Consider the following 56,506-nt stretch of genomic DNA (forward strand, 5'->3'; position numbering starts at 1 on the left):
GGCAGAAGGCTGGGCCAATGGACGGGAGCAGTCCCGATAAAACCGGCACCAGCATGGCCGCACCAGCTCCCTTGTGCCTGACTTTCAGTCGGCCCTGGAAGTAGGGCAGATTGGGGTCGATGTTGAGGGCTCGATACCGGCGGATGCCTTCGCCGTGGCCGATGCTGGTCACCAAGAAGTCCCGCACCGCGGCCAGGGGCAGGCCGGCTAGGTCGGTGTTCCAGAGAGGCTCAAGATCCCCCCTCACCAGCACATCGCAGTCGAGGTAGATCACCCGCTGTTCGCGCGATTGCAGCAAGGCCGGGATCAACAGGCGGAGGAAGGCAGCCCGGCTGATGTGGCGTCCCTTAATCAGGCGCAGATCGGCCACCTCGCCCAGTTCCGGGTCCAGCCACTCCAGGCTGGCGGGGGTGCAGGATCGGGCCACCAGCCGCTCCACGCGCCCCCGGTTCTCGCATGAGATTCCATCGGCCAGCAGATAAAAACGCGGCCGTGCGCCTTTGACGTGATCGAGGATCGACTGGATCACCACACCCATGGCCAGGGCGTAGTTGTTGTCGGCGGCCAACACGATCGCAGGCCCCTTCGTGTTCGTGCTCAACCTAGTTCCCTGCTGCCGCTCCTAAAATCCTTCGACACAGGAACAGGAGCCGCATCACCATGGCTCGACTGGTCGTTTACGGCGCCAACCTGGCCTGGGAGGGCAAGCCGGGGCGCGGCGGCCATGTGATGTTCGCCCTGAACTGGATCGAGGGTCTGCGCCTGCTCGGCCATGAAGTGCTCTATGTGGATGAATGCAACGGCCAGCCCGAAAGCCTGGCCCTGCTCGGCTCGATCATGGCCGCCTGGTGGGCCCCCTCTCCCTACGCCGCCCTCTCCCCCGAGGGGGAGGTGCTGGCGGGGGTGGATGCCGATGGGCTGCGCCGCTTCTGCCTCGAGGCGGCGGCCTTGATCGCCCTCGGAGCCCCCTTTCGTGCGGGTCCACCGCCGCCCCTGGCAGCAATCCGCCCGCGGGTGCTTGTGGATATGGATCCCGCCTTCGTGCAGCTCTGGGCCGATCAGGAGGAGTTGCCCGAGGCCGTCTATGGCCTGCACGACTTCTACTACACGATCGGGGTGAACATCGGCACCCCTCGCTGCCGTATCCCAACCCACGGCCTGCCCTGGCGTCATGTGTGGAATCCCGTACTGCTCGACTGGTGGGCCGATCTGCCGGCCACGCCTGAGGGGCCGATCAGCACGGTGGCGGGCTGGTGGATCAACTCCTACCAGGTGTTCGAGGGGCAGACCTGTGGCCCCAAGGCCGAGCAGTTCCGCCGTTTTCTCACCCTGCCGGAGCGCTCGGCGGCGCCCTTCGCCATCGCGCTCGAAACGGCGCCCGACGATCCCGATCGGGCGCTGCTGGCGGCCCATCGCTGGCATCTGCTCGATCCGGCCGTTGCCGTTGCCGACGCCGAGGCATACCGCCGCTTCATCGGCTCCTCCGCCGCGGAGTTCAGTTGTGCCAAGGGTCTTTACGTGGTGAGCAACTGCGGCTGGTTCAGCGACCGCACGGCCTGCTACCTCGCGGCCGGCAGGCCGGCGATCTGCCAGGCAACGGGCATCGCTGACGCCCTTCCTTCCGGTGAAGGGCTCTTCTTCGTGAGCGATCTCGAGGAGGCGCTCGAAGCGGTGGCGGCCATCCGGGCGGATTACCCGCGCCACGCCGCGGCGGCACAGCGGATCGCTCGCGAGCATTTCGCCACCGAGCAGGTGCTTCCCAATTTTCTTGCTGAACTGGGGTTATCTGCTTGAAATTCTTGAGGCTATCCGTAAATGTGGATCTATCTTCTTAACGCTCAAGAGAGAGCCGAAGAGTGAATTTAGCAAACTAGTACTGTTGATCGGGCAAGGATGCGAAGGTCTGATCAATCAGCATCGGCAAGACGCGCCTTCCCGAACATAGCTCTTCAGCAATGAGACGAGCCCGGCGCGAATGGTGCTTGTAATTGGAAAACACAATCCTGATCGCCTCAGCCGCCGATTCCATATCGTGAAAGGTGAGCAGCCCACCCTTCGCGATGTTTGAGGGATCAAAGCCAGTGTCTTCCATGATCACAGGTCTGCCAGAGGCGAGGTAGGCGGCGCTGCGATCGCTCATCCAGCCGGTCCGCAGTTCACGATAGATTGGCTTTGGACAGCAGAGTTCGGCTGCACTCTTTTGGATGTAAGTTTGATAGGCTTGAACGGACCCTGAAATTGTGTATGGATCCACAACCATCCATCCATGCGATTGGAGAACGCTGCGATCGTGCGTTTCTCTGTCATCTCCAACGTCGACGGCTAGTTGCAGGCCTCTCATGCTTCGACGAGGAAGATCGAGGTACCTAAGGTAGGCATCTCTCTTTGAGACGCTGATCAGTTGGCCGTTGTATTCCAGCCAGTCCCAGGCCCAACTTGTGATCGTGGTGATCGGCGCTTCTCGGCGTGGCTCTGTGTGGTCTGCCTTCCATAGAGGCAGATGCACGACCTGGGGGAAGGTGAACCATTGCCGCCCAAGTTTCGGAGCCATGCAGCTCTTATCGTTGTAGTTAAGTCCTACTGTGCAGCACACATCAAAGGCATCAAGCGTCTGCCCAAGTTGCATGTTACCCACCTGAAGATGACCCGGATCGACATCGATCAAGACGACCTTCCTGAACTGGGAGAGGATCTCTCGAGGACCAGCGCCGGCAAAACTCCAGACTGCTTCGCAGCTGCCGATGATCTCTCTGAGATTCGGCCCAGATCCGCCAAGAACGATGCTGTCTGTGGCATTGAAAAAGCAAGGATCCGGGCGATGAAGCACAAGCCGATAGTTGTCGAGGAAACCGTGTTGGCCGATCAACCTCAGGCTTTTGGGGATCCAAGAGTGCTCGGCGTAGGATGGTTGCAGGTCTTGGGTGATGAATTCAAGCCAGAAGAATTCAATATTCAGGTCGCGCAACCCGTAGGCATATTGCAAGAACCAGCTCCAGTGGCCGCCCCCCTCTGGATAGCTCGCCAGGTTGGGGGCAATCAGGGCAAGGCGGCCGTCAAAGATCTTCATGACCTCTGCTGTTTCAGGGGCCGCAGTTGATAGGGATTGCCAATGGCCAGAGTTCCTGCTGGAACCGGGCCGTTCACGCTGCTCCCAGCCGCCACAATCGCATCCATCCCAATATCTGCACCTGCCAGCAACACAGCACCGCAACCAATCCAGGCATTGCGGCCGATGCGGATGGTGGGCTGTCTTGTCGTTTCGCCCGCTGCCTCAGGAGCAACCTCACTCTCTTTGCGATTGCTCCGTGCAGGTGGGATTGCTGATGCTGCATCGGAAATGACCACCTGATGGGCAATTAGTGCATAGTCGTCAATGTCCACCAAGCCGTTGGTGTTGATGATCACGCCCCGGAGAGTGCAGTAGTGGCCAATACGGACCTCGCCTTGAAGGCCAAGATTGAAGAAGGTGCCCCGGTAGATCCCACTGGCCTTGCCGATGCTTACCCCGCAGGGCCGCTGGCTTGCGTAATGCAGAAAGGCATAGCTGCTGTGAAGCCAGCAGCCCTCGTCAAGTCTGACGTTATCGGGCAGACCACCGTCATACCAGTCGTGTTCCAACTGCCGGTGATCCGCTGGATGGTTGCGCATCATTGAGGGCGGGCCGGATTGCCTTCCATCACGCAGCCGGCAGGCACATCACGGCTGATCACAGCACCGGCTCCAATGCGAGCGCCAGCGCCGATTCGCACCCCCTTGAGGATCAGGGCCCCGATGCCGATCCACACGTCATCCCCGATCACGATCGGAGCGCTCTGGTAGGGAGGCCGCTTCGAGAGATCTCCTCCAGGCGCCACAGCCCTGGCATCCTGCTCCCGGAGCAAGGGATCCATGGGGTGAAAGTCGCTGTCTGCCAGTGTGACCTGATAGGAGATCACGACGCGTTTGCCAACCTGAATACGATCGGCACACATGAAAACAGGCCCAACCAGAATGCTGTCTTCACCTACTTCAACCTGGCCCGTTGGCTCCAGGTTGAACGTTGCCCAGGTGTAGACCTGCACGCGGTTACCGAGGAGCACAGCTGGGTCACGCTGGCTGCGGCAGCGCTCGAAGCTGTCGCGCCGTTCGATCCAGCAGCCTTGCCCCAGGTGAATGCTGGCAGGAAGGTCGCCGTAATCCCAATCCCCTCGCAGGTGGCCATAGCCGATGGTTGCTGAGGTGCCGCTCACAGCCCGACACTACTGAGCATGGAGCTGAGCACCATTCCGGCTTCGAAGCATTGCTCAGCTACGGCACGGGCAGCTCGTTGGTGCTCGCAGTAGTTGGCCTCCACAGCTTCCAAGGCCTGGCATGCTCCCTCCAGATTGCTGAAGGGGAGCAGCCCCATGCCCACCGGCAGGCAGTTGCTGAAGCCGGTGTCCTGCAGCACCACAGGGCGCCCTGCTGCCAGGTAGCAGACCGACCGGCAGCTGAACCAGCCGCTGCGCGTATCCACGTAGACGTTTTTGGCCACGCTGAACTCTCCGCGCGACTGCTGAATGTAATGACGATAGCTTTGATAATCCACCGAGATGGCCTCCGAAGAACGGATTTTCCAGCCCTTTTGCTGCATCTGTTCCAGCGGTGGCTTGCTGCCGCCGATGGCCAGCTCAAAAGCCGCCTTCACCAGGGTGGGCAACGACTCGATGGCGCGGAATTCCCGTTCCTTCGTGCCGTAGCTGCGGCCATTGTACTCAATCGGCCGGCCAAAGTTGTTCCAGGTGAGCACAGTGGTCCAGATGTCTCCTGGAGGTTCTTGGCTCCAGCAATTGAGCAGCACGGGAGGGCGCAGTGGCTCCCAGGCGATATCAAGGCTCGGCAGCAGGCAGTCGGGTGCGCCGAGGTTTTCGGCATGGGTGAAGAAGGCATCATGCTGGCGCCAACTGCTCACCCCCGCCTGCTCTTCGCCAGCAGCAAAGCGAGCATCTGCGGCCGGGTAGTTCACGAAGTGATTCCAGCCCGGATCGGTATCCACCAGCACCTTGCGCGGGCAGGCTAAATATGGTTCACGCAGCAAGGCGCTTCCCGACACGTTGAGGAACAGCTCGGCGCTTGCCACCAGGTGCTCTAGACGATCAGCAGCTGGGCCATGAAGCTGACCATCGAGACTGCGCACGCACCAGCGCTGTCCAAGAGATGGCGAAAGGAGCTTGAGAGTACGTTCCAGAAAGCTTAGCCCGTAGCTGGGGTCATCCCCGTACAACTGGCAACTAGGGTTGTAGGTTTGCGTTCCAGTGTCTTCCAAATAAAAGACTTCAAATCCAAGGTTCTCCAGGCCAAGGGCATACTGGGCGTAGTCCCACACAACCCCACCCAGTGGATAAGTAGCGATCATCCCGGTGACGATCGCACGCATCATGGCACCTCCTGCTGGCTTGCTACGGGACCTAAACCCAGCCAGGAGCGCAACTCAATGGCAAACTGTTTGTGGCCTGCGGTGATCTCTGCCAGCCTTTGCGGATCTAATCGTTGCTGCTGCGGCAGCGCTCGCAACCGCTCCTCCAACAGGCTCTCCGGGAGAAGCGCCGGATCCGCTTCAAGGACCCAATCCCCTAGACCAACAGCCTGCATGAATGCGTCAATTTTCCGGTCCCCACTCACCGCCAACACAGGTCGCCCCATGGCGACTGCGATCACGCAGCCATGCAGGGCTGACGACAGCACAAGAGAGCTGGCAGCGTACAAATCAATGATGACGTCGAAGGCATTGGTGTCACCGTGTGGGATTCGGTTATTCGTGCGACACAGGCTCCATCCCTCGGCTGCCGCTACCCTCGAAGCCACTGCTTCCATCCGCTCGTAGGTTGCAGCCCCGGCGGTGGTGTAGTTGTCTACGTGCAGTAGACCATCGCCCAAAGGATGACGTGATAGCCCCAGCAGCCCAGGGCAGGGCATCGGCATTCTCAGACCGCTCAGCTGCAGCCGATCTCCGCTACTCCTGTCTCTCAACAGAATAAAGGGGCTGCGGCTCACGACCCGACGCAACAGATCCTGGGGAGCCAGGCTTGATTCCTGCTTCAGGTCGCAATTGCCTACGCCCCAAACCGCGAAACGCAGGCGCGTGGATAGCGGCTCAAAGCCCTCCCAAAATGGAGTGAAGTAGTCCATGAACAGCCCGCCCCCTCCAATCACCACCGCATCTCGCGGGCTGGCATCAGCAAGCGCTTCAAGCGCCTGGTCAACAAAAGACTCATCGCAGAGATGCTCGTTTATCCTATTTGCCCCAAGCAGACCCTGGATCGCCCGTGCGGAAAGCCAGTCACCAACATTGGAGCGATTGGCAAACACATGATGCACAACCTCGACGGGAGTGGTGGACATTGCAATCGGGCGTCTAGCTGTCACTAGGTCACGAAATGAATCCGTTCCGTTCATGGCTTCAGGACCTGAAATACTTCGGCATACTCGCCCTCTGGCCAACTTAGAAGTTCGCCGCGGTAACGGGCCAGCCCACGACTGGCAGCTGCGAAGTCGAGCACTTCCACTTGGCTGTGGTGGGCGCGAATGGCGCGCAGTTTCATAGCCATGTCGGTGCCAATATCCACTACAGCATCGATCCGTTGGAGCGGAGTCCACACTTCATAGAGCCACAACTCCGGCACAGCCATGCCCGTTAATTCAAGTGTCTGGATCAACTGCTTCGCGAGCCGCCAGGTAGCCCGATGATCTGGATGGGATTCGCCACCATGGGGCGCGTAAAGGCGTTGGACTGGTTTGGAGGTCAGTACCTCCTGCAGGGCCCTCAGCAGAGCAGCAGTGCTGCGCAGGGCGCCATCGCGCTGGCGCCAGAAATGGAGGGCATCCACTCCGAGCAAGGCTGCAGCCCGCCGGGCCTCGGCTTCTCGTAGCGGTCCGGTGCGCTCCGGCGACAGACCGTGCCCACCTCTTTCTCCCGAGGTGAGATGGATAACTGTTACCGCATCGCCTGCTCGGTAGTGGTGGCGCAAGGTACCGCCGCAGCCAATCGCTTCGTCGTCGGGATGGGGGCTGAGCACTAGGACGCGCATCGCTGTTTCAGGTAACACTGCTGCAGGGATAGAGGCCCCAAGTGCGCATCCGCGGCACTGCAGTGGCGAAGCGAAGCTTGAAGGCTTCATCGCCAATGCCAAAGTCGAACCGGCCGGCTCCTTCAGCTCGGGCGGCGAGCAGAAGCTGCCGCAGCAGCACTTCTCCAGGGGAGCGCCTGGCCAGAGCGGGATCGAAGCTGGGTTTATACCAGAGGAACACACCGCCGTGGCAAAAACCAAAGTGGGCGGCGATCAAGCGGCCGCCGGCCAGCACCTGGGTGAAGCGCAGGCTTCCGCCGCAAGCGTCGGCGCGAACCAGCTCGCGGTAAAAGCGTCTCTGGAGCGGATCGAGGAAGAGGCTCGGTGAGGCCGTGCCATTCCAACGGGCAATATGTTGCTCAAAGAATGACTCTAACTGGGCCTCGATCGCCACCGGATCGCGTAGATGGTCAACTCGCAGGTCGCCGTCGCGGGCAAAACCCCGTTCATGACGCCGCAGACTGCGCCGCTCGGCCGCTGCCCCGGGGCCAGCAGGGTCGGCGTCAAAATCCAGTACCGGTGCGGCCAGATCGCCTTCGTCGCAGCAAAGCATTCCGAGGGATGCGGCCCCCTGCTGCAGCCGCTGCCAGTTGGCTGAGGTGTCGGGCAGCAGGTAGAACCTCAGCCCAAGAAGCTCCGGCTCCCTTTCCAGCAGGGCTCTCAGCAGCGCCTGAAGGACTGCCGGCTCGCTCAGATCGCCGATCAGATCGAGGGAATCAGCGCTCCCGCTTCCCACAGGGAAGGCCATGCCGCCGTCCACAAACAGGGCGGCCAGGGCCAGCGGCTCACCCTGACGCTCCGCCAGGAGCAGATGCAGCCGGCCGCGCCCGAAGCATTTCCACCAAATACGCTGGAAAACCTCGCTCTGAAACACGGAGCAAGTTTCGCTGAGAGCAACCAGCCGTTTCCAGCCCCCTGCCGCTATCCAGGGATCGTTGAAGCCGCTTAGCGCGCGGACCTGGATCTGATCACTCATCGCTTTGCAGCCGCGAGGACTTCGGCGTAAAAGGTGGCGATCGCGGGCACACAGCGACGGGTATCGGCTTCCGCCAGTACCCGCTGGCGGCCCCGTTCGCCCATGGCCCGACGCCGGCTTGGATCGCGCAGCAGGCTATCGAGTGCCTCGATAAGCACATCGGTGTCATCAGGAGGCACCAGCAGGCCATCAACTCCATTCTCGATGGCTTCGGCGGCACCCGAGCCCTCACAGGCGATCACCGGCAACCCACAGGCCATCGCCTCCAGGTAGACAAACCCAGGCCCACCCTCGTAACGAGATGGTGCGGCGAACAGATCAGCGCCAGCCAGTGCCATTGGCAGCGCTGTGTGATCCAGAGGACCCATCAGCTCCAGCCAGGCGGGGCTGCCCGTGGAGGCGGCCCGTTGCCGCAGCTGATCCGCCATGGCCGGTTCCACGCGGCCGATCATCCGCAGGCGCAACTCGGGGTGATTGGCACGGAGCATTGCCACCGCTTCCATCAGCCGATCAGCCCCCTTACTGGCGGCCACCCGTCCAACGAACACCACGGTTGGGCATTCTGAGCGGGGGCCGGCACTTGGGCAGAAGGCTTCAACATCGATGCCGGCATGCAGCACTGGAATTGTGGAAGCATCCCGGCCGTACAGCCGTTCTGCCCAGATCGCCGAGCATTGGCTGGAGGAATAAACCACATCAGCCAGGCGCAGACAGATGGCCTCCATGGCCTGCCCAACCTCAGCATCGCAGGAGCCCGGCTCAGGCCAACCGATCGTGGCGGAGAGCATGCCCACAGGGCCATGCAGCTGCAAAACGGTGACGATGGCGTTCCATGGGGCACGGTTCAGCAGATGCAAGTATCCCTCGCCGCCGTACTCGGCAAAATCAATCAGATCAATAGGGCGTGCCTGATGGAGCCGTTGGATCTCTTCAGCCACGGCCATGCTGGTGGCGATCCAAGTGGCCGCGAGTGTCGCCAGCGCCAGCCGGTCATGGCCACCGGGCATCCGCACCACTCGCACCATCTCATCCTGAAATTCATGGTGATTGTGATCAGGGCTCTGAGTCAGTACGGTCACCTCATGCCCCAAACGTGCCAGACCAAGGGCCTTGAGGCGGGTCTGGCTGGCTATCCCTCCATGGCCGGCCGGCAATGGGTATTCCTGGGAGACAAGCAAGATACGCATCATCGGGTGCTGGCTATTTGAAGGTCTCAATTGCTGCTGATAATGGCCTGCTACTCATGGTCTCGGAAGTCTGCAGTTTTGAATAGACTACTACGATGGTTCATGTCGGGATAGCATTGTCGCAATGTGGCTGGCGCTTAAGCTTTCTCCAAGGGAGTATACTCATAAAGCTCTTCCAAACAGAGGAAATCTGAGCGACTACCACGCCAGCTCTCATAGGGACTGGAGCAGGGATGGGGGTCGTGTCACGCAAGAGCAGCACTACGAGCGAACTACTTACTTTTAAAATTAATTCTAGCGCAACTCTGCCCCACAAAGACGCGAATAGAGGCCTCCTTGAGACAGCAGGCATTGATGATGTCCAATCTCAACAATCCTCCCGGAATCCATGACAACGATACGATCCGCCCTTCGCACAGTACTTAGGCGATGGGCAATTATAAAAGTCGTTCGGGTGGCGATCAGCGGCTGAATGGCTCGCATCAGCTCACTTTCCGTGCTCGCGTCCAAAGCTGATGTTGGCTCATCCAAGATAAGAATCGGGGCGTCTCGTAGGATCGTCCTTGCAATCGACAGCCTTTGCTTTTCTCCCCCGGACAGTGAACTTCCGCTTGCATCAAGCACTGTTTTGTAGCCATTAGGCAGTCTTTTGATAAAAGATACTGCCTGAGCCATTTCGGCTGCTCGTTCGATGGAGTTTTTAGTTGCGTGAGGATTGCCGTAGGCAATATTGTCCTCGACGCTCAATGGGAGCATCATCGGGTCCTGGAGTAACAACCCCACCTGGGCCCTCACATCGGCCAGGCTCAAATGCCGAAGGTCAATCCCATCAACCAGGATTCGGCCTGCACTCACATCGTAGAACCGTGCCAACAGTGACATCAACGTGGTCTTGCCTGCCCCGGAAGGGCCTACCAGTGCGATCACCTCGCCTGGCATCACATCTAGGTTGAGATCATGCAGAACCTCTCGTCCGTCGCTGTAGGCGAAGTGCACATGATCGAATGTGACACGACCAGTAGCCCGTTGCATTGGCAACGCTCGTGGATTGGCTGGATCGGGTGGTTGATCTTGGAAATCGAGCAGCTCGACCACCCTGCTGGCTTGAGCGATTGCTGCAGCAAAACCAGCTGCACTTTCCGTGAGCGACTCCAGAGGCCCATAGATCGCCGCCAGGTAGGCCACAAAGACCGTAAGTGTTCCCACAGACATTGTTCCTGCCACCACCTGCAGACCTCCCCCAAGAAGCAGGAGTGCGTTGCCCATGGCACTCACACTGCCGATAGAAAAGACAAAGTAGGACTGGATTTGATTGGCTATGCGGAATAGCGCAAACGAGTGATTGGAGAGCCGATGGTACCTTCGCCGTTCGATCGGTGGACGGTTGAAGGCCTGAACCACCGGCAATGATGCAAGCACCTGTTCCGCCTGCCCGAGGCGTTGGCCTTCCAACACTTCATAGGCATAGGAGGCGGAGGCCATTGCAGGGTGAAAGATCCGGATCAGCACGAGATACAGCGGCATCACCACACTGACAAGCAGAGTAAGTGGTGGGTTAAATCGCCACAGCACGAAGCCCATCATGAGCAAGCTCGCAAGAGAGATCAGATTGGGAAGCACCACCCCAAGCAAGAGCTGGCTGAGGCAGCTGCTGTCCTTCAGGATCCGCTTCACCAGATCGCCAGAGGAATGCTGGCTATGAAAGTGAAGCGAGAGCCTCTGGAGATGGGCAAAGAGCCTGGCCCCAAGCGAATAATCCAGCCGCCTTCCAAGGCCAGCCCTGACGAACAGCTCCCAGGCCTTAACGCTCTCCCAGGCCAGATAGATCAGCACCGAGGCTGCCGAGAGCGAAAGAATCAGCCCGAAAGAGCCGGAAGAATTCTTCGCAGACGGCATCCACTGCAGGCCAGCCGGTAGGGGTTGGCTACCGATGGCGCAGTCCAGGATCAGCTTCAGTGGCCAGGGCCGCAGCAGATTGATGATGATCCCGGTCAGTGAGGCCGCCACCAGCGTGATCAGCTCCCTGCGATAGGGCCACGCCGTTCGTGTCAGCAGCTTCCATTTCATGCTCATCACTGATGCTCTTTAATCCCCGCAGAGCGATTGGCAGCATGGAAGCGGGTATAGAGCCCGCCCGAGTCGATCAATTGTTGATGGGTTCCCTGCTCTGCGATCCTGCCTCGCTCGAGCACCACGATGCGATCAGCCAGCTGGATCGTGGACAGGCGGTGCGCCACCATGATCACGGTTCTGCCGTGCATGATGCGCCGCAACGAAGCCATCAATTCAGCCTCAGTGAGAGTATCGAGCGCAGAGGTGGGTTCATCGAGGATCAGAATAGGAGCCTCTTGATAGAGAGCTCGGGCCAGGGAGATCCGTTGCTTTTCCCCACCTGAAAAGCGAGTGCTGTTTGATCCGATCAGCGAGTCATAACCCTTGGGAAGATGTTGGATAAAGCCATACGCGAAGGCTTCTCGTGCGCATCGATCCACTGTCTCCTGGTCCCAGCAGGCATCGGAGTAGCCGATGTTGGCGGCTACGCTCATGGCGGCGAGCATTGGAATCTGGGGAACGTAAGCGATCTGGCTTCTCAGGTCTGCCAGGGTCATCTCTCGGATGTCGATTCCATCGATCAGGACCCGTCCGACAACGGGGTCGAAGAATCGCAGCAACAACCCCACCAGCGTGCTCTTGCCTGCACCGGTGGGGCCCACGATCGCCACGGTCTCACCAGGGTGGATCCGTAGATCAAGCCGATCCAGGGCGTTGCGCTGTTTCCCATAGCGGTGTGTGACCCCATCGAATACGATTTCCCCTCGCAAACCTGCAGGGGGCAAAAGAGTCGGCTTGCGAGCTTCTGGTGTGGGATCCGGGGCGTCGAAGACGGTGAACAAACGCTCGACACTGGCTTCGAGAGACTTAAGCCCACCAAAATTGGTGAACAGGCTGTTGCAGGCATTCCGGATCGCATTGAGATAGTCGAGGATCACAACCAGGCTGCCCACGGTCATGGATCCCTGCAGCACCTCCAGGGATCCGCTGAACAGAATTACGGCTGCTGAGATCGCGCCAACGGATCCGCCTCCCAGGTCAAACAGGCTGCTGTAGAGCCGATGACGCTGAGCATTCTTGACCGAGCTCTCAGCCAGCTGAACGAATCGACGCCGGTTGTCCGATTCCGTCTGGTAGGCCTGGATCAGAGGAATGGCATTCATGACCTGAAGGGTGAAGGCGAGCAGAGTCGAATCACTGACCCTTGTACTGTGCATGAGTTTCCTGAAGATTTCGCCGTACTTAAGCGCGATTAGTGTCAACATTGGGATGACGACGAAAGCCAACAGTGTCAGCTGGCTGTTCAGCCTCCAGGACACCACTCCAACCATTATCAAGGTGATGAGGTTGCTCAGAGGACGCAACAACAGCTTGTCGGCCAGTTGGTAGGCCGCGTAGGTATCCCCCGACAGCCGGCTCAGGCAATCTCCAACGGAGTAGTGCTTGAAGAAGGCAGGATCCTGCCTCATCAGACGGACGAACATGTCTTCGGATAAGTCGAACACCGAACGCTGGCCCACACTTGCCCATGCCATGGATAACTTTGCCGCCACAAATGCGTTTCCAAGCAGAACCACCAGCCCCAGCACACCAGCCAGGGCAACCCACATAGCAGAGGAGCTCAGTCTGCCCCCACTGATCATCTGCAGAACAGAATCCAGGCCAGCGGGCCTGGCCGATGGCTTCAGCGCATAGTCGATCAGAACCTTCAAAGGCCATGGCTGGGCCACCGCCATCGCCGAGCTCATGACGGTCAACGCAATGATCCAACTCATGCCGCGCCACTGCCGCAGCAGATAGGCGAGCAGGATTCGGTAGTGGCGGATCTTGACGGAGCGCTGCATCTTCATCAGCAGAAAGCCGTGCGCCTTTCTTCTGCCATGATTGAATCAGGCACTCCGCAAGGCCACGATCGGATCCAGCTTCGCTGCTTGCATCGCTGGAGACACGCCGAACACAACCCCAACAACGCTGGATAACGCCAGTGATGTACCAATCGACCAGGCCGGAACAATGAAGGGGAGCGGTGAAACGACTACAACAACCAGAACCACCCCCACCCCCACCAGCAAACCGATCACTCCTCCGGACGCGGAAAGCAGTGTGGCCTCAATCAAAAAGTTCAGAAGAATCGATCCATTGGTGGCTCCGATCGCCTTGCGCAATCCAATCTCGCTGGTGCGTTCACTCACCGTGACCAGCATCACATTCATGATGCCGATACCGCCAATAATCAAGGAAATGCCGGCCAGCACAGCCAGAAAAATGGTCAGCGTTGAGCTCACCTGGGCAATCAGGTCCTTGTAGGGGATATTCGGGGCAACGGCGAAGTCGCGAACCCCGCGCCTGGCGGCCAGTAGATTTGTGGCCTGGAAGATGGCATCATTCACTTGCTGCTTGCTGACAGCAGCGATCTCGATGTAATCCACTGGGATTCCGATCCCAGCCATAGTACCCCTCAAGAAGAGCGAGAACGTGGACAGGGGCACATAGACAAACTCATCCGGGCTAGTCTTGTCCAGGCTCCCCTTAGGTCGCATCACGCCGATCACCCGAAAGGACATGTTCTTGATAGCCATCGTCTGACCAACAGGCTTTCCATCGGGGAAAAAGCGCTTGGCGATGCTGCTGCCCAGGACAACCACCCTGGCTGTCTGCTCCACTTCTTCAGACGAAAAGAAGCGACCCCGACTAACAGCCTCGTTCTTGACGCCCAGATAGTCCGCTGTGGTTCCCGTCACCCACAGGAATTGGCTTTGCTCATGGACGCGACCCAGGAAGGTGGCCCCCACCACGGGTGCCACAGCCCGAATAGCGGGCGTCCCTGCCCCGAGGGCCAGGGCATCGCCCAAATAGAGCTTCGGCTCCCGCTTGATCGTCTGCCCAGGCTCGTTGGCTGTGGCATAGGCAATCAGACGATTAGGGCCATGAAAAGCTTCAAGCCGCTGCACCGTGTACACCTTGGCCGCCTCTCCGAGGGAGGCCATGGCCACGAAACTGGCATTACCGATAATCACGCCCAGCATCGTGAGGCAGCTGCGCAGTGGATGGGCCACGAGCGACTGGGCCGCCGAGTGAAACGTATCCCGCAGGCTGAGCATCGTCATGGGATCACTTCTGCCGCACGTAGCCGGGGATCTGCACATCAGCAGGAGGAGCCGACAGCAGAACCCGCTCACCCTGTTGAAGGCCTTGGATCACCTGCACCTGCTCACCGCTGACCCGGCCCACCGTGACTGGCACGAACTCAATTCCACCGCCCGGTTGAAGGCGAAGCACTCCCTTGGTGTTGTTCTCTCCGGTGGTGAGGGCTGCCAGTGGCACCACCAAGGCACCAAGGATCGGTTCGGCGAGGAAGCGCACCTGCACGTTCATCGCTGGCTTGAGCTTTCTCAGACCAGTCTCGATCTCCACAGCCACCGGGAAGGAATTCACCTCGTTTTCGGTTACCGCCCGGGGGGAGACCATCTTCACCCTGCCCTGGAACACGTCCTTGGGGAAAGCATCCGTGGTTACCTCAACCTTCTGACCCGGAACGATTTCAGTGAGGCTGGCCTCAGGAATTTTTGCCACTACCTCCAGTCCACTCGAGAGTTCAGCGATTGAGGTGGACGTGGCCCCGTCCTGCTCGGAGGCGGAGGTGGTTGGGGTCACGAACTGCCCCTCCTGCGCAAACTGCCGCGTGATGATCCCAGCAAAGGGTGCAAACACCTTCGTGTTGCGTAATGCCGCTTCGCTTTGCTGGATTTGGTAACGGGCTTCATCCAGCTTTGCTGCTGCTCCATCCACGTTGATCTTGGCCTGGCGCTCCGCGTTGCGGAGTTCTTCCATGAGCTCGAGAGAGATTGCGCCGCTCTTCAGCAGGGGCTCGTGCCGGGTTCTGCGCCCAATTGCCACCTGTGTATTGGCCCTGGCCGCCTCCAACTGAGCCCCAGCCGCCTTCTGCTGGCTCAGCGCCTGATTGAGTTTGGCCCGCAGTTCGTCACTTTCCATTTCCGCCACCAACTGGCCAGCCTCAATCCGTTCACCTTCCCTGATGAATAGCCGCTCAATCCTGCTCGCCATGTTCGGGCTGAGGTTCACCTTCCGTACAGCCGTCACCACTCCGCTGGCTTCAGTTGACGCACCTAGGTCGGCAGTGGTGACGGCAACGGTCTGCAGGTTGCTGGCAGCCTGACGGGCTTGCTCCGGTTGCCAGACGGATCGGTCATAGGTGATCCACCCCAGAACACCCGTACTGGCCAGCAGAACGGCGATCAGGACCTTGGTCCAGGGTGCTGGACCAGTCCGTCTAGGGGTCCTCGGTGTTGGACTCGGATCGACCGGCATCTTGGCCACGGCTGGAACCTCTGCTCTACTCGTCATTGGACAAGAGCTCGGCATCAGACCGCTGATGCCACACCCAGGCATGGGACAGGATCGTTTCCAGATCCGGGTATGCCGGCATCCAGCCCAGCTCGCGCCGGGCTTTCTCCGCGCTGGCCACCAGGACCGGCGGATCACCCTCCCGCCGGGGGGCCACATGGGCGAGAAGTCCGCGCTCGGTGACCTTGCGGGCGACATCCAGCACCTGCTGCACTGAGTAGCCCGTGCCGTTGCCCAGGTTGTAGACGGACTGTCCACCGCTAGCCAGGAGCAGCTCCAGGCCCAGCACATGGGCATCCGCCAGATCACAGACATGGATGTAATCCCGGATGCAGGTGCCATCCGGCGTGGGGTAGTCGTCGCCGTAGATCTGCACCCCTAGCCGCAGGCCGGCCATCGCTTCCAGCACCAGCGGGATCAAATGGGTTTCCGGCGTGTGGTCTTCGCCCAGATCTCCGGAGGGATCGGCACCGGCGGCATTGAAGTAGCGGAAGATCACGCTCGGCAGGCCATAAGCAGCACCGAAGTCTGAAAGCAGTTGCTCCACCATCCACTTGCTGCGGCCGTAGGGATTGATCGGGTTCTGGGGCGTGTCTTCCGTGATCGGCACCGTGTCCGGAATCCCGTAGGTGGCGCAGGTGGAGGAGAACACAATCGGAATGGCGGTGCCCGTGCCGCTGCGTACCGGCTCCACCAGAGCTTCGAGCAAGGTGAGGGAATCGGCCAGGTTGTTGCGGTAGTACTTGGCTGGGTCCTGCACTGATTCGCCCACGTAGGCATAGGCCGCAAAATGCAGCACCGCCTGCACCGGTTCACCACCGCAGGCCGGGTGTTCACCACTCAGCACTTGATCCAGCAGGGCCCGGTCACCTACCTGCCCAACCACCAGGGGTACGCCGAGCACCTCCTCCACGATCCGCAGGTGTCCGTACACCAGGTTGTCGAGCACTATCGGCTTGAAGCCAGCCTTCTGGAGGGCACGAACGGTGTGACTGCCGATGTAGCCGGCACCACCGGTGACGAGCAGGGTCATCGGCCCGTTTCCAGACAGGAGCGGAAGTAATCGATGGTGGGACCCAGTCCGTCCTCCAGCGAAACCTTTGGCTCCCAGCCCAGCTCCTGCCTCGCCAGGTCGATCACCGGCTGACGCTGCAGGGGATCATCCTGCGGCAGGGGCAGGTAGGTGAGCGGCAGATCAGGGTTGATGCGCTCAAGCACCAGCTCCGCCAGCTGGCGGATCGTGAATTCACCAGGATTGCCGATGTTGATGGGGCCGGTGTGGTTGCCGTTCATCAGGCGAATCAAGCCCTCGACCAGATCATCCACATAACAGAAGCTGCGGGTCTGGCTGCCGTCGCCATAAAGCGTGAGCGGTTCACCCCGCAGCGCCTGCACGATGAAGTTGCTCACCACCCGGCCGTCGTCCGGGAACATTCGCGGGCCGTAGGTGTTGAAGATACGCACCACACGGATCTCTGTTCCATGCATGCGCATGTAATCGAAACAGAGGGCTTCAGCGATGCGCTTTCCTTCGTCGTAACAGGAACGGATGCCGATCGGATTGACACTGCCGCGATAGCTTTCCGGCTGGGGATGTACCTCCGGATCGCCATACACCTCACTGGTGCTGGCGAGAAGAAGCCTGGCGCCAACCCGCGTCGCCAGGCCCAGCATGTTGTAGGTGCCAAGGAAACTGGTCTTGGCTGTCTTGATCGGATTCGACTGGTAATGCCTGGGTGAGGCCGGACAGGCCAGATGCCAGATGCGATCCACCTCCAGCCGAATCGGCTCGGTCACATCGTGCCGGATCAGCTCAAAGCGCGGATGGCCCATCCAGCGGGCCACATTGGCCTTGCTGCCTGTGTAGTAGTTATCTAGGCAGATCACCTCCTCACCGGCTTCCATCAACCGGTCGACCAGGTTGGAGCCCACGAAACCGGCGCCACCGGTGACGAGATTTCGCATGATTGGAGCGCTCATCGGTCAGCCTTCTCCGATACGCCAGACCCTAAGCCCAGCCGCCCGGGCCGCCGTGGCATCCGTGATGGCACGCACATCAAACAGCCAGGCGGGCCGTCGCATGCGGGAGGCAATCACCGCCCAATTGATATCACGAAAACTCGCCCATTCGGTCAGAACAATCACAGCATCGGCTCCCGCCACGGCCTCCAGATCCGACGGTGACGACTCCCAGCTGCCGTCACCTCCCAGGCCGTCTGCTGAGGCCGATGCCGCACAGCCCAGGTCCCGGGCAATCTGGCTGGGATCCACCTTCGGGTCATGAATCGCGAGGTGAGCCCCCTCCTCCAGCAGGTCGCGGCAGATGCCGATGGCGGGTGATTCCCGGGTGTCGTTGGTGTCGGCCTTGAAGGCAAAACCCAGCACCGCCAGCCGCTTGCCACTCACAGTGCCGAACAACTTGCTGACCACCAGCCTGGCGATGCGCTGTTGCTGCCAGCTGTTCAGATCCACCACCTGCTCCCAATAGTGAGCAGCCTCCTCCAGGCCGTAATGGCGGCACAGATAGACCAGATTGAGAATGTCTTTACGGAAGCAACTGCCACCGAAGCCTGGACCGGCGGAGAGAAACTTCGGCCCAAGGCGCGAATCCGCGCCGATCGCCCGGGCCACCTCCTTCACATCCGCACCCGTGGCCTCGCAGAGAGCGCCGATGGCATTGATCGAGGAGATGCGCTGGGCCAGGAAGGCATTGGCCGTGAGCTTGGAAAGCTCGCTGCTCCAGAGGTTGGTGCGCAGGATCCGCTGCGGACTGACCCAGTGCTGGTAGATCTCCGCCAGGGCTTCGATCGCCTGCGGATCCTCACCACCGATCAGCACCCGATCGGGATCCTCCAGATCGGGGATGGCGGTGCCCTCCGCCAGGAACTCGGGGTTAGAGAGCACCGAGAAGGTTTTGGCCGAACCGTTTCCCCCTACCTGGGAGGCCGACAGAATCTCCTTGACCGCCTCGGCGGTACGCACTGGCAGGGTGCTCTTCTCCACCACGATCGTGTGACCCGTGGCCTGAGCCGCCACCGTGCGGGCTGAGGCCTCGATCCAGCGCAGGTCGGAGGCCTGGCCAGCGCCCAGCCCCCGGGTCTTGGTGGGTGTGTTCACCGACAGAAAGACCATGTCGGCGTCGGCGATCGCCCCATTCACCTCTGTGGTGAAGTGGAGGTTGCGTCCTCGGCAGCGGCCCACCACCTCAGCCAGCCCCGGCTCGTAAACCGGCAGACAGCTGAGATCGTCCGCATTCCAGGCGGCAATCCGCTCAGCGTTGAGGTCCACGAGCGTGACCTGGATCTGGGGGCAGCGATCGGCGATGACAGCCATGGTTGGCCCTCCCACATAGCCGGCACCGATGCAGCAGATGCGATGAACCGACAAGACCTCAGCCATCAACGCTGCGCCATGCAAAATGTGACACGATCTTTCCACGGTTTGCCAATCGGTCGATCAGCAGCTATTCGGAATGCCCTGTGGCACAAGAGCGCGAACCAGCGGTCTAAGACCTGCTCAAGGCTTTCATCAGCTGTTCTGCAGACAGTCGCTGCTCCAAACTCACTGCCTCAGCGGCGTTGCCGCCTCGGCGCAGGTCCTTGAGCAGCACGACCCCCTGCTCGGCTTCTCCCTCACCGATCACCACGGCCCAGGGGGCGCCGGAGCGGTCGGCCCGCTTGAGCTGCTTGCCGAAGGCGGCCCGAGTGAGATCGAGCTCCACGCTTCGGCCGGCCTGGCGCAACTGGCGGGAGAGCACCAGCGCCTGGCGCTCGGCCTGCTCGCCGCGGCTGACCAGATAAACGTCTGGAGTGGGTGGAGCGAGGGCGACAGTGCCGGCGGCCTGAGCCTGAGCCAGCAGCAGCACCAGCCGCTCCAGGCCGATCGCCCAGCCGATCGCGGCCGTGGGCGGGCCGCCCAGCTGCTCGATCAGGCCGTCGTAGCGGCCGCCGCCACAGACGGTGGCCTGGGCGCCGAGCTGGCTGCTGGTGATTTCGAAGGCGGTGTGGGTGTAGTAGTCGAGGCCGCGCACCAGCCGGGGATTGAGCTGATAAGGAATCTCCAGGGCGTCGAGGCTGCGGAGCACAGCATCGAATCGTTCACGGCTGGCCTCGCTCAGGCTGTCGATCAGCAGCGGGGCCTCGGCCAGAACCGCCTGGGTGTCGGTGTTCTTGCTGTCGAGGATGCGCAGGGGATTGGTCGTGATCCGCTCCCTTGAATCGGCATCGAGTTGCTCCTGGTGCTGCTGCAGCCAGCTCACCAGGGTGGTGCGATAGGCGGCGCGATCGGCCGGATCACCGAGGGAATTGAGTTCCAGCGCCAGGCCGCCGACCCCAAGTTCCATCAGCAGATCCCAGGCGATCGCGATCGCCTCGGCGTCACTGCGGGTGTCGGCGAAGCCGAGCAGCTCGATCCCCACCTGGTGGAACTGGCGCTGCCGCCCAGCCTGGGGCCGCTCGTAGCGGAACATCGGCCCCGTGTACCAGAGTCGCTGGGCCCCCTGGCTGAGCAGGCCATGCTGCAGGGCGGCACGCACCACCGAAGCGGTGCCCTCAGGCCGCAGGGTGCAGCTGCGCTCACCCCGATCGAGGAAGGTGTACATCTCCTTGCCCACCACGTCGGTGGCTTCGCCGATGCCCCGGGCGAACAGCTCGGTGACCTCCAGCAGCGGTGTGCGGATCTCCCGCAGGGCGGCCCGCTCGAACTGGGCGCGGACCGTGGCTTCAATCTGCTGCCACAGGGGCATCTGCTCCGGCAGCAGATCCACCATGCCCCGAAGGCTCTGCAGCTTCTCCACGCCCGCGTTGCTCACTCGCTGACAGTTTGCGGGATCGCTGGGGCCCGCCCTCAGCGCAGCCCAAGCCATTTGTGGCTCTGCAGGCTGAGGCGCCAGGCCGGGTTGCGGCGCACGTGCTGGATCGCCAGCTCCTGGCCCGCCGCACTTCCCCAGGCAGGCTGCAGCAGCAGCTGGGGCATGGCTCCATCCGCCGGGCGGGCGGAGCACGCAGCGGCAGCCATCGTTTCAGCGAAGGCCAGATCAGCGCTCTCGTGGATCACCACCTTGAGCTCGTGGCAGGCCGCCAACAGCTCGGCGGTGGGCGGCCGGTGGCGCTTGGGCGAAAGAGTGATCCACTCGAAGCGGCCGGAGAGCGGGTCGACGCCGCTGGTCTCCAGGTGCAGGGGGAGCTGCCTGGAGCTGGAGCCGGCTGCTTGCCGCAGGGCAGCGCAGAGCGGATCGAGGTTGTGATGCAGGGGTTCACCGCCGGTGATCACCACAAAGGCGGCACCGGCAGCAGCAGCAGCCGCGGTGTCCACCGCCAGATCCTGGAAGTGACGGTGGGGATGGGCGGCCGCCGGCCAGGAGTGCTTGGTGTCACACCAGCTGCAGCCCACCGAGCAGCCGGCCAGCCGGATGAAGAAAGCGCTGCGGCCAGCGTGCACTCCCTCACCCTGAAGGGAGTGGAATGTTTCCACCACCGGGAGTCCGGCTGGGGGCACGGCCAGGGCGCAAACGAAACTCACCCTAGGAAGCGGAGACCGGACGCCCAGCGGCACAACGAAAGGCCTCGATCCCCGCACAGGCGCTCCTTTCGCCTCAAACCCCGCCGCTCACATCGGGCTGGAGCAACTCCAGATCGAGCCCCGCACCCAGGAACTGCCGAAAGTCCTGATCCAGCGTGATCATCTGGGTGGAGCTGGTGATGGCGAAGGCCGCCAGGTAGGCGTCCATCCACCGTTTCGGTGCGGCCTCAGCAAGCCCCGCCAGGCGCCACCAGAGCGCCTCCATCCCGAGCGGCTCGTCCACCATGTCCACCTGGGGCAGCACCTGGAAGGCGTGCAGCACAGCCAGAGCATCCTGATTGGTGATCGCGGTGGCTTGGTAAGCCTTGAAGATCGTCGGGGTGGAGGCCAGCCGTAGGAAGCTCTGCTGGGTGGCACGGCAGAACAGGGCCGGAGCCGCGGGTGTGGATCGAACCAGTACCGCCTGGGCGGTGCGATGGGCTGGATGGGCCTCGAAGGCAGCCGCCAGCCACACATTCACATCAAGCAGGCAGGCCGGCACGGCGGCGGTCCTCCTGCATCAGGCACTCCTGCTCCAGTTGCAATGCCGCTGCCAGACCGATCCCCGCTTTGCCGCTGGAGGGCTCACAGCGGAACACCGGCAGCCCCGCAAGATCAATCCTCACGCCATCGATGGCGGCGGGCGCAGAGGCTGCCGTGGAGCCATGGAGCCCCTGACGGATGTACTCAGCCACCAGTTCCCTGAGCGTGCGCCCCTGCTGGAGGGCCCGTTGCTTGGCCTGGTACACGAGGTGGTCCGGCAGATCCAGAGTCGTTTTCATCGCCGCAACCCAGCTTGCTGGTAATTAAGTTTACTGGTTAACCAGCAAGCTGGGTTGCGGAATCGATCCGCAGAAAGTCCGCAACAGGCCAGGCCACTCCACATGGAGGGCGTAATCGGCAATGGGTAGGCAGTCTTTGATGGGCTCAGCCAGCAGCAGCTCCATCCCCTCCAGCTGGGCGCTCAGGCCCCCACCGGCATCTCCTGCGGTAGTGCTTCTGCCTGCTGCTCCTGGCCGTTGGGGCTGGCTTCGCCACGCCGCCCCTGCGCTGCCGCGATCAATCCGCGGAAAAGGGGATGGGGCTTGCCGGGGCGCGACAGGAATTCGGGGTGGTATTGGCAGGCGGCAAAGAAGGGGTGGTCGTTCAGCTCGATCAGTTCCACCAGCCGGCCATCGGGTGAGGTGCCACTGATGGTGTAGCCGCCTGCCTGGAAGAGGTTGCGGTAGGCGTTGTTGAACTCATAGCGGTGGCGATGCCGCTCGTAGACCACCTCCTCGCCGTACAGGCTGGCGGCGATGGTGCCCGCCGTCAGGCGGCACGGGTAGACGCCGAGGCGCATCGTGCCGCCCAGATCGATCACATCCTGCTGCTCCGGCAGCAGATGAATCACAGGGTGGAGGCTGTCGGGGTCGAGCTCGGCGCTGGTGGCGCCCGCCAGACCGGCGAGGTTGCGCGCCCACTCGATCACCGCGCACTGCATACCGAGGCAGAGGCCCAGGAAGGGCACCCTCTCTTCGCGGGCCCAGCGGATCGCAGCCACCTTGCCATCCACACCCCGATGGCCGAAGCCGCCCGGAACCACCACGGCATCCATGCCGCGCAGCAGCGCTTCGGCGCCCTGGGTCTCGATCTGCTCGGCGGAGACCCAGTGCAGGTCGAGGCAGGCCTCCCGATCAATGCAGGCATGGCGCAGGGCCTCCACAACCGAGAGGTAGGCGTCGTTGAGCTGCACATACTTGCCCACCAGCGCCACCTTCACCGGCGTGCCGGGGTTGCGCAGTTTCTGCACCAGGGCCTCCCAGCGCTCCATGTCGCTGTCGCGATCTTCAAGTTCCAGCACCTCGAGCACCTGACGGCAGAGCCCCTCCTGCTCCAGGGCGATCGGCACCGCATAGATGCTGTCGGCGTCGCGGGCGGGAATCACCGCTTCACGGAGGACACCGCAGAAGCCGCCGATCTTGGCCTTGAGCTCCTCGCTGATGGGCCGATCGCAGCGGCAGACCAGCAGATCGGGCTGGATGCCGATCGAGCGCAGCTCCTTGACCGAGTGCTGGGTGGGCTTGGTCTTGATCTCGCCGGAGGTGCCGATGTAGGGCAGCAGGGTGACATGTACGTAGGCGAGGTCGCGGCGGCCCACATCGCCGCGAAACTCACGGATGGCCTCAAGGAACGGCAGGGATTCGATGTCACCAACAGTGCCGCCGATCTCGGTGATCACCACATCCACTCCGCTGTCGGCGGCCACCCGGTGGATGCGTTCGCGGATCTCTCCGGTGATGTGGGGGATCACCTGCACGGTGCCGCCGTGGTAGTCACCGCGGCGTTCCTTGTTGATCACCGCCTGGTAGATCGAGCCAGTGGTCACGCTGTTCAGGCGCGACATGGCGGTGTCGGTGAAGCGCTCGTAGTGGCCCAGGTCAAGGTCGGTCTCGGCACCGTCCTGGGTGACGAACACCTCGCCGTGCTGGTACGGGCTCATCGTGCCCGGATCCACATTCAGGTAAGGGTCGAGCTTGAGGATCGAGACGCTGTAGCCCCGGGACTTAAGCAGCCGCCCCAGGCTCGCCGCCACGATGCCCTTGCCGATGCTCGAAACCACCCCGCCGGTCACAAAGACGAACTTGGTCATGGGCGGTGGACCAGGCACAGCAGACACTTCAATCTATCGAGCCCGTCTCAAGGCTCCTTGCCTGAATCCCCTGGGCCTGGCTCTGGCCGTCGCGCCCGCTGCGCGGGCAATACGGCCTGGCGGCAGGCCCAGGGGATTCAGGCCTCAAGGAGACTGCGCAACATCCAGGCAGTTTTCTCGTGGATCTGCAGCCGCTGGGTGAGCAGGTCGGCGGTGGGCTGGTCGCCGGCTGTTTCCACCAGCGGGAAGAGGCTGCGGGCGGTGCGGGCCACAGCCTCATGGCCGAGCACCAGCTCCCGCACCATCTCGAGCGCGGCGGGATGGCCCTGGGTTTCCTCGATCGAGGAGAGGGCCGCGAAGCGGGAGCCGCCGAACGGCGCTGGGCAGCCGAGGGCGCGGATGCGCTCGGCGATCACGTCGAGCGCGTTCCAGAGCTCGGTGTACTGCCCCATGAACATCAGGTGGAGCGTGTTGAACATCGGCCCGGTCACATTCCAGTGAAAGCCGTGGGTCTTGCCGTAGAGCACGTAGCTGTCGGCCAGGAGGCGGCCGAGCCCGGCGGCGATCTGCTCGCGCTGGTCGCTGCTGATGCCGATGTCGATCGGAGGAGCGCTGCTGGTCATCGTGCTTAAGCGGATTGATTCCGTTTTAGCTCGGAAGGTGGCCGCTGTGTGCGCCGTGTTGCGCTTCGTAGCCGTCCGCTACACGGCCTTGATCGAGAGAACGGTTAGGTCGTCGAACTGCTGGGCTCCCGCCATGTGCCGCTCCACTTCCGCGTTCACGTGCTCCACGGCCATGCTCGGGCTCAGGTCGTCGCCATCGAGGCTGAGCAGCAGATCCCGGAGAGAGCCGATGCCCCATGGGGCATCCTGCGGGGAACGGGCATCCGTGAGGCCGTCGGTGTAGGCGAACAGCAGGTCGCCGGTGCAGAACGCCACATGCCGGCACTGGAAGCTGGCCCCTTCGAAGATGCCGATGGCGGGACCGGTGATCTCGAGGCTTGTCAGGGCGTGGGATCGCAGGATCAGTGGCGGCTCGTGCCCTGCCGTGACGTAGGAGAGAGTGCGGGCCGCAGGGTTGTATGCCGCCAGAAACACCGTGGCGAACATGGTGGACGATCCATGCGTGGTTGCCATGTATTCGTTCACGAGGCTCATCACGGCGGAGAGATCAACCCCGTCCGGGCTCTTCCGCTCGCTGGACAGTTGCAGCAGGCTGTAGCGCAGAAGCGTTCGAAAGACGGACATGAACAGGGCGGAGCCGACCCCTTTGTCGCAGACATCAGCGATCACCACATAGGAGCGTTCGCCAATTCGGAGGGCGTCGTACCAGTCGGCGCCGATCTCATAGGCTGGAGCGAATGAAGCGGCGATCTCGAAGTGCTCCGAGGTTGGCAATTGCTCCACCAGGAAACTCTTTTGAATCGCTCGTGCGGTCTCGAGTTGCTGTTTCGTTACTGCGAGCGCTGATTCCTTGGCCACCAGTTGCTTGAGACGCAAGGCCGTATCATTGATGTCATCGAACAGGGCGCCGATCTCATCATGGCGGCGATGGGCAATCTGCGCATCAAAATCACCCTCGCTGATCAGCTTTAGTTTCTGGCTGGCAATCCTCAGCGGACTGACCAGCCTGCCGCCAAGGATATGGATGGCCAGAGTAATCAGAATCAGGATGATGGCCTCAAGCAGATAAAGTTTTCGGATCGTGCCATGAAACCTGCGGAACACCGTTCCCTCATCCACCACTCTGATGGTGGTCCAGAGGTTGTCCGCCAGGTTGCTGATCAGAAAGAACTTCCTGCCGTTGACCGTCAGGGTCTGAACGTCGTCGTCGTGCTGATGCAGCTCGGCCAGGCGGATGAACGGCCCCCAAGGTCCCGTGCGGAACTGCTCGGGTGTCCCCGGGTACGTCCTCCCCTGAGTGCCGTCACCAACGGTTTCGGTCGGGAAGAGGAGCTGCCCCCGCTGGGTGAGCACCATGAAGGCCGTACCGGAATAGTCGCCCTGATCCACCCGCATGGTGTTGGTGGCCCCCGCCGGGCTGAAGGTGTCGGTGCGGCGGTCCACGGCGTTCAGCCCTGTATCCACTCCCAGACGAGCGATGTCGATGCAGAGCGAGAGAACTCCGATCGGCCGCCTTCCTGATGGCTGCCCGCGATTCACCGTGGGCTCATACACCGGTTCGGTGCCGGTGAGGCACTGGGAACCCGGTTGCAGCGAGCCCGAATCGTTGATCGAAAAGGTCTGCTTGCCGTTCTTGAGGGTGAAGTGGAGATCGGCGCGATCATCGGCCGAGAGAACCTGTGGAGCGGTGAAGTTTCCGGAATGCGCCACCAGGCGGAGATCCCGGTCGAACAACCGCCATTGCCTGGTGGGATGCAAGGCGTTGGCTCTGGCGAGAAGATCCCTGGTCGGCAGCGGGTCGAGATTCCTGATGCCTTCGTTGGAAGCGAGGATCGTCATCAGGGTGCGAATGGTGGAGACCCAGCGCTCCGTCATGAAGCTCAGGAAACGAGTTTCATTGATCAGCTGACGCTCGGTGGTAACCGTGACGATCGAGGCCGCCTCGGCATAGATGATCGCGTTGCTGATGATGAAGGTGGGGATCAGAACGCTCCAGATGATCAGCGTCAGCTGGAATCGTGCCGACCGCCGGTCTGGGATCCAGCGCAGGAGTCGGGCCCGGAAGCGTCTGGTCATGGCGGCAGTGCTCCGGTGCGGTGGGGTCTCAACCCATGCTGTCGTCCACCCAGGTGCTGGCCACGTGCAGATCCTCCAGTTGCTGGGGGGCGACGTCGGCGGGGGCCTGGGTGAGCAGGCAGCGGGCCTGCTGGGTCTTGGGGAAGGCGATCGTGTCGCGGATCGACTCCTCGCCGGCCAGCAGCATCACCATGCGATCGATCCCGAAGGCCAGACCGCCGTGGGGCGGTGCGCCCATGTCGAGAGCCTCCATCAGGAAGCCGAACTGGCGCTCGCCCTCCTCCGGGGGCAGACCGATGGTCTGCAGCACCTGACGCTGCAGGGCCGAATCGTGGATGCGCAGGGAGCCGCCCCCCAGTTCCAGGCCGTTGAGCACCAGGTCGTAGGCCTGGGCGCGGGCCGTGGGCAGGGTGGCCGCCCACTGAGCCGGATCGCTGCCGAGGTCGTCGGTATTGGGGGCGCAGAAGGGATGGTGCAGCGCCTCGAGGCGGTTCTCGCCGGCGTTGAACTCGAACATCGGGAAATCCACCACCCAGAGGAAGTTCCAGGTAGCGTTCCCCCGCTCGGGCGGCACCAGCTTCAGCTCACGGGCCAGGAACTGACGCACCCTGTCGAGGGCCTTGTTCACCGTGGCGGTGTCGCCGGCGCCGAAGAGCAGCAGGGTGCCAGGCACGGCGCCGGTGCGCTGCAGCAAGTCGGCCTTGGTGGTGGCGCTGAGGTTGTCCTTGATGGCGCCGATCGTGTCGATCTCGCCGCCCTCGCGCACGCGGATGAAGGCCAGGCCACCGGCCCCCGCGGCCTGGGCCTCGCTGAACACGTCACCGCCGGGCTTGATGCGCACATTGCTGAGGGCCTCATTGCCGCCAGGCACAGCGATGCACTTCACGGAACCGCCCGCCGCCACCGCGCCCGAGAAAACCTTGAAGCCCATGCCGGCCACCAGGTCGCTCACGTTGGTGAGCTCCATGCCGTAGCGGGTGTCGGGACGGTCTGTGCCGTAGCGCTCCATGGCCTCATGCCAGCTGAGTCGGGGGAAGGGGCGCGGCAGCTCGACCCCCTTCACGGCCTTCCAGATCGTGGCGATCAGGGCTTCGTTGAGCTCGAGGATCTCCTCCTGGCCCATGAAGCTCATCTCGATGTCCAGCTGGGTGAATTCCGGCTGGCGGTCGGCCCTGAGGTCTTCGTCGCGGAAGCAGCGGGCCACCTGGTAGTAACGCTCGATGCCGCCCACCATCAGCAGCTGCTTGAACAGCTGCGGCGACTGGGGCAGGGCGAACCACTCGCCGCCACACACCCGCGAGGGCACCAGATAGTCGCGGGCACCCTCGGGGGTGGAGCGGGTAAGCACCGGGGTTTCCACCTCGATGAAGCCCTGGTCTTCGAGGAAGCGGCGGGCGGCCTGGATCGTGCGGGCCCGCAGACGCAGGTTGCCGTTCATGCGCTCGCGGCGCAGGTCGAGGTAGCGGTGACGCAGCCGCAGCTCCTCGCGCACGGTCTCATCCTCATGCACCGAGACCTGGAAGGGCAGGGTGCCCTTCACGCTGTTCAGCACCGTGATGGCGCTGGCCAGCACCTCCACGGCGCCGGTGACCAGCTTCGTATTGACCGATTCGTCCGGTCGGACCCTCACCCGCCCCGTCACCTGGATCACTGTCTCGTTGCGCAGGTGCTCAGCCACGGGGAAGGCCTCGGCTCCCAGGTCGGGATCCACCGTGATCTGCACGGTGCCGCTGCGGTCGCGCAGGTCGATGAAGATCAACCCTCCGTGGTCACGGCTCCGGTCCACCCAGCCGGAGAGCCGCACAACCTGCCCGCTGGCCTCACTGCGCAGATCGCCGCACCCATGGCTGCGCATCTTGGAAATCCGTAACTAACCAGCGAGTTTCCCATGGCGGATTCTCCGCTGCCGCCGTGCCGCCATCGACAGTCAGTGCCCGAGCTGGTGTGGCCTACCTGATTCGTGCTGGGAGACAGCCGGTAACACGGTGCCATTTTCAACTGGCGAACCGCCATTCATCAAAGAGACGATCGCAACCAAAAACTGAAACCGCAAATCTCGATGTCCGTCTGTGAAGCTGCAGCCCTGATGGACCGCAGTGGCAACGTAAACGGATTTGCAGTACAACCTGGTTATACCCATTCCCCTCTTATTCCATGGCGCAATCCTCTGCGCGACCAGCGACGAATCTGGATGCATTGGCCAGGAATGAACTGGAGTTCCGCGAGGAGGTCATTTATTTTCTGATCGTCGATCGATTCAATGACGCCACCAGTGATGAAGAAGAGCGCCGCGGTCTCTGGGATCGCGGGGACATGCCAGGCCTTTATGACAAGACCTGGATGCAATGGGGGAAGTATTGGGGCGGCAATCTCAAGGGCATAATTGATAAGGTTCCCTATCTTCAGAACCTTGGCATTACAGCGGTGTGGCTGTCACCCCTGTTCGAACAAGTCGACGATATGCAGTTCGACCGTACCCCTATGCATGGGTACTGGACCAAGGACTTCAAGCGCATCAACCCCCGCTTCCTGCCCACGGAAGAATCCAACAGCCTCCTTCACTCTTCCACACTCCGAGAGCTGGTGGCGGCCTTGCACGCAGCTGGCATCAAACTGATTCTGGACGTTGTCTGCAACCACAGCTCCCCGGATATCAACGGCTCCAAGGGGGTCGTCTTTGACGATGGCGTACCCCTGGCAGACTATAACAACGATCCAGAAGGCTTTTATTATCACTATCCAGAAATAACTGACTGGGAGGATGAGTTCCAGCTGATCCATCACGAGATGTGTGGGCTTGCAACCTTTAATGATAAGAATATCGCTTATCGTAACTATATCAAGCAAGCCATCCGGCAATGGATTGATATCGGCGTTGATGCCCTGCGTGTTGACACATTGAAGCACATGCCTGTCTGGTTCTGGCAGGAATTCACGTCTGACATGAAATCCCATAAGCCTGATCTCTTCATTTTTGGTGAATACGGATTTGGCAAACCCTGGGATGCCCGCACGATTGAATATGCCAATAAGACCGGGATGTCGATCCTCGACTTCGGTCTCTGTGATGGGATCCGCTTCGCCTTTTCGGGGTCACAGCCTGGCGGGTTCCAGCTCGTTCAGTCCGTTCTCGAGTACGACCACGTCTATCGGCGAGCCAATGAGCTGGTGACCTTCATCGACAACCACGACATGCCGCGCTTCCTGTCGATCTGTCCAGACAGGCGTCGCTTGGAGCTGGCGACGATTCTCCTGTTCTGCCTGCGGGGTGTGCCCTGCCTCTTCTATGGAACCGAACAGTATCTGGTCAACAACACCGAAGGAGGGCGTGACCCCTACAACCGCCCCATGATGGATCTTTGGGACGAAGACGCTGATCTGTTCCACATTGTGCAGCAGCTCATCGACCTGCGTCGAGCTAATCAGGCATTCACGTTCGGATCCCATCAGCAGCTCTATGTCAGCGACGATATTTATGCGTTTGTGCGCACCTATCGCGATTCACATATGCTCTGCATCCTCAACAAGGGTGCCGATACGCAGATCACTCTTCAAGGTCCCAGCCGGCTAGGGAGCGGGGCTCTGGTCTGTGCGCTGACGAATCGGGAGATCGCCGTCCTGGATGGCCGGATCGGCCCCTTGTCATTGCAGGCCGGCGCGGCGCATCTGTTCAGCTGTCCGGGTCAGCGGATCACGGGAACCGTCGTTGCCACGTTCCAGCTCAACGGACTGGAGACCAATCCCGGGCAACGGATCGCCCTCACCGGCGACTGTGAGGAACTTGGTCTCTGGGATACCGCCAGGTCGTACGGCATGGAGTATGTCAACCGCAACACATGGATCTGCGAAGTTGCCTTCGATAGCTCCGCAGGACGCCTGATCAATTACAAGTTCGTGGTCCTCAGTGGGGCTGCAGATGGGTTTTCCCATGAGAACATCACTCCTCGCCGCACGTTGCTGCCTCCCCATGGTCGCGTGAAGGTGGACGCCGTATGGGAGGCCCGCTGATTGGTAGGGCCCCTCTTCATCCCCGCCGGTAGAAGGGCCGCTTCACCACCACGGCAGGCTCAGTCTTGCCGCGGATCTCCACAGACAGTTCGGTGCCCAGCCGGGTGGCATCGGCCGGCACGTAGGCCAGGGCGATCGCCTCACCCAGGCTGGGCGACCAGGTGCCGCTGGTGACCTCCCCCACCACCTGGCCATCGCGCAGCACCGGGTAGCCATGGCGCGCGATCGCCCGGCCCTGCAGCTTCAACCCCACCAGCCGCCGACTCACCCCCTCGGCGCTCTGGCGCTCCAGCACGTCACGGCCGATGAAATCGGCAGGCATCTCCAGATGCACGAGCCAGCCCAGGGAGGCCTCCAGCGGCGTGGTGGCGGCATCCATGTCGCTGCCGTAGAGGTGCATCGCCGCCTCCAGGCGCAGGGTGTCGCGGGCACCGAGGCCGCAGGGGGTCACCCCCTCCGCCAGCAGCTGGGCCCAGAGGGCGCCACCGGCTGCGCGATCCAGCAGCAGCTCCACGCCGTCTTCTCCGGTGTAGCCCGTGCGGGCCACGAAGACGCTGGCCCCGGCGGCATCCCCGACAGCGGTGCCGCTCAGGTGGATGCTGCGGTGGCCGAAGCGGGGCAGGCCACTCAAATCGGCGCCGGCCAGGGTCTCCAGCCGGGCGATCGCCTCAGGACCCTGCAGGGCCAGCAGCACTCCATCGCCCTTGCGGTCGCTGATCACCAGACCAGCGGGCTCCAGCTGGCTGCGCAGCCAGGCGGTGTCGGCTTCGGCGCAGCCGGCGTTGATGATCACCAGCAGTTCGTCAGCAGGGCCTTCACTGTCTTCAGGCCGGCCGAGGTCGTAGACGATCAGATCGTCGCGGATGCCTCCGGCCTCGTTGAGCATCACGGTGTAGGTGGCCTCGCCCGGGCCGATCCGGAACAGGTCGCTGGGTACCAGCGCCTGCAGGGCATCCTTGGCTCCATCACCCCGAAGCCGCAGCACTCCCATATGGGAGATGTCGAACAGGCCGCAGGAGTCGCGCACCGCCTTGTGTTCCTGCACCAGCCCCTGGAATTGCACAGGCATCTCCCAGCCCTCGAAGGGCACCAGGCGTGCGCCGGCATCGCGGCAGGCCACATGCAGAGGAGTTCGCTTCAGGGAGTCCGCCATGGGATGGGCCGTCGCGATTGCTGGCGGGATCCTATGGACGCAGGTCGAGTGGCCGGAGGCCCCGGTCCCGGGCGCGCCTTGCCGGCAATACCGAAGACTTCCAGCAGGTTCGGCTTTCCACTGGCCCAATAATCAAAAGCTCTTTACCTTGAGTGCCCTGAATGGGTCGTGCCCATGGGCCAGCGCCCGAACTGTCGTAGCTGCAACCACTGCCAGACACCTGAGCCATCCTTCGGCGGCTCTGAGCAGAACTGGTGCCAGATGCGACGGCTGGCGATCCACTCCGAGCTGGCCGCGGATCTGTGGTGCCACCACTGGACCCCCCGTCCGCCGCGCCTCCCCAGCGTCGACCATGCTCCTGTGGCGATTCCGTTGCTGGTCAACCGCCAGCTCGCCCTCACCGACTTGCTGGTGGCCGCTGGCTGACCTACCCCTGGGCGTGGCTTGAACTCGTCGAATATTCGCTGAATATTCGCTGCATTGTGTAACGCAGCTAGCCAGCCAAGGCAGGCAGCGCACGCCATGCTGAACGTTCTGATCCCTGAATGGAGGTGGATGATTGGTTGCACTCGCACCCGCAACGCCGGTTGAACTGATGGCTTCCCAGGTGGACGGTGAAACTCTCACCCTGCCCACCGGCTCTCATGTGTTTCACCCAGGTGATCTCGCCCGCGCCATCTACGGAGTCCGCAAGGGCATCGTCGAACTGATCGACGCCACGAGCAATCGCCTCTGCTACCGCCACGGCGAGCTGTTCAGCTACGAAGACATCGCCTGGCACGGGGGATACTTCCGCAATGAGGCCATCGCCCGCACTCCGGTGGAGCTGGTCAAGCTTGACCGACTGAACTTTCTCAACCTGCTGCACAACCACCCCACGCTGGCGGTGGTGTTGATCGGGCAGCAGCACGAACGGCTGCGGGAGCAACGCTCCAGCGGTTCGTATTCCTACTGAGCCTGGCCCAGCAGCAGCAGCAGGCTGCGGGTCACCTTCGCGGCAAGCACCGCGCTCACGCCGCTGGGATCCAGCCCCGGGGCTAGTTCGACCACATCGGCAGCCACCAGCCGCTGGTGGCGCAGCTCCTCCAGCAGCCCAGCGAAGTGACCCCAGTGGTAACCACCTGGTTCAGGGGTGCCGGTGCCGGGCAGCACGGCGGGATCAAACCAGTCGAGGTCAACGGTGAGGTAGATCGGCCGGCCCCGCAGCGGGGCCAGAGCTGCCGCCAGCTCCGCCTGCAACCGCTCGGGCTGCAGCGACAGACCCGGGCCCTGCCCCACCAGCCGGCCACTGCGGCGCAACTCCTCGAACTCGTCACGGGTGCCGCTGCGGATCGCCACCTGCAGCAGATCACCGGAGGGGAGCACCTCCAGGCAGCGGCGCATGGCACAGGCATGGCTGTGGCGTGCACCCAGCCAGCTCTGGCGCAGATCGGCGTGGGCATCGAGCTGCACCAGGGCCAGGTCGGGATAGCGGGCAGCCACGGCGGCCACGGCGCCACTGCTGATCGAGTGCTCACCGCCGAGCATCAGCGGCCGCAGCTCCAGCTCCAGCACCGTCCGGGTGGCCTCGCCCACGGCCTCAAGCACCGGCTCCGGCGCGCCGAAGGGAATGGCCACCGCCCCCAGGTCGGCGAAGGGGAGGTCATCGAGATCGAGATCCAGCTGTGGGTCGTAGGTTTCCAGCCCGCTGCTCACCTCCCGGATCGCCGCCGGCCCGAAGCGGGTGCCCGGCCTGAAGGAGGTGGTGCCGTCGTAGGGCACCCCGAACAAGCCCACCCGGCAACCCTCGGGGTCGCGCCGCGATCCCATGAAAATGGCGCCGTCGCGGTCGAACAGGTCGCCCTCGAGCAGGTTCAGTGCAGCGGAAACGGGCATCAGCTCAGGCCTGGGGATGGGCCAGGGCCCGCTCAATGCCGGCCGGGATGGCATCGAAGGCGCCACGCTGCCAGCGGGGCGACCAGATCTCGCAGCCGGCCGCCACCGCCGCCGCCCGCTCGGCGATGGGCTCCAGGTAGCGGGGGCCGTCGCTGGCGGCGAAGGTCCAGCTCCACCAGCCGCTGGGGTACATCGGCACCCAGCCGTAGAGCGGATCGGCATGGCCGAACACCTCCCGCAGCAGCCGCACGCTGGCCAGGTGCACCTCACGGAAAGCCTCCGGAGATTCGCTCTGGGTGGCGAACACCCCGCCGGGCCGCAGCAGGCGGCGGCAGTGCTGGAAGAAGGCGCGATTGAACAGCCCTTCGGCGGGGCCAGCGGGATCGGAGCCGTCCACAATCACCACGTCGTAGCTGGCAGCGGCGGCAGCCGACACCCAGGCGATGCCATCCCCCACGGTCAGATGGAAGCGGGGATCGTCCCAGCAGCCGCCCCCCAGGGAGGGCAGGTAACGCTGAGCGCACTCCACCACCAGCCCGTCGATCTCCACCAGATCGAGGTGGCGCACACCGTGGTGGCGCAGGCACTCCCGTGCCGTGCCGCCATCGCCGCCGCCGATCACCAGCACCCGCTCGATGGCGGCGGCGGAGCAGAGGGCCGGATGAACCAGCGGCTCGTGGTAGTGGCGCTCCTGGCCTTCGGCCGTCATCCAGCAGCCATCGAGCAGCAACCCCTTGCCATAGCGCTGGCTGTCGATGATCGTGACCCGCTGGTAGGGGCTGGCCTGCTCCAGCAGCACACTGGCTTCGAGGCCGTAGCGCACCCCCTGGTGAATTTCATCGACCCAGCCAGCACTTGAATCCATGGCTGCTGACGCTCGGAGCGGTCCTAGCTAAGCCTCCAGAGGACCACCCTGTCACCCGGGCATCCCTTGGCCCGCACCATCCATGAGCCTGAGCCGATGACGCTGACCCGACGGGAGTGGCTGCAGCGCGCGGGCCTGGCGGCCAGCGCCCTGGCCCTGCCGGAGCTGGGCCCGGCCCGGGCGGAGGCCGGCGCGCTTACGCCCGAGCTCGAGCAGAGCCTCTCAGCCTGCACGCCCCACGACGACCCGCTCAGCAGCCTGCTGCGGCGCAATCGCCAGTTCAGCAGAGCCTGGCAGGCCGCCGCCACAGCCGGCAGCGCCCAGGAGCGCACCGCGCTGATGAACGCCCTCTGGCAGAGCAGTTGTCAGTTGGACCCCAGCGCCATGGCCAGCGGCCAGAGGCCCTGGGCCGCCCTGCTGAGCTGCGCTGATTCCCGGGTTTCGCCGGAGTGGATCTTCGTCTCGGGGTCCGGGGAGCTGTTCGACGTGCGTTGCGCCGGCAACACCGCCTTCGATGACGGCATCGCCTCGCTGGAGTACGCGGTGGCGGAGCTGGCGGTGCCGCTGATCCTGGTGATGGGCCACAGCGGCTGCGGCGCCGTCACTGCCGCCCTGGCCGAGGCACCGCTCACCCCGCTGCTGGAGCACCTGGTGACGCCGATCCGAGCCGCGCTGCAGCCGGGCGACGACCTCAGCCAGGCGATCCGCCACAACGCCTGCCATTCCGCCCTGGAGCTGAGCCGGCGCAGCGCCCTGCTTCAGGAGGCGGTGAGCGCAAACCGGCTGCGCATCCAGCCCGCCTGCTTCGACATCGCCAGCGGCGCGGTGACACTGCTGTGATGAACCACGGGGTGATCGATGCCTGACCTGCCCCTGAACGAACGACTGGTGATCCCGGCAGCGGAGCTGAGCTGGCGCTTCTCACGCTCCTCGGGACCAGGCGGCCAGGGGGTGAACACCACCGATTCACGGGTGGAGCTGGTGTTCGACCTGTCGGCCACCACGGCGCTGCCGCCCCTGCTCAAGGCCCGGGCCCTGCGGCGGCTGGAGGGACGTCTGCGGGATGGCGCGCTGGTGCTCACGGCTTCGGAGCACCGCTCCCAGTGGCAGAACCGTCAGGCGGCCCTGCGGCGGCTGGCGGAGCTGCTGTGCTCCGCCATCGAACCGCCACCACCGCCGCGCCGGCGCACCAAGCCCACCCGGGGTTCGGTGGAGCGGCGCCTGAGCGCCAAGAAGCTGCGGAGCGCGATCAAGGGCCAGCGCCGCTCCCAACCTCCCCGTCCCGACGACTGAGCCGCTGGCTCCAGCGGCTCACGCTGGTGGGTTGGAAGCTTCGGCCTCCGCACGGATCTCGGCCTTGGCCTGCTGCCAGAGCCCCTCCAGCTCAGGGAGGCTCTGGCCCTGCAGGGTCCCGTCCAGGGCCGCCTCGACGCGGGAGAAGCGATCGAGGAAGCGGTGGTTCGTGCCGGCCAGGCCGGCCTCCGGATCAAGTCCGCACCAGCGAGCCATGTTCACGAGCGTGAACAGCACATCCCCCAGCTCCTCCTGGGCGTGGACCGGGTCGCCGCTGGCCACCGCCTGCTTGAGCTCATCGAGCTCCTCATGCACCTTCCCCCACACCCCCTCGATCGAATCCCACTCGAAGCCGGCTGCTGCGGCCTTGCGGGAGATGGTCATGGCAGCGGCCAGGGCGGGCTGGCCGCGCACCTTGGCAGCGAGGCGATCGCTGAGGGGACTGCGGGAGGGTTCGGCCGTGGCCTCCTGGGCCTTGATCGCTTCCCAGCTGGCCTTCACCGCGGCGCTGTCACCGGTCAGGCCCCGGTTGGTGGCGGTGCTTGTGCCTGGCACCGCAAACACATGGGGGTGGCGCCGCACCAGCTTGTCCTGGAGACCACGGCTGATCTGCATGAGATCGAAGCGGCCTGCCTCGCTGGCGATCTGGGCGTGCAGCAGCACCTGCAGCAGCAGGTCGCCGAGTTCCTCAGCAAGATGCCGGTCGTCGCCATGACGGATGGCGTCAGCCACCTCATGGGCCTCCTCCAGCACGTAGGGCAGCAGCGAGGCATGGGTCTGCTCCAGGTCCCAGGGGCAGCCGGCTTCCGGGTCCCGCAGCCGCGCCACGACGGCGATCAGCTTGGCGAGGGCCTCCAGGGCGAGGGGATCGGGACGGGTCACAGGCCACTGGGCCACAGTTCACTCCCCTCCTAACCCCGTCTCCCCCTGCGCCGCCGCCGCAGCAGCCGGGGCAGACGCGGCAGGGGATCACCATCCTGGAGCAGGTGCAGCCAGCTGCTGGCCTCCACCCCCACCAGCGCCGCCAGCAGCAGGGGCCGCTGCTGGCTCCAGAGGCCATGCGCCATCTCCAGCAGCCGCCCTGGGCTAGCTGCACCCAGGGGGGAGAGCAGTGCACTCAGCGCCAGCAGCAGCGCCGCCAGGTAGGCCAGCCGCAGCGCCGAGCCCAGCAGCGGGCTGTGGGAGAGCAGGGAGCGGTGGCGCAGCCCGCGGCGGTAAGGCCACCAGAGCAGGGCGAGCGGACCCCAGCGCCGGCTGGAGTTGGAGCGGGTGTCGAGATCAGGCGAGAGCCACAGGCCGCCCACCAGGAAGCCAGCGGCGGCACTCGCCAACCCTGCCAGCCCCAGCCAAGGCATCCACAGCAGCGCGAAGGGCAGGCTCAACAGCCAGGTGGCGCGGTCATGGCTGCGGCCACTGGCCATGGCGGAAGCAGGCGGCTGGTGTGGGGGCAGAATGGCGCTGTGCGCGATTAGCTCAGCGGTAGAGCGCCTGCCTTACAAGCAGGATGTCGCTGGTTCGAACCCAGCATCGCGCATTCCTTTGCTGGCCTGAATGCCTGCTGAAAGCAAGCATTCGGTAGGAACAACGAGCAACGAAGCGAATGGCTCCGCAGCGCCATCACGGCAGCTGAGAATCCCGAACTCAAGCCTGCCGAGTGGAGAGGCTCCGTCGTAGAGATCAGAGAGCTCGGGAATGGGCACCGATTGACCTCAAGGTCGAATCTTTTTGGCGGCGGCTGGATCCAGGGACGCTCAACGCCGCTGACCATCCATCCCCCAGGCGCCAATTTCAGCGGAACTGGCTCATGACGACGCAAGACACTGACCTGACACCAGATGCCTGGGATCAGCGTTATCTGCAGGGTCGTGATGGCTGGGACCTGGGCCGGGCCGCTCCGCCGCTGCAGCACTTTCTCCAGGAGCATCCACTGGCACCCCAGCCTCCGAGCCGGGTGCTTGTTCCCGGTTGCGGCCGCGGCCACGACGCGCGGCTGCTGGCCAGCCTCGGCTTCACGGTGACCGGGATCGACATCAGCGCCGAAGCCCTGCGCGAGGCCCGTCGACTGGATCAGCCCGAAGCGTCATGTCAGTGGCTGCAGGTGGATGCCCTCGACCCGATGGCACTGCACAAGGAGGGATTGGCAGCAGGCAGCATGATCGGCGTGGTGGAGCACACCTGCTTCTGCGCGATTGATCCATCCCTGCGGGAGGCCTACGCCAACAGCATGGGGGAAATGGTGGCCGCAGGGGGCTGGCTGCTGGGCCTGTTCTGGTGCCACTCCCGCAGCGGAGGACCTCCGTTCGGCTGTCAACCGGAGCGGGTGAACCAGCTACTAAGCGACGCCGGATTCGACGCCGAAGTGTGGGGGCCCGCTCCACACGGACTGCCCAGCCGGGATAACGAATGGCTTGGACTCTGGCGCCGCAGGCGCTGAGGCCAGCAACGAGAGAGCTGGCGCCCTCAGCCGAAGGCCCCAGCTCTCAGACAAGAGATGGCAGGCGGCAAATCCCTGCTGCTGCAGTGCGATGGCCCGCTGCAGCGCTCAGACGATCACTCGTCTTCGTCGTCGCCCCCGACAGGAACCAGACGGATCTGCTTGCGGCCCAGCTTGATCTGGAACTCATCGCCGGGCTTGAGGTCGATCAAGGCGGTGTAGGCCTTGCCGATCAGCAGGTTGCCGTTGAACTGAACCTTGGTGACGTAGCTGAGCTTGCGGCCACTCTTGCCGGCACCGGCTCCACCGCCGACGCCGAGGCTGACGCCCTTGGCTTCCAGCAGCGCTTCGTAGAAGGCCGTGAAGTTGAGCCGCTCGCTGCCGTCTTTCTTGGAACTCACGTAGCCACAGCTGCGCACCAGGTCGGATTTGGAGGAATCACCCATCTCCTTCACCTTGGCGAGCAGGTCAGGTCCGGTGAGCATGATGTTCGTGTCTTGGATCAACCGAATGATAGCAATCGAACAGATGCTTTGACCAGCAAACAGCTGCCAGTTCAGGCCAACAACCCCCAGCAACTGATGACCGAATGCAAGCCGCAAGCCGCTTGACGGAAAGCCACATCGTTCCAACGGTTTTGCCTGGGCGGGCTCACCGCCGCGATGGATCTTCAAACCGGATCGACTCACCAGCTCCCCAGGCATCCAGCTGGAGGCCATCACCAGGCCCAGAGCTGAGCACAACGAATCGGCCATGATGTCTGCGATCAGGCATCCCAGGGGTCGCCGCATTGGTCGCCAGTCCTGATTTCACGATCCGGCCGATGGTCGAGTCCGACCTGCCCCTGGTGACGGAATGGGCCCGGCAGGAAGGTTTCTGCCCTGGACTGGGGGACGCCGGTGTGTATCGCCATACCGATGGCGCTGGTCTCTGGGTGGGGTGCCTTAGCGAGGAGCCGGTGGGATGTATCGCAGGAATTCGTTACGACGAGCGCTATGGATTCATCGGTCTGTTTCTTGTCCGCCCGGCCTTCCGCGGACGTGGCTACGGGGTGGAGCTCTGGCGTCAGGCCCTCGCCCATCTCGATGGGGTGGCCTGCATCGGCCTGGAGGCGGCGCCCGAGCGGCTGATCGACTACGGCCAGTGGGGCTTCAAGGCGGCCTATGACACCCTGCGCTGGCGCCTTCCCTCCGCCAGCCGCGCCCGCTGCAGCGGTGGACAGCTGCCGCCGGGCTATGGCGTGGTGGCCGCCGCTCAGCTGGGAGCGGACGCCGGCAGCCATGAACTGGTGCTCAGCTACGACGCCCGTCACGAAGCCACGCCGCGCCCCCACTTCCTGGGGGAATGGCTGCGGCAGGGCAGCGGCACCGTGGAACTGGTGCGCGATGAACTGGGGTGTTGCCGCGGCTTCGGGCGAATCAGGCCCTGCCTGCTGCCCGATGGTGCCGGCGCCGTTGGCTGGCGGCTGGGCCCCTTGCTGGCGGATGCCCCGCCGCTGGCAGGGGCCCTGCTCGATCGGCTCTGCTCCGAGCACACGGGACCGGTGCTGATTGATGCTCCCGAGGCGAATCCCAGGGCCCATCGCCTGCTTGAGCAGCGCGGCTTCCAGATCGCCGGGCGCACCGTGCGCATGTATCGCGGCACCCCTCCCGAGCTGCCTCTGCAGGACATCTACGGCCTGGCCTGCCTGGAGCTGGGCTGAGAAACACCCAAAAACCTCTGACTAATCTGAGGCGGCCCGGTTGGCGATGGTGCCCTCTGTTCGGAGCGCTCCCCTGCCTCGCCCTTGCCGACACCATGAGCCCCTTCCGCCCCCTGCGGACCCGATCAAGCCGCCTGCGCCCCGTGCGCCTGCTCAAGCTCGATGGCGTCTACCGCGCCGCCAACCTTGACAGCCTGATCAGCCAGTGGCGAGAGCCCTATCGGCTGATGCTCTCCGTGCCCTGGCCTGGCTTCCTGCTGCTGATCGCCCTGGCCTACCTGGGCACCAACGTCGTCTTCGCCCAGCTCTATCTGCTGGATGCCCCCGGCATCGGCGGTCTGCCCCAGGGCCAGGTGGCGGGCTTCAGCGATGCCTTCTTCTTCAGCGTTCAGACCCTGGGCTCGATCGGCTATGGCGTGCTTCACCCGGTCTCGCCGCTGGTGAACGCTCTGGTCACCCTCCAGGCCTTCGTGAGCCTGGTGTTCACCGCCGTTACCACCGGCCTGGTGTTCGCCCGCTTCTCCCGCAGCCGGGCGGAAATCCGCTTCAGCAACGTTGCGACGGTCCAGCCCTGGGATGGGAGTCCCTGTCTCACCTTCCGCATCGTCAACGTGCACCACAACAACCTGGTGAGTGCCCAGGTGCAGGCCTACCTGGCCATTGATGAACGCAGCGCCGAGGGCGAAACGATGCGCCGCCTGCACCGACTGGAGCTGGTGCGCAACGAAGCCTTCCTCTTCCAGCTGATGTGGACGGTGATGCACCCGATCGGGCAGGACAGCCCCCTGCATGGCCTCAGCGAGGCCAGGTTGCGCGATGCCCACGGGGAGGTGCTGGTGGCATTCGAAGGCGTCGATGAAACGGTGCGCAGCCCGGTGTACAAACGCGCCGCCTACAACAGCAGCCGGATCCGCTTCGACGAAACTTTCGTCGATATCGTCAGAGATGACCAGAGCGAGTTCCGCTGTCTTGATTTCAGCCGCTTCAACGACACCCGCCAGCGCTGAACCCGGCACCATCCGGCTGGTGTTCGACGGTGGCTGCCCCTTTTGCAGCACCTTTGCCGCCATGGGCGAACTGCGTGGCGGGCTGCCCCAGCTGCAGATCATCGATGGCCGCGCCGATCACGCGTTGCGCCGGCGGCTCAAACAACAGGGCTTCGATCTGGCCAGCGGGGCCGTTCTGATCGAGGGAGAGCGCTGCTGGCATGGGGCCGAAGCTGTACAGCGGCTCTGCGTCAAGTTGCGGCCCAGTTCCGCCCTGCTGGGCCTGCTGAAAGCGGTGTTCGGCGAGGAGAAACGCAGCCGCACGCTTTATCCGCTGCTGCTGGCCGCCCGCCGTGGCGCCCTGGCGCTGAGGGGGCTGCCGCTTGATCCAGATGACAGCGCTCGGCCTAGCGTCTGAAGTCAGCGATCGCGGCGCCATGAGCTACCTGCGCGTAATCATGAATCGGCTGCGGGAACGCTCCGGAGCCAGCCAGTCCGGGCATGAGCCTCCCGCCATGCCCTACAGCCCCCTGAGCGAGCGGGTGCTCGAGAAGCATCTGCAGACCTACCGCGAACACCTGCAGGCCTGCAGTGACGCCATGCTCCCCTACGAATGGGCCTGGCTTGAGGACCATCTCGCCACCCTCCAGCTCTCGAGCGGCCAGGGAGCGATGCAGAAGGTGCTGGGGGGCCCGCAACGGGTGGCCGATCTGCTGCGCGAAACCCAGTGCTTCCAGGCCGAAGTGCGCGGGGAACTGAGCCGGCGGGGCCTCGGGCCCGGCATCCGCACAGCGCCGCTTGCAGCCCAGGAGCATGCCTGGGAGCTGAGCAACCCGGCAATCCGCCAGGAGTGGGGCATCGATCAGGCCGAGTCCCTCCCTGGCTGAGGCGATGTGGCAGCCGAGCGCCCGATGTCGGAACAAATAGATGTCCGAGCACGTGTTCGTCTACGGAAGCCTGAAGCGAGGGGAGCCCAACCACCCCTGGCTCGAGGGGAGCCGCTTCCTCGGGAGGCGGCGCCTTGGGGGAGCCCGGCTGCACGACCTCGGCCCCTACCCGATGGCGGTCGCCGCCACTGAAGCGGAAGCGCAGGACGCACAGGGACCACAGGAGCCGGCCCTGATCCATGGCGAGCTCTATGCGCTGGAGACGAGCGGCCTGGCCCGGCTCGATCTGCTCGAAGATGTGCCCCGCGAGTACCAACGCCAGCGCTGTCAGCTCAGTGACGGCAGCCGGGCCTGGGTGTACGTGGGCCGCCATGGGCAGGTGATCGGTCTGCCGCTGGTGCCCTACGGCGACTGGAGAAGCACCCCGGTGTTCAGCTACGGCTCGAACCTCTGCCCCACCCAGCTGGCGCGGCGCTGCCCCCGCTGGGATGGCAGCGGCCTGGTGGCACGGCTGGAAGGCTGGCGCTGGGGGATCAACAAGCGGCGCCTGGGCCGTGCTCCAGGCGAAGGGGCCGCTGGACTCGTGCGCCACAGCGGTGCCCACTGCTGGGGAGTGGTGCACCATCACAGCCCGGATGATCGGGCCGCCCTCGACCGCTGCGAGGGCGTGGCGGCCGGTCATTACCGCCATCAGTGCGTGACCGTGACCACTTCGGACGGGGAGCGCTTCGAAGCCCTCACCTACGTGCCCACGCCCGCCTGGAGCGCTCCGGGGCTCGCCGCCGGCCCCGACTACGCCCGCGCCATCCTGCGGGGAGCTCACCACTGGCGGCTGCCGGGCGCCTGGCTGGGGAAGCTTGAGGCCGCGCTCCGCCTCAGCACCGAGGGCGGCAACAGGATCAATCGCCCTGGGCCGGATCCCCAGGCCTGACGCCCTCCCCCTGAGCGGGGCCAGCCGTTGGGAATGTCCTGTCAGTAGCGAGCGTCGTCGAGCAGACGCAGCCAGGAGGCACCGGGGGAGAACCCGTGCCAGACAAAGGCCTGGAGCAGCATCTCGAGGCCCCCGGCAAAGCGCTGAAGCCAGCTGGCTGGCCGTGGCCATGAGTTCGTCAGGGATACGGGGCGGCTTCCCAGGCGCTCAGCCTCCTTGCAGCGACCAGGTTCCGTGGCCATTCAGCCGCAGAATCCGCTGGTGGTAGGCCTCCAGGCTGGGCCGGTGGCCCACGCTGATCACCGCCAGGCCTGCCTTGAGCAGCAGGCCATAGAGATGCCGCTCGGTTTCGAGATCGAGGGCGCTGGTGGCCTCATCGAGCACCACGAAGGGGGAGGGATGGAGCAGGAACCGGGCAAACCCCAGCCGTTGCTGCTCGCCACCGGAGAGCACCTGGTCCCAGTCGGCCTGGGCGTCCAGATCGGGGTAGCGCACCAGCAGCGTCTCCAGCCGCGCCAGCGTCAGAACCCGCCGCAGCTCCTCGTCGGGCACGGGCGGCGCTTGCGGCGGCAGCGTGTAGAGCAACTGGTCCCGCAGGCTGCCCAGGGCCAGATACGCCTTCTGGGGCAGCACCATCCAGTCCTGGGAGGCCGGCGTGAGCAGGCGGCCGGAGGCGGCTGGAACCAGACCAAACAGCACGCGCAGGAGGGTGGTCTTGCCGCAGCCGCTGGGGCCGGTGATCAGCAGCCGCTCCCCAACCGCCAGGTGCAGATCCAGGTCGCGGATCAGCAGCCCATCGCCGCCGGGATCGGCGACGCAGAGCCGCTCCAGCACCAGTTCGGGTCCGTCGCGGCGGAGACCGGCCCGCTGGGTGGGGTCAAGACTGGGGTTGAGGCTTGAGTCGGTGGCGGCGCGCAGTTCGCCGATGCGATGCAAGCTGGCGAACAGGCCGGAGAAGTCGTCGGCTCTCTCCACCAGGAACGAGAGCGCCACCTGCACCTGGCTGAAGGCGATGCTGCCCACCGTGAGCTGCCCCAACGTCACCCGGCCGCCGAAATAGGCGCCAGAGAGCACCAGGTAAGGCACGAACTGCATCAGGAAGCCATAGAGGCCACTGCCTTGCCCCACGACGGTCCGCCAGCGGATCACCCGCTCCAGGTTCAGCAGCAGCCGCGCAAAGCGCCGTTCGAGGCCTGAACTCTCCCGCGCCTCACCCCGCAGGAACGCCACACTCTCGGCATGGCTGCGCAGGTGCATCAGCGCAAAGCGGAAATCGGCCTCCAGGGCCTGCTGGCGGAAGCTGAGGGTCGCCAGGCGGCGCACCAGCTGGAGGATCAGGGCATTGCCTGCCAGGGTGGTGATCAGCAGGGTGAGCACCAGGGCACCACTGATGCTGAACAGCACCAGCACGTAGGCCGTGAGTGAGAGCAAAGAGGCGAAGAAGCCGAAGAACAGGCTGGTGGAGCGCACCACCGAGCGATCGATGTCCTCCGCGATGCGCTGGTCGGGGTTGTCGATTGCGCCCGCCGACTCCAGCCGGTAGTAGGCCTGCCCAGCCAGATAGGCCTCCCAGAGGGTACGGCTGGTGCGATCCCGCCACACCAGGGCGAAGCGCCCCTGGCCATAGGTGGTGAGGAACTGCACCGGCAGGGAGAGCAGATAGATGGCGGTGAGCCCGGCGGCGGTCCCCCAGAAGCGCTGAGCACTGCGCACGTTCAGGGCCTCCATCACCGCCCCGTTGCCTTCGGTGAAGGCCACATCCACAGCCGTGGAGAGCACCAGCAAGGCCAGCAGCAGCGTCAGCAGCAGCCAGCGGCGGCGCAGGCCCGCCACCAGGCCCCGCTGCAGCAGCCACCAGGGCACCAGGCCACAGAGGGCGACGGCCAGGGCGATCACCCCCTGCCTTTCCGCCGTGTAGGTGCGCAGGGCACGACCGAGGTAGGGGAAAGCCAGATCGAGGCGGCCCGGGCCGATCAGCCAGGCGATCAGCTGGGCCGAGGCTCCGAGCAGCACCACCGCCGCCCCCAGGGCCAGGGCCGCTGAGGCCAGCAGCAAGGCGCCCAGGCGCAGCAACGACCGAAGCGACGGGGAGCGTCCCTGGAGCGGCGGCAGCAGCAGGTCGCCGGCGAGGCTGCGGAACTCGGTGGCGAGGGTGGCCAGGGAGGTGGCCATCAGCCGGCCCAGTGGCGATAGAACCAGCGCTTGGCCAGCTCGGCAGAGGCCACGTAGGCCACCAGGATCAAGCCCAGCGGAAGCAGGAACTCCAAGGGCAGGGGCACGAAGCCGAACAGGCGCCCCAGGGACGTCCAGGGGAGCGGCAGAGTGATGGCCGCCACCGCGATCGTGGCCCCGACCAGCGCTTTGGAGGGATGGCTGTGGAGCAGAGGACCGCGGGTGCGGATCACCAGCACGATCGAGGCGGCCGAGAGCACCGATTCCACGAACCAGCCGCTGCGGAACTGGGCGGCGTCGGCGTGAAGGACCCGCAGCAGCACCAGAAAGGTCATGACGTCGAAGCAGGAGCTCACCAGACCGAAGGTGACCATGAAGCGCTGAATGAAGGGCAGGCTCCAGCGGTGAGGGCTGCTGATCCATTCGGGATCGACCCGATCGGAGGCGATGGTCATCTCCGGCAGATCCGTGAGCAGGTTGGTGAGCAGGATCTGCTTGGGCAGCAGCGGCAGGAACGGCAGGGCCAGGGAGGCCATCGCCATCGAAATCATGTTGCCGAAGTTGGCGCTGGTGGCCATGAACACGTACTTGAGGGTGTTGGCGAACGTGCGCCGCCCTTCACGGATGCCAGCAAGCAGCACCGCCAGGTCGGGATCCAGCAACACGATGTCGGCCGCTTCCCGGGCCACGTCCACCGCTCCCTGCACCGAGAGGCCTACATCGGCGGCATGGAGTGCGGGCGCGTCGTTGATGCCATCGCCCAGGTAGCCCACCACGTGACCGGCCCGACGCAGGGCATGGATCAGGCGTTCCTTTTGGCTGGGCTCGATCTCGGCGAACACATCCACCTGCTCGGCCCGCACCGGCAGGGCGGTGTCGGTGAGCAGCTGCATCTGGGCGCCGGTGAGCACTTCCGGGTTCTGCAGACCGGCCTCACGGCCGACCCGCGCCGCCACCAGGGCGTTGTCGCCGGTGATCATTTTCAGCCGCACCCCCAGACGCCCGAGTTCGGCCACGGTGGCCATTACACCCGGCTGGAGCGGATCGCTGAGGGCCATCAGGCCAAGAAAGGCCATGCCGGTTTCGTCCGTCCGGCTCACCGCGCGGGGCACCAGAGGTCCAGCGGGGGGCCAGCGCCGCACCGCCACCGCCAGCACCCGGAACCCCTCAGCGCTCCAGGCGGCGTAGAGACGGCGCAGCTCCGGCTCCACCGCCGTCAGAGGCAGCACCAAGCCATCGGCGGCTTCAGCCCGGTCGCACACCTCCAGCACCTTGAGGAAGGCGCCCTTGGTGATCAACACCGGGGAGCCATCGGCGCGGGCCAGCACGCTCAGGCGCTTGCGGCTGAAATCGAAGGGAATCTCATCGAGCTTGGTCCAGGCGGATAAATCAATCGGGGCGCCGCTGCCATCACTGGCACTCGCCGCCTCGCGGATCGCCGCATCGATAGGGTTGCTGAAACCGGTCTCGAAGTTGGCGTTCACCGCCGCATGCAGCAGCACCGCCGGGTTGGGGCCGCCGTCGACGCCGCAGCTGCGCTGCACCCGGGCACTGCCTTCGGTGAGGGTGCCGGTCTTGTCGGAGCAGAGGATCTCCATGCTGCCGAAGCTTTCGATCGACGAGAGCCGCTTGACGATCACCCGCTTCGCCGCCATGCGCCGAGCACCCTGGGCCAGGTTCACCGAAATGATCGCCGGCAACAGCTGGGGCGTGAGCCCCACGCCAAGGGCCAGGGCGAACAGGAACGAATCCACCAGCGGCCGCCGCAGAAACACATTGACGGCGAAGATCGTGATCACCAGCAGCAGCGTGATCTCCAGCAGCAGCGCCCCGAAGCGGCGCACGCCGCGCTCGAAGTCGGTTTCGGATCTGCGCAGACGCAAGCGATCAGCGATCGAAGCGAACTGGGTGGACACTCCGGTGCGCACCACCAGCGCCAGACCGCTGCCGCTCACCACATGGGTACCGAGGAACAGGGCGTTGATGCGCTTCGCCAGCGGCACGTCAGCGGCCACCGCCAGCGGGTGCTTGCTCACCGGAAAGCTCTCACCGGTGAGGGCCGCCTCGTTCACACTCAGATCGGTTTCCTCGATCAGGCGGCAGTCAGCCGGGATGGCGGCCCCGGCAGAGAGCACCAGCAAATCGCCCGGCACCACCTCTGCCACCGGGATGGGCTGGTCGAGGCCATCGCGGCGCAACACGGCAGTGGTTTGAACAGTTTTGAGCAGCTGGGCCACCGCCCCGGCGGCACCGTTCTCCTGCCAGAAGCCCAGCAGGCCGCTGATCAACACAATCACCAGGATGATCAAGCCGTCGGTGGGCGAATCGAGCAGGAACGAGAGCAGCGCTGCCCCGCTCAGGATCAGGATGATCGGGCTGGTGAACTGGCGCAGCAGCAAGCGCAGCGCCCCACCCCGCGCCGGAGGTGCCAGCCCATTGGGGCCGTGCACCAGCAAGCGCCGGGAAGCCTCGGCGCTGCTCAGGCCCGCTTCGCTGCAGCTCAGGTCTGCCAGCAGCTCGGGGAGAGGAACGCTCCAGAAGGTGGCTGGAGTAGCGGGTGGCATGGGGGACTGCCGGAGTGCTTCAGGCTCGCCGGACTACCAGCCCAGGAATGGGGCACATTGGGAAAACGCGGCGATCTGACATGCCAACCACGGCCCCAATGGGCTGGAGCCGGAGGTGCGGACAGGTGAAACGATTGGCGGAATCGTCCTTTGACAAGCTTGGAGACAACAGCGTCAAGACCACGATGATCCACACCTATGCACCGATTCATTCCCTTTGTGAATGATCAACCCAGTGACCCTTCTGTAGCCCATAGAACATCTGGTTCTCGGACCCGCCTAAGCTCCATCGCTCATTGGCCAATACCGACAACCTCCCTATGCTGGAACAGCTCTGAGCTACGAGACCATAGGCTTGAAGGTGTCTTATGCAGCCATAGAGCCTGGGCAATGGGTGGATACCGGACCCGCCTAAATACTGTTATACAGATGATCAATGGGGCGAAGTCTCCATTTCGAAATATGATGCATGTTTCCCTGTGTTACAGTGAACATAGCAATCATTCGGAAACCCAAGGAGCAGCAGCGGATGGCGTTCACATCAAAGGATGTCAACAGCTACCTTCTGCCCACCCTTGAGGGGTTTCGCAACAAACTTCTGGATTTGACGTCCAGGAATAATCTTCTCAACCTTTCGCTCACGAGCTCGAGATCAGCAAGGCTGATGCGCTTTGTTGCTTGTGACCCTCAAGCAGTTCTGAACACTCTCTGCTCAGGTTCCACACTCGAACTCAAGCCGCTTCCCGATCCTCCAGAAGAGGAAGAGAAAAAGCTGGAAGGAGACGACTTCAAGGCTGCTCTTGATCGGGCTCGGGAGCAGGATCCCCTCTATCAGCAGGTTCTTGCCGACAGTTCGGGTGACAAGAACTTCAGTCCAGCGTTGGCCCAGGCAGAAGATCGACTGCGTTCCAAGGTGAGAGAAGAGTTTGAGCAAGGAGGCAAAAGCAGTGCGACGAAGAATTTGGTCAAATGGGCAGAGAAGCAAGGAATCAATCCCAGTTACGACCTGTCCTTCTCAAAAACGTCTCCTCCTAGCAAAAACGGTACGTTACAAGTGTTGCTCTTGGCGCAACGCCTGGAACGCCTGGCAGAGGGCTTGCGAAAGAACGCACGCAGTTCGATCGAAGAAACGGGAAACAACATCCTCTACCTGGCCTTTGGTTGCCTGGAGTGGTCGGAGAAGAACAAGTCGTTTTTTGCTCCCCTGATTCTGTTACCCGTCGAACTGATCAAATCCTCCACCCGTGGAGGAGCCAAGAGCTTCTCCTTGAGGGGGACAGAAGATGCTCCTGTTGGCAATATCACGTTGAAGGAACGCTTGCGGCGTGACTTTTTAATTGATTTCCCGCTGCCGAACCTGACTGAGGACGGTGGGGACTTGAAGGCTTACTTCGAACAGGTTGCTAGTACTGTTGCCGAGGTGGAAGGCTGGGCAGTACGCCCAAACCTGAATCTTGCCCTGCTGAATTTCAGTGGCCTGGGTCTCTATGAGGATCTTGATCCCCAGATCGTCCAATCATCAGTGCTGGTGAAGCAATTGCTGGCCGCAGAGCTGACGGCAGAAGAGCAAGGCCATGAGGCTGAGATTGTAGCAGAGGACGTCCATGTGGATCAACCCTCGATTGCTCAAAAGGTTCCGATTTTAATCACCCAAGCCGATGCCAGTCAATTCGCCAGCATCGCCGATGTGATGGGTGGGCGTTCGATGGTGATTGAGGGCCCTCCAGGCACCGGGAAGAGTCAGACCATTACGAACATCATTGCCAACGCTCTCTATGCGGGCAAGCGCGTACTCTTTGTGGCCGAGAAGAAGGTTGCCCTTGATGTGGTCTACACCCGTCTGGCAGAGGCTGGACTCAAACCCTATTGCCTACGAATTGCTTCTGATAAGACGAACAAGCGAGAGGTCTATGACGAGTTGGGAGAGCGCCTCCTACTGCCTCGACCCAGCCACCCTCGGCGGGATGCTGCCCTAGGTGAATTCAACCAACTGCGTGACCAGCTTAATACCTTTTCCCAGCTTCTCAACCAAAGCCATGGAGCAGAGGAGGAAAGTCACCAATAGCTCCTTTGGGCCGAGGTCAAGCTGAAAAAGCAGTTGCTGGCCGCTGGGCTTGACCTAACTGAATTCAAGGTGGACTTACCAGCAGCAACGTCCTATACCCGTCCACAAGTTGAGCAGGTAGCTCAAGTTCATGCTGAATTGGCCGATCTCGTCTCATCGGTGGATTTCGATGATCTCCTTTTCGCCTTCATGGCCATTGGAGTCCGCCCTGGGGATCCGCTTGGCCGTGATCAATTGTTTGATCTGACTCAGAGATGGGCTGATGCTTTGAAGGAACTATCGGAACTAATGGGCCAAGGGGAAGACCTAACGGGCATATCACTCAAAGATGTACGCCAGCGTGCCCGAGACGACGCGGCAGTCGTTGTGAAGCTTCCCGATCCGCTGCCTATCGAGCAGGAATCACTGCTGCCCTTGCTTTCCAGCTCTGAGGTTTCCGGCGTCGCTCAGGGTTTGTTTCAGGCTCTAAGGGCGGAGCAAGCCAGTGCAGACAAGCTGTCCTCCAGCTTTGTTCGGATTCCAGATCCACTACCAGCAACAGCTCAGATCAGTGATTTCGTGGCTCGGTGGAACGGGTGGTCCTTAGGTCAGTTGGCAATGCCGAAGACCGCCGCTGATCGGGAACTCTTGAGCCAACGCCTTGAACGCTTGGGTGGTCAGGCCGAAGGAGTCCAGGTGGCCTGTGATGCCACGGGTTCTGGCCTCGGGGTTGATCAGTTCAGCCGTTCCTCCGTGAGTGCCCTTGCTGCAGTTCTGGACCATCTGAACGTTCTGCCTGGCTGGGTGTTGGAGCTGCGAGAAAAACCGATCTGGAAGGACGATTCCCATCGGTTGCAGGATCTGCTGACCCGCTATACCTCGCTGCAAGAGCAGCGGGAATCGTTGGGCTTGAGCAAGGCACCGTTGCCCAAAACCTGCTCCACGGCTCAACTGAAGCAAGCCTCCGAAGTTTTCAGGCAGTCTTGCGAGCGAGGAATGGCGGCGCAGCTCCCGAGTTCCTCGGCGGCTAAGGAGTGGGGCTTAAGGATTTCGGGGGTTCAGGCGTTGTTGGAAAGGATCCACATCGCCGTTGAGCAAGGCATCGCCGGGCACAGCCTGAGCAGCTTCACGCTTGAGCATCTGCAGGCGTTGCCAACAGTGCTGCGCGGCGTAGCCGCCCTGACTCCCAACGCGGCAATGCATCGGGGTGGCCAGTTTTGGGAGGCACCTTTGGAGGCCATGGTCTCTACCCTTCAAGCCAAGAATGATTTAGAGCAGACCCGTAGTGAGCTGGAGCGTGATGGCCTGAGCATCCCCACCGATGTCGATGCCCAGAAGCTGCGGCAGGAGGCTGAGGTCCTGGAAACGAGGAAGGGGCTCCACAAGTTGCTCAGCAGCGTGGCCGGCTCCCACAAGCGAGCATCTGAACTGGCTAGGAAACTCGGGATAAAGGAGGAAGCGCAAGGACCGCTTGGCTTGCGGCGGCTTGCTGATTTTCTGGATCAGCAAGCGAGGTATCCAGCCGAGCGTGAGGCGAAATGGTGTTCAGACGGCCTGAACCTGAGGGAAGCCGTTTCCGTGGCCCAGGAGCTGGCTTCTTACAAGGGTCACATCAGTGGTCAGCCGGCGACAGCCGCCTTTCTTGCTCTGGCACGAACCGCATCCGTAACCGATGTCCTGGCGGTGCTGGCGGTGTTTGAAGGAGGCCTGAACGGGGATCTTCAAGCGCTGGCTACCCATGAGTTGTGGGCAGGCAGGAGCGTTGTGGGTTTGACCTTGGCGGAGCTTCGCAGTCAGCTTCAAACAAATCATAGGGACCAAGAACTGTTGGAACAGGCGACGCCCTATGCGGCATGGGCCGTGGCTGCAGGCATCAGTGACGGGGCCGAGATGGCGGGTTGGTTCGAGAATGTCTTGCGGTTCCAGGAGCTGGAGTCCCTCTTCCCCCTTCCTGAGCTTGAGGCCATCGTTGGCCCATCCCCTGATCTACAACGGGTTCAGGAGGTGGTGACGGCAGCAACGACCTACAAGGGACTGTTGAGTGCCGGCGGATTGGGGAACCTGGACCCCCTGCTTCTTGGCCTTGCCAAGCCTGAACTGGAGCGACTTAGCGGGCTGGTCGGACGCCAGCTAATGCCTCGCCTGGGACAACTGCTGGCAGAAGAAGAGGCCATCCCAACAGGAGGGGAACAACAACCGATCGGGGCGTTGCTGGCCTCGGTTCAAGAGGCCATCGCTAGCTATCACCAGCTGCTCAACGACTGGGCAGCCATCGGTCTGCAGGATGGCTTGTCGAGCAGTGCCTTGCTCGAAGCACCTCTGGATCTCGAACTCCATAGCCGTCGCCAGGCTGCGGTGATCAGTGCGTCCTCCGATCTACATCAGCAGCTGGGACCTGATCTTGCCGGAACTGCGCCAGAAACGTTGATGGCTGTGTTGGCCTGGATTGGCCAGCTCCGGGAGCTGCGGCTTCCTTTGGCGATGGAGCAGCGATGCTTGGAGCAGGGATCAGCTCAGTACATCAGTTCGCAACGCGCCCGAGGCTCAGATCTGGTCAGCGCAGTCGAGCAAGAGGAGCAGGTAGCCATGCAGTTCGCCGCCGTGGCGGGGTTCAGTCCGCAGTATGTGGGTGACGAATCAGTGAAGGAGTTGGAGTCATTGCTCCATGAGGAGTTGACCGTCTGGTTGGAGTCGGCCCTTTCCTTAAGGGAAGTCTTTCCGCAGTGGGTTCGTTTTCATCAATTGATGGAAGCCTTACCAGGCAAAGCAGACCGACGGCTGGTTCAGTCGCTGATGGACAGAAACGTCCAACCCACATACTGGAGCACAATCTACTACTGGAATGTAGTGCGCAGCAAATTGGGCGAAATCGCAGACGCCAGTCCTGCTCTCAAGGGTCTTCAAGCTGTTGATCAGGTAAACCGACGCAACCGATTTCACCAAACGGAAGAGCAGCTCATGCAACTCGATCGCGCTGAAGTGATTGCAAAGATTCACCGCGATCGCTACGAGCTACCGAGTGGCATTAACCAGGGCCGAAGAGGTGAGTTCACAGAGTTGGGATTGCTTGATAACGAAACCAACAAGCAAAAACGGCACCGTCCTCTGCGTCACCTCTTCCACTACTCCGGAAATGCTCTGCGGGGCTTGAAACCCTGCTGGATGATGTCACCCTCCACCGTGGCCTCTTTGGTGCCGCGGGAAGCGATCGAACAGTTCGATCTGGTGATTGTGGACGAGGCCTCTCAGATGCCACCAGAACGAGCCTTTGGGATGATCAGCCGCGCTAAGCAATGCGTCGTGGTTGGTGATCCCAAGCAGCTGCCGCCAACCAGCTTTTTTCAGCGCAGCTCCTCTTCAGAGGAGACTGAAGAGACAGAAGAGGTGGATACAGAGGCCCTTGATGAGGAATCCATCCTCGATCTCTGCACCAAAAGTTTCAAGCCGGTGAGGAGACTTAAGTGGCACTACCGCTCTCGCCATGGCAGTCTGATTGCCTTCTCGAATCGTCAGTTTTACAACAACCAGCTGGTTGTCTTCCCCTCCTGTGATCGGGACTTTGCCATCAACCGTCACCTGGTGGAAGCCCCACGCTATGTGAGGAGCATCAACCTGCCGGAAGTGACCCTGTTGTGTGACGTGGTGCTGGAGCAGTTGGAGCTGCACCCAGAACGCACTTTGGGGGTGGTGGCCATGAATGAGTCCCAGGCCGAAGAGATTGCCGAGCAACTGGAGACGCTGTCCATTCACCACGAAGAATTGCGCAGACGCCTTGACCTGACTGACAGCAGCGAAGAGCTGTTCGTCAAGGCGCTTGAAAAGGTGCAGGGTGACGAACGCGACACCATCGTCATTTCAACCACCTATGGCCCGGCGGAGCCGGGTGGTCCATTAGCGATGCGTTTTGGACCAATCAACCAGGGCGGTGGACACCGGCGCCTGAACGTGCTGTTCACCCGTGCCAAGCACGGCATTGAACTAGTCACTTCCATGGAGTCCAGCCAAATCCACCCCACGGCCACCTCCAGTCTTGGTGTACATGCCCTGAAGGATTACCTAAAGTATGTGGAAACCAGGAGTCTGGATACGGGCCGCCAAACTGGTAGACCACCTGACAGCGATTTCGAGATCGTGGTTGCCGAGGCTCTTGAACGCAATGGCTATCAGGTCGAATGCCAGGTGGGAGTTGCAAACTACTTTATCGATCTAGCCGTAGTTAATCCGAAGCAGACGGATCTCTATCTACTGGGGGTGGAATGTGATGGAGCCACCTATCACTCGGCCCGGGCCGCTCGTGATCGCGATAAGTACAGGCAGTCAGTTCTGGAAAATCTTGGCTGGGAGATATACCGGATCTGGTCAACTGATTGGTTCGAGAATTCTGAGGCTGAGACCAGGAAACTGGTAGATCATCTCAAGAGCATAAGCGGCAGGCAGTAGTCTTGTCATTTCTTTTCTCGTAGAGCATTCATCGTCGCGTGAGAATATCTAAAATCGTAAGGGGGCAACGGGTGGCTCCTTGCCGAAGTTGTTCCTATGCAACCAGCGCGATAGCTATTTCTAGAATGATGCAGCCCATATATCGATTCGCTTGGGTCCTAGATAACATACTGCTGATTGCAGCACGAGGCGCCTTCACTAGAGCTCAAAGCTCCTATAGGCCTACCGCATAACACCACCATGCACCAGGGCCGCCACCAGACAATCATTTGCTAGATCCAGTGTTCATGCGGCCTGGTGATGGCGAACGTTAGACAGTCCGGAACTGGTGTCGCAAGCCCAGCGCACTACACTTTTCTTGCGCTATTGTCACACAACGGAGATGTGTCACTGAGTTCCCACCATGGCGCCAAGGTTTGTTCTCACTGAACACGAAGAGCCTTGGACTGAAGATCAAGTAGGCAGGGCTATTGCTTTTAACTTCCAGCAGGCAAGACGTGAGATAGAAGCAACTAGAGGAGGTCGCATGTGGTCCGCACTTAGAGAGGTCAAGGATAGTCACTGGATCCTAGATCAGGCGATTGACGACTTACTTGAGGGGATTAATCGATTTGCGCATCGAAGTCAATATCAAGACTTCTGGCTTCGTATCAATGAAGATAATCGTGGCGAATACACCAAGAATATCAAGCGATTTCTGTTTAATGCATCATCAGCATTGGCTGCACTTGTTGACCATACCCGCAACTTTCTCAAGAGTTATCCAGTGCCTGGCGAAGCCGAGGCGAGACGCATGGCATTCAAGGAGGACAACTTGCATCGCTTCCTTTTCGACCTGCGAAACTATTCACTTCACTGGAAACCTGCGCAAGCAAACTGGAATGTTTCGATGGCCGCTGGCAGAACTGGTGAATCTCGCACCGTTGCATTCTTGCTATCGAAGGCTGAATTGTTGGAATGGAGCGGCTGGAAGTCTGAAGCCGTAAAGTTTTTGGATTCTCAGCCCGAGAAATTTGATGTTCGCGAGCTTTTCATCGAATACCAGTCTCGCGTACGTAAATTCCAGTCATGGCTTCAAACAGCAGCAACAATGACGCATTACACTGACCTAAGGCAGTATCTTGAATACAAGAAGTGGCATGAGCGCTTCCATGATTTATGGCAATGGAATGCAGTCGCAGCCTATCGCGGAATGAAGAGGGATCCCTATGAGCTCCTGCGAGACTACCTGTCACCCCAGGGGATTGAGCATATCTATTCTTTCGAATTAAAATCAGACGAACAAATTAATAGACTCATTGATCTTGTAGATATCCATCAAGCCGTGGATGATCCTTTGCGCGCCAAGTTGCAAGAGTTCTTAAGGCAAGCTCCGCACTCCTGCCATGGCGAAGAAGCTGTCTAACATCAAGATTCACCTGTCACGCCACCTGGTAAGTCCTTCAGGATCACCTGAGTTCTTGCGTGCAGGTAATCTTGAGCGTTAGACCCCATAAAATATGCGAATCTCCATTCTCTGAAATTCAGTCCCTAGCAAGTCAGCTTTGGCGCACTATCTCACAGAACGAAGCGGAGCTTTAGGCTTGGATCTTGATACTGTGGCTCAGGAAGCAGGCAATGTCGCGGTTCGGCAAAGGCAGGAAGAGGCCGAAGCCGATGTGAGTTCTTTCTGCGCAAGCCACCAGGGGGAAGTACTGAATGCTGCTATGAAAATGAATTGAAGCAAAATTCAACTTCCAGCCTAAACTCTTGTTCTTGAATCCCGGAGAGGAACAGTGCACGCAGAGCTGCCTAACACGCCCCTTTGAGCCACACAAGCACAGCTCAAAAGTCGAGCAAAATGAGCGCTTGCCCTGCATGAGAACCTGAGCTAGCCAGCATTATCGCCACGAAGGCAGATTATCTTTCCAAAAGCATAGGGATTGCTTTTAGAGTTGCCAAGGTTCATAGGTCGAGCCTTGCCCAGCAGTCGCTCTCGAGAATCCTCCCTACGAGTTGCTGATGCGGGCAAGCCGAGACCCAAATTTTCTCCGACCTCAAGCACCAACGATAAGCCTTGCTTTATACCATCGCTGCCCGCTTCTGGCCTGGAGCGCCAGAGGACTCACTGAACAGCCTCACCTTCAAATCGAAGCCATTACTGCCTCCAAAAACAAAACCACGATCATCAATTGAGGAGGGCTTCATGGCTTCTCTGGCGCTGGATTGAACCCGTTTCGGAAAGATCCCGCAACATCTTGACAGCCCACGCCTTGGAGCCTCTCACCGATCAGACCTAAGATAAAATTCTTCAGCCCAAAGCGAATGTTGGCTCTGCTTCTGGCCGCCTCCATAAACGGTTCACCGAGCACAAAAATAGCCAACGCCACTCCCCCAGCGGCACCCTGCAAGATCACCCAAGAGGTCACCGGCACCGCCCCTTCTGACATCGTTCAGAAGATGTTCGCGGCCCACTTCGACGCGCCCTTGAATCGTGTCGACTGCCGTGACAACGGCCTCTGCTACCAAACATGGGGCAAAGACTGCAAAAAAGCCAACCTCTGAGCTGCCACGCCGAAGGGAAGGCTCATGGTCGCCTCAGCTTCTAGGCCACCAAG

General features: G+C 62.4%; 50 protein-coding genes and 1 tRNA gene. 18 read left to right on the forward strand and 33 right to left on the reverse strand.

The window, feature by feature from the left end:
• On the reverse strand, positions 1 to 601 hold a 601-nt coding region (locus CJZ82_RS11910; protein WP_198949754.1), incomplete at its 3' end, for a glycosyltransferase.
• A gap of 59 nt (positions 602 to 660) precedes the next feature.
• Between CJZ82_RS11910 and CJZ82_RS11915 the strand changes: the two genes are divergently transcribed.
• Positions 661 to 1,794, forward strand: coding sequence for a glycosyltransferase (locus tag CJZ82_RS11915; RefSeq protein WP_094555999.1), 1,134 nt, complete (start codon positions 661 to 663; stop codon positions 1,792 to 1,794).
• A 76-nt stretch (positions 1,795 to 1,870) separates the two neighbouring features.
• Here CJZ82_RS11915 and CJZ82_RS11920 read toward each other — a convergent pair whose 3' ends face one another.
• The 3 genes from CJZ82_RS11920 to CJZ82_RS19485 are packed head-to-tail and all read right to left on the reverse strand — an operon-like array spanning position 1,871 to position 3,890.
• Positions 1,871 to 3,067 (reverse strand): hypothetical protein, encoded by a 1,197-nt coding sequence (locus CJZ82_RS11920; protein ID WP_094556000.1) that lies wholly within the window; start codon positions 3,065 to 3,067, stop codon positions 1,871 to 1,873.
• Positions 3,064 to 3,651: an acyltransferase gene (locus CJZ82_RS11925; protein WP_198949755.1), complete on the reverse strand. Its 588-nt coding sequence runs from the start codon at positions 3,649 to 3,651 to the stop codon at positions 3,064 to 3,066. The genes CJZ82_RS11920 and CJZ82_RS11925 overlap by 4 nt, the downstream gene beginning before the upstream one ends.
• Entirely contained in the window at positions 3,648 to 3,890 is a 243-nt protein-coding gene (locus tag CJZ82_RS19485) for a DapH/DapD/GlmU-related protein (RefSeq protein WP_304442171.1), read from the reverse strand. The genes CJZ82_RS11925 and CJZ82_RS19485 overlap by 4 nt, the downstream gene beginning before the upstream one ends.
• 3 nt (positions 3,891 to 3,893) lie before the next feature.
• Between CJZ82_RS19485 and CJZ82_RS18705 the strand changes: the two genes are divergently transcribed.
• On the forward strand, positions 3,894 to 4,217 hold the full coding sequence (locus CJZ82_RS18705; RefSeq protein WP_198949760.1) for a hypothetical protein: 324 nt from the start codon (positions 3,894 to 3,896) through the stop codon (positions 4,215 to 4,217).
• Between the two features lie 8 nt (positions 4,218 to 4,225).
• Here CJZ82_RS18705 and CJZ82_RS11935 read toward each other — a convergent pair whose 3' ends face one another.
• The 20 genes from CJZ82_RS11935 to aspS all read right to left on the reverse strand — a co-directional run bounded on the left by CJZ82_RS11935 (position 4,226) and on the right by aspS (position 28,410).
• A complete protein-coding gene (locus CJZ82_RS11935; RefSeq protein WP_198949756.1) occupies positions 4,226 to 5,398 on the reverse strand; it encodes a hypothetical protein in 1,173 nt (390 codons plus the stop codon).
• Positions 5,395 to 6,360: a polysaccharide pyruvyl transferase family protein gene (locus CJZ82_RS11940; protein ID WP_158218566.1), complete on the reverse strand. Its 966-nt coding sequence runs from the start codon at positions 6,358 to 6,360 to the stop codon at positions 5,395 to 5,397. Before CJZ82_RS11940 ends, CJZ82_RS11935 begins: the two co-directional genes overlap by 4 nt.
• Before the next feature lie 50 nt (positions 6,361 to 6,410).
• A complete protein-coding gene (locus tag CJZ82_RS11945; protein ID WP_158218567.1) occupies positions 6,411 to 7,046 on the reverse strand; it encodes a PIG-L deacetylase family protein in 636 nt (211 codons plus the stop codon).
• A gap of 7 nt (positions 7,047 to 7,053) precedes the next feature.
• Complete coding sequence (locus tag CJZ82_RS11950) at positions 7,054 to 8,061, reverse strand: GNAT family N-acetyltransferase (RefSeq protein WP_094556005.1); 1,008 nt, start codon at positions 8,059 to 8,061, stop codon at positions 7,054 to 7,056.
• Positions 8,058 to 9,251, reverse strand: coding sequence for a glycosyltransferase family 4 protein (locus tag CJZ82_RS11955; RefSeq protein ID WP_094556006.1), 1,194 nt, complete (start codon positions 9,249 to 9,251; stop codon positions 8,058 to 8,060). The genes CJZ82_RS11950 and CJZ82_RS11955 overlap by 4 nt, the downstream gene beginning before the upstream one ends.
• 291 nt (positions 9,252 to 9,542) lie before the next feature.
• Complete coding sequence (locus CJZ82_RS11960; RefSeq protein ID WP_143593655.1) at positions 9,543 to 11,321, reverse strand: ABC transporter ATP-binding protein; 1,779 nt, start codon at positions 11,319 to 11,321, stop codon at positions 9,543 to 9,545.
• Positions 11,321 to 13,150: an ABC transporter ATP-binding protein gene (locus tag CJZ82_RS11965; protein WP_094556008.1), complete on the reverse strand. Its 1,830-nt coding sequence runs from the start codon at positions 13,148 to 13,150 to the stop codon at positions 11,321 to 11,323. Before CJZ82_RS11965 ends, CJZ82_RS11960 begins: the two co-directional genes overlap by 1 nt.
• 39 nt (positions 13,151 to 13,189) lie before the next feature.
• Complete coding sequence (locus tag CJZ82_RS11970) at positions 13,190 to 14,407, reverse strand: ABC transporter permease (RefSeq protein ID WP_158218569.1); 1,218 nt, start codon at positions 14,405 to 14,407, stop codon at positions 13,190 to 13,192.
• A gap of 4 nt (positions 14,408 to 14,411) precedes the next feature.
• A complete protein-coding gene (locus CJZ82_RS11975; RefSeq protein ID WP_233130221.1) occupies positions 14,412 to 15,629 on the reverse strand; it encodes an efflux RND transporter periplasmic adaptor subunit in 1,218 nt (405 codons plus the stop codon).
• A gap of 25 nt (positions 15,630 to 15,654) precedes the next feature.
• Positions 15,655 to 16,698, reverse strand: a complete 1,044-nt coding sequence (gene galE, locus CJZ82_RS11980; RefSeq protein WP_094556011.1) for a UDP-glucose 4-epimerase GalE — start codon at positions 16,696 to 16,698, stop codon at positions 15,655 to 15,657.
• Positions 16,695 to 17,645 carry a UDP-glucuronic acid decarboxylase family protein gene (locus tag CJZ82_RS11985; protein ID WP_094556012.1) on the reverse strand — a complete coding sequence of 317 codons (951 nt, stop codon included), beginning with the start codon at positions 17,643 to 17,645 and terminating at the stop codon, positions 16,695 to 16,697. The genes galE and CJZ82_RS11985 overlap by 4 nt, the downstream gene beginning before the upstream one ends.
• Positions 17,646 to 17,648: 3 nt before the next feature.
• Positions 17,649 to 19,064 (reverse strand): nucleotide sugar dehydrogenase, encoded by a 1,416-nt coding sequence (locus CJZ82_RS11990; RefSeq protein WP_094556013.1) that lies wholly within the window; start codon positions 19,062 to 19,064, stop codon positions 17,649 to 17,651.
• A 106-nt stretch (positions 19,065 to 19,170) separates the two neighbouring features.
• Positions 19,171 to 20,460 (reverse strand): histidine--tRNA ligase, encoded by a 1,290-nt coding sequence (gene hisS, locus CJZ82_RS11995; RefSeq protein WP_094556053.1) that lies wholly within the window; start codon positions 20,458 to 20,460, stop codon positions 19,171 to 19,173.
• A gap of 50 nt (positions 20,461 to 20,510) precedes the next feature.
• Positions 20,511 to 21,185 carry a 7-carboxy-7-deazaguanine synthase QueE gene (locus CJZ82_RS12000; protein ID WP_233130222.1) on the reverse strand — a complete coding sequence of 225 codons (675 nt, stop codon included), beginning with the start codon at positions 21,183 to 21,185 and terminating at the stop codon, positions 20,511 to 20,513.
• Between the two features lie 73 nt (positions 21,186 to 21,258).
• Entirely contained in the window at positions 21,259 to 21,726 is a 468-nt protein-coding gene (locus CJZ82_RS12005) for a TA system VapC family ribonuclease toxin (RefSeq protein ID WP_094556014.1), read from the reverse strand.
• Complete coding sequence (locus CJZ82_RS12010) at positions 21,707 to 22,006, reverse strand: hypothetical protein (RefSeq protein WP_094556015.1); 300 nt, start codon at positions 22,004 to 22,006, stop codon at positions 21,707 to 21,709. Before CJZ82_RS12010 ends, CJZ82_RS12005 begins: the two co-directional genes overlap by 20 nt.
• A gap of 182 nt (positions 22,007 to 22,188) precedes the next feature.
• A complete protein-coding gene (locus CJZ82_RS12015) occupies positions 22,189 to 23,856 on the reverse strand; it encodes a CTP synthase (RefSeq protein WP_094556016.1) in 1,668 nt (555 codons plus the stop codon).
• 137 nt (positions 23,857 to 23,993) lie between these two features.
• Complete coding sequence (locus CJZ82_RS12020) at positions 23,994 to 24,479, reverse strand: Dps family protein (protein ID WP_094556017.1); 486 nt, start codon at positions 24,477 to 24,479, stop codon at positions 23,994 to 23,996.
• 78 nt (positions 24,480 to 24,557) lie between these two features.
• A complete protein-coding gene (locus CJZ82_RS12025; RefSeq protein ID WP_094556018.1) occupies positions 24,558 to 26,555 on the reverse strand; it encodes a SpoIIE family protein phosphatase in 1,998 nt (665 codons plus the stop codon).
• Positions 26,556 to 26,583: 28 nt separating this feature from the next.
• Entirely contained in the window at positions 26,584 to 28,410 is a 1,827-nt protein-coding gene (gene aspS, locus CJZ82_RS12030) for an aspartate--tRNA ligase (protein WP_094556019.1), read from the reverse strand.
• A gap of 299 nt (positions 28,411 to 28,709) precedes the next feature.
• On the opposite strand from aspS, the gene CJZ82_RS12035 reads away from it, so the two are divergent.
• Positions 28,710 to 30,563, forward strand: coding sequence for an alpha-amylase family glycosyl hydrolase (locus CJZ82_RS12035; protein WP_094556020.1), 1,854 nt, complete (start codon positions 28,710 to 28,712; stop codon positions 30,561 to 30,563).
• A 16-nt stretch (positions 30,564 to 30,579) separates the two neighbouring features.
• Here the strand turns inward: CJZ82_RS12035 and gcvT are convergent, their stop codons facing one another.
• Entirely contained in the window at positions 30,580 to 31,716 is a 1,137-nt protein-coding gene (gcvT, locus tag CJZ82_RS12040) for a glycine cleavage system aminomethyltransferase GcvT (protein ID WP_094556021.1), read from the reverse strand.
• A 174-nt stretch (positions 31,717 to 31,890) separates the two neighbouring features.
• On the opposite strand from gcvT, the gene CJZ82_RS12045 reads away from it, so the two are divergent.
• Both CJZ82_RS12045 and CJZ82_RS12050 read left to right on the forward strand, forming a co-directional pair.
• Positions 31,891 to 32,142: a hypothetical protein gene (locus CJZ82_RS12045; RefSeq protein ID WP_094556022.1), complete on the forward strand. Its 252-nt coding sequence runs from the start codon at positions 31,891 to 31,893 to the stop codon at positions 32,140 to 32,142.
• Positions 32,143 to 32,311: 169 nt separating this feature from the next.
• Positions 32,312 to 32,671, forward strand: a complete 360-nt coding sequence (locus tag CJZ82_RS12050) for a Crp/Fnr family transcriptional regulator (RefSeq protein WP_094556023.1) — start codon at positions 32,312 to 32,314, stop codon at positions 32,669 to 32,671.
• Here the strand turns inward: CJZ82_RS12050 and speB are convergent.
• Together speB and speE are read right to left on the reverse strand one after the other, a co-directional pair.
• Positions 32,665 to 33,591: an agmatinase gene (speB, locus tag CJZ82_RS12055; RefSeq protein ID WP_094556055.1), complete on the reverse strand. Its 927-nt coding sequence runs from the start codon at positions 33,589 to 33,591 to the stop codon at positions 32,665 to 32,667. The two genes, CJZ82_RS12050 and speB, sit on opposite strands and share 7 nt — an antisense overlap.
• Before the next feature lie 4 nt (positions 33,592 to 33,595).
• Complete coding sequence (speE, locus tag CJZ82_RS12060; protein ID WP_094556024.1) at positions 33,596 to 34,456, reverse strand: polyamine aminopropyltransferase; 861 nt, start codon at positions 34,454 to 34,456, stop codon at positions 33,596 to 33,598.
• A gap of 96 nt (positions 34,457 to 34,552) precedes the next feature.
• Between speE and CJZ82_RS12065 the strand changes: the two genes are divergently transcribed.
• Entirely contained in the window at positions 34,553 to 35,296 is a 744-nt protein-coding gene (locus CJZ82_RS12065) for a carbonic anhydrase (RefSeq protein ID WP_094556056.1), read from the forward strand.
• A gap of 18 nt (positions 35,297 to 35,314) precedes the next feature.
• Positions 35,315 to 35,749, forward strand: coding sequence for an alternative ribosome rescue aminoacyl-tRNA hydrolase ArfB (arfB, locus tag CJZ82_RS12070; RefSeq protein ID WP_094556025.1), 435 nt, complete (start codon positions 35,315 to 35,317; stop codon positions 35,747 to 35,749).
• 18 nt (positions 35,750 to 35,767) lie between these two features.
• On the opposite strand, the gene mazG is transcribed toward arfB, so the two are convergent.
• Positions 35,768 to 36,631 (reverse strand): nucleoside triphosphate pyrophosphohydrolase, encoded by an 864-nt coding sequence (gene mazG, locus CJZ82_RS12075; RefSeq protein WP_094556057.1) that lies wholly within the window; start codon positions 36,629 to 36,631, stop codon positions 35,768 to 35,770.
• A 29-nt stretch (positions 36,632 to 36,660) separates the two neighbouring features.
• Positions 36,661 to 37,170 (reverse strand): DUF2227 family putative metal-binding protein, encoded by a 510-nt coding sequence (locus CJZ82_RS12080; protein WP_094556026.1) that lies wholly within the window; start codon positions 37,168 to 37,170, stop codon positions 36,661 to 36,663.
• A gap of 41 nt (positions 37,171 to 37,211) precedes the next feature.
• Here CJZ82_RS12080 and CJZ82_RS12085 point away from each other — a divergent pair.
• Both CJZ82_RS12085 and CJZ82_RS12090 read left to right on the forward strand, forming a co-directional pair.
• Positions 37,212 to 37,283, forward strand: a tRNA-Val gene (locus CJZ82_RS12085).
• A gap of 270 nt (positions 37,284 to 37,553) precedes the next feature.
• Positions 37,554 to 38,183 (forward strand): methyltransferase domain-containing protein, encoded by a 630-nt coding sequence (locus CJZ82_RS12090; RefSeq protein ID WP_094556027.1) that lies wholly within the window; start codon positions 37,554 to 37,556, stop codon positions 38,181 to 38,183.
• 116 nt (positions 38,184 to 38,299) lie between these two features.
• Here the strand turns inward: CJZ82_RS12090 and CJZ82_RS12095 are convergent, their stop codons facing one another.
• Positions 38,300 to 38,668, reverse strand: coding sequence for an AbrB family transcriptional regulator (locus CJZ82_RS12095; protein WP_094556058.1), 369 nt, complete (start codon positions 38,666 to 38,668; stop codon positions 38,300 to 38,302).
• Positions 38,669 to 39,006: 338 nt separating this feature from the next.
• Here CJZ82_RS12095 and CJZ82_RS12100 point away from each other — a divergent pair, with 338 nt between their 5' ends.
• The 5 genes from CJZ82_RS12100 to CJZ82_RS18425 all read left to right on the forward strand — a co-directional run bounded on the left by CJZ82_RS12100 (position 39,007) and on the right by CJZ82_RS18425 (position 42,689).
• Positions 39,007 to 39,885, forward strand: a complete 879-nt coding sequence (locus tag CJZ82_RS12100; protein WP_094556059.1) for a GNAT family N-acetyltransferase — start codon at positions 39,007 to 39,009, stop codon at positions 39,883 to 39,885.
• A 95-nt stretch (positions 39,886 to 39,980) separates the two neighbouring features.
• Positions 39,981 to 40,892, forward strand: coding sequence for an ion channel (locus CJZ82_RS12105; protein ID WP_094556028.1), 912 nt, complete (start codon positions 39,981 to 39,983; stop codon positions 40,890 to 40,892).
• Positions 40,855 to 41,289, forward strand: coding sequence for a DCC1-like thiol-disulfide oxidoreductase family protein (locus CJZ82_RS12110; protein WP_094556029.1), 435 nt, complete (start codon positions 40,855 to 40,857; stop codon positions 41,287 to 41,289). Before CJZ82_RS12105 ends, CJZ82_RS12110 begins: the two co-directional genes overlap by 38 nt.
• A 19-nt stretch (positions 41,290 to 41,308) precedes the next feature.
• Complete coding sequence (locus tag CJZ82_RS12115; protein WP_094556030.1) at positions 41,309 to 41,758, forward strand: hypothetical protein; 450 nt, start codon at positions 41,309 to 41,311, stop codon at positions 41,756 to 41,758.
• A 40-nt stretch (positions 41,759 to 41,798) separates the two neighbouring features.
• Complete coding sequence (locus tag CJZ82_RS18425; protein ID WP_158218571.1) at positions 41,799 to 42,689, forward strand: gamma-glutamylcyclotransferase; 891 nt, start codon at positions 41,799 to 41,801, stop codon at positions 42,687 to 42,689.
• Between the two features lie 41 nt (positions 42,690 to 42,730).
• Here the strand turns inward: CJZ82_RS18425 and CJZ82_RS12125 are convergent, their stop codons facing one another.
• From CJZ82_RS12125 to mgtA, 3 genes are read right to left on the reverse strand one after another with little or no spacing between them, the layout of a single operon-like run.
• Positions 42,731 to 42,931 (reverse strand): hypothetical protein, encoded by a 201-nt coding sequence (locus tag CJZ82_RS12125; protein ID WP_094556031.1) that lies wholly within the window; start codon positions 42,929 to 42,931, stop codon positions 42,731 to 42,733.
• Positions 42,897 to 44,861, reverse strand: coding sequence for an ABC transporter ATP-binding protein/permease (locus tag CJZ82_RS12130; protein WP_094556032.1), 1,965 nt, complete (start codon positions 44,859 to 44,861; stop codon positions 42,897 to 42,899). Before CJZ82_RS12130 ends, CJZ82_RS12125 begins: the two co-directional genes overlap by 35 nt.
• On the reverse strand, positions 44,861 to 47,425 hold the full coding sequence (gene mgtA, locus CJZ82_RS12135; protein WP_094556033.1) for a magnesium-translocating P-type ATPase: 2,565 nt from the start codon (positions 47,423 to 47,425) through the stop codon (positions 44,861 to 44,863). The genes CJZ82_RS12130 and mgtA overlap by 1 nt, the downstream gene beginning before the upstream one ends.
• 529 nt (positions 47,426 to 47,954) lie before the next feature.
• On the opposite strand from mgtA, the gene CJZ82_RS12140 reads away from it, so the two are divergent.
• The 4 genes from CJZ82_RS12140 (at position 47,955) to CJZ82_RS12155 (ending at position 56,453) form a co-directional block, all read left to right on the forward strand.
• Positions 47,955 to 49,490 (forward strand): DUF4011 domain-containing protein, encoded by a 1,536-nt coding sequence (locus CJZ82_RS12140; protein WP_158218572.1) that lies wholly within the window; start codon positions 47,955 to 47,957, stop codon positions 49,488 to 49,490.
• A 33-nt stretch (positions 49,491 to 49,523) separates the two neighbouring features.
• Positions 49,524 to 53,909 carry an AAA domain-containing protein gene (locus tag CJZ82_RS12145; protein WP_143593656.1) on the forward strand — a complete coding sequence of 1,462 codons (4,386 nt, stop codon included), beginning with the start codon at positions 49,524 to 49,526 and terminating at the stop codon, positions 53,907 to 53,909.
• Positions 53,910 to 54,312: 403 nt separating this feature from the next.
• A complete protein-coding gene (locus tag CJZ82_RS17940) occupies positions 54,313 to 55,314 on the forward strand; it encodes a hypothetical protein (protein WP_143593657.1) in 1,002 nt (333 codons plus the stop codon).
• A gap of 902 nt (positions 55,315 to 56,216) precedes the next feature.
• The gene (locus CJZ82_RS12155; protein ID WP_143593658.1) at positions 56,217 to 56,453 is read left to right on the forward strand and encodes a hypothetical protein; all 237 of its coding nucleotides are present in this window, start codon (positions 56,217 to 56,219) and stop codon (positions 56,451 to 56,453) included.
• The last annotated feature ends 53 nt before the right edge of the window (positions 56,454 to 56,506 follow it).

Origin of the sequence: Synechococcus sp. 1G10 (genome assembly GCF_002252625.1) — a bacterium.
In the GTDB taxonomy this organism is placed as follows: domain Bacteria; phylum Cyanobacteriota; class Cyanobacteriia; order PCC-6307; family Cyanobiaceae; genus Regnicoccus_A.

Excerpts from the sequence above, each read along its gene's own strand:
- CJZ82_RS11915 (WP_094555999.1), top strand. The coding sequence starts at position 661 with ATGGCTCGACTGGTCGTTTACGGCGCCAACCTGGCCTGGGAGGGCAAG.
- CJZ82_RS11920 (WP_094556000.1), bottom strand. The coding sequence starts at position 3,067 with ATGAAGATCTTTGACGGCCGCCTTGCCCTGATTGCCCCCAACCTGGCG.
- CJZ82_RS11925 (WP_198949755.1), bottom strand. The coding sequence starts at position 3,651 with ATGATGCGCAACCATCCAGCGGATCACCGGCAGTTGGAACACGACTGG.
- CJZ82_RS19485 (WP_304442171.1), bottom strand. The coding sequence starts at position 3,890 with ATGGATCCCTTGCTCCGGGAGCAGGATGCCAGGGCTGTGGCGCCTGGA.
- CJZ82_RS11935 (WP_198949756.1), bottom strand. The coding sequence starts at position 5,398 with ATGATGCGTGCGATCGTCACCGGGATGATCGCTACTTATCCACTGGGT.
- CJZ82_RS11940 (WP_158218566.1), bottom strand. The coding sequence starts at position 6,360 with ATGTCCACCACTCCCGTCGAGGTTGTGCATCATGTGTTTGCCAATCGC.
- CJZ82_RS11945 (WP_158218567.1), bottom strand. The coding sequence starts at position 7,046 with ATGCGCGTCCTAGTGCTCAGCCCCCATCCCGACGACGAAGCGATTGGC.
- CJZ82_RS11950 (WP_094556005.1), bottom strand. The coding sequence starts at position 8,061 with ATGAGTGATCAGATCCAGGTCCGCGCGCTAAGCGGCTTCAACGATCCC.
- CJZ82_RS11955 (WP_094556006.1), bottom strand. The coding sequence starts at position 9,251 with ATGATGCGTATCTTGCTTGTCTCCCAGGAATACCCATTGCCGGCCGGC.
- CJZ82_RS11960 (WP_143593655.1), bottom strand. The coding sequence starts at position 11,321 with ATGAGCATGAAATGGAAGCTGCTGACACGAACGGCGTGGCCCTATCGC.
- CJZ82_RS11965 (WP_094556008.1), bottom strand. The coding sequence starts at position 13,150 with ATGAAGATGCAGCGCTCCGTCAAGATCCGCCACTACCGAATCCTGCTC.
- CJZ82_RS11970 (WP_158218569.1), bottom strand. The coding sequence starts at position 14,407 with ATGACGATGCTCAGCCTGCGGGATACGTTTCACTCGGCGGCCCAGTCG.
- CJZ82_RS11975 (WP_233130221.1), bottom strand. The coding sequence starts at position 15,629 with ATGCCGGTCGATCCGAGTCCAACACCGAGGACCCCTAGACGGACTGGT.
- galE (WP_094556011.1), bottom strand. The coding sequence starts at position 16,698 with ATGACCCTGCTCGTCACCGGTGGTGCCGGCTACATCGGCAGTCACACC.
- CJZ82_RS11985 (WP_094556012.1), bottom strand. The coding sequence starts at position 17,645 with ATGAGCGCTCCAATCATGCGAAATCTCGTCACCGGTGGCGCCGGTTTC.
- CJZ82_RS11990 (WP_094556013.1), bottom strand. The coding sequence starts at position 19,064 with ATGGCTGAGGTCTTGTCGGTTCATCGCATCTGCTGCATCGGTGCCGGC.
- CJZ82_RS12010 (WP_094556015.1), bottom strand. The coding sequence starts at position 22,006 with ATGAAAACGACTCTGGATCTGCCGGACCACCTCGTGTACCAGGCCAAG.
- CJZ82_RS12015 (WP_094556016.1), bottom strand. The coding sequence starts at position 23,856 with ATGACCAAGTTCGTCTTTGTGACCGGCGGGGTGGTTTCGAGCATCGGC.
- CJZ82_RS12020 (WP_094556017.1), bottom strand. The coding sequence starts at position 24,479 with ATGACCAGCAGCGCTCCTCCGATCGACATCGGCATCAGCAGCGACCAG.
- CJZ82_RS12025 (WP_094556018.1), bottom strand. The coding sequence starts at position 26,555 with ATGACCAGACGCTTCCGGGCCCGACTCCTGCGCTGGATCCCAGACCGG.
- aspS (WP_094556019.1), bottom strand. The coding sequence starts at position 28,410 with ATGCGCAGCCATGGGTGCGGCGATCTGCGCAGTGAGGCCAGCGGGCAG.
- CJZ82_RS12035 (WP_094556020.1), top strand. The coding sequence starts at position 28,710 with ATGGCGCAATCCTCTGCGCGACCAGCGACGAATCTGGATGCATTGGCC.
- gcvT (WP_094556021.1), bottom strand. The coding sequence starts at position 31,716 with ATGGCGGACTCCCTGAAGCGAACTCCTCTGCATGTGGCCTGCCGCGAT.
- CJZ82_RS12045 (WP_094556022.1), top strand. The coding sequence starts at position 31,891 with ATGGGCCAGCGCCCGAACTGTCGTAGCTGCAACCACTGCCAGACACCT.
- CJZ82_RS12050 (WP_094556023.1), top strand. The coding sequence starts at position 32,312 with ATGGCTTCCCAGGTGGACGGTGAAACTCTCACCCTGCCCACCGGCTCT.
- speB (WP_094556055.1), bottom strand. The coding sequence starts at position 33,591 with ATGCCCGTTTCCGCTGCACTGAACCTGCTCGAGGGCGACCTGTTCGAC.
- speE (WP_094556024.1), bottom strand. The coding sequence starts at position 34,456 with ATGGATTCAAGTGCTGGCTGGGTCGATGAAATTCACCAGGGGGTGCGC.
- CJZ82_RS12065 (WP_094556056.1), top strand. The coding sequence starts at position 34,553 with ATGACGCTGACCCGACGGGAGTGGCTGCAGCGCGCGGGCCTGGCGGCC.
- arfB (WP_094556025.1), top strand. The coding sequence starts at position 35,315 with ATGCCTGACCTGCCCCTGAACGAACGACTGGTGATCCCGGCAGCGGAG.
- CJZ82_RS12080 (WP_094556026.1), bottom strand. The coding sequence starts at position 37,170 with ATGGCCAGTGGCCGCAGCCATGACCGCGCCACCTGGCTGTTGAGCCTG.
- CJZ82_RS12090 (WP_094556027.1), top strand. The coding sequence starts at position 37,554 with ATGACGACGCAAGACACTGACCTGACACCAGATGCCTGGGATCAGCGT.
- CJZ82_RS12095 (WP_094556058.1), bottom strand. The coding sequence starts at position 38,668 with ATGCTCACCGGACCTGACCTGCTCGCCAAGGTGAAGGAGATGGGTGAT.
- CJZ82_RS12100 (WP_094556059.1), top strand. The coding sequence starts at position 39,007 with ATGGTCGAGTCCGACCTGCCCCTGGTGACGGAATGGGCCCGGCAGGAA.
- CJZ82_RS12105 (WP_094556028.1), top strand. The coding sequence starts at position 39,981 with ATGAGCCCCTTCCGCCCCCTGCGGACCCGATCAAGCCGCCTGCGCCCC.
- CJZ82_RS12115 (WP_094556030.1), top strand. The coding sequence starts at position 41,309 with ATGAGCTACCTGCGCGTAATCATGAATCGGCTGCGGGAACGCTCCGGA.
- CJZ82_RS18425 (WP_158218571.1), top strand. The coding sequence starts at position 41,799 with ATGTCCGAGCACGTGTTCGTCTACGGAAGCCTGAAGCGAGGGGAGCCC.
- CJZ82_RS12125 (WP_094556031.1), bottom strand. The coding sequence starts at position 42,931 with ATGGCCACGGAACCTGGTCGCTGCAAGGAGGCTGAGCGCCTGGGAAGC.
- CJZ82_RS12130 (WP_094556032.1), bottom strand. The coding sequence starts at position 44,861 with ATGGCCACCTCCCTGGCCACCCTCGCCACCGAGTTCCGCAGCCTCGCC.
- mgtA (WP_094556033.1), bottom strand. The coding sequence starts at position 47,425 with ATGCCACCCGCTACTCCAGCCACCTTCTGGAGCGTTCCTCTCCCCGAG.
- CJZ82_RS12140 (WP_158218572.1), top strand. The coding sequence starts at position 47,955 with ATGGCGTTCACATCAAAGGATGTCAACAGCTACCTTCTGCCCACCCTT.
- CJZ82_RS17940 (WP_143593657.1), top strand. The coding sequence starts at position 54,313 with ATGGCGCCAAGGTTTGTTCTCACTGAACACGAAGAGCCTTGGACTGAA.